A 49119-nucleotide genomic window follows, 5' to 3' on the forward strand; every position below is an offset into this window, starting at 1 on the left:
GTCGCGCCTTGTCCGAGGCGCGACGGCAGGCCGAGGGCAAGGCCGAGCCGGCCAAGCCCGCCAAACGCAACGAGACCACCAAGGCGATCGACAATCTTCTCGGCGCCATCGAGGCGAGAAAGACCGTCTCGCTCGACCGCTTCATCTTCGCGCTCGGCATTCCTGAAATCGGGGAAGCCTCGGCCAAGGCGCTGGCGCGTCACTTCGACGATGTGCGCGCGCTGATCGAGGGCGTGGACGCCGCCGAGCGCGGGCGCCCGGGCGAAGACTGGGCGGAGCTGAGCTCGCTGAACACGATCGGCGGCGTGACCTTCGAGCGGCTCATGACGGTGGACGAGGCCAAGCTGAACGACACCGAATGGAAGCCGCTGCGCGACGGCGAGCTCGGCCTCAAGGCCAACCAGCGCGTGGCGCTGCGCGAGCGCTATGGCGAGGAAGGAGAAGGCCTGGTGGAGGCGCTGCGCCGCGCCAAGGCCGGCGCGCCGGGCGAGGCCTTCCTGCGGCTGACGCGCGACGGCGACATCGGCACGGTCGCAACCCTGTCGCTCATCCATTTCTTCGCCGAGGCGCATAATCGCGAGGCGGTCGAGGCGCTGCTGGAAGCCGGCGTCTCCACCACCAACGAGCGCGCCGCGCCGCCGCCAGCCTCTTCGCCCGTCAGGGATAAGATCGTCGTCTTCACCGGCACGCTGGAGAAAATGACGCGCGGCGAGGCGAAGGAACGGGCCGAGGCGTTGGGCGCCAAGGTTTCGGGTTCCGTGTCGAAGAAGACCGATCTCGTGGTGGCCGGGCCGGGCGCCGGCTCCAAGCTCGCGGACGCGCAGAAGCACGGGGTCAAGGTCGTCTCCGAGGACGAGTGGCTGGCGATGATCGGCTGAACCGGCCTGGGCCGGGGACGGGGGAGGCGACATGCCCGCATGATCGGTGCAGGCCCCCGAGGCGCCGCGCCCTCCTGCGGTCGGCCGCCGCTCTTGCGAAGCTGCGGCGGACGCCTTAACCATCAGTGGCATGACCATCCTCGCCATCGATTTCGAGACCGCCACCAGCGCGGCGGCCAGCGCCTGCGCCGTCGGCCTCGCCTTTATCGAGGACGGCGCGGTGACGCAGCGGTCCTATAGCCTGATCCGCCCGGCCGACCTTCGTTTCGATCCCGGCAATATCCGCGTCCACGGCATTCGCCCGCATGACGTGCTGGATGCGCCGAGCTTCCCGCAAGTCTTCGCCGGATTTGCGGATCGGTTGGACGGCGCGCTTGTGGTCGCCCACAATGCGAGCTTCGACCTGAAGGTGCTGCGCGAAAGCCTGTCGCTCTACAATCTGCCGCTGCCGCGCTTTTCCGCACTCTGTACGGTGGCGCTGTCGCGTCGGCTCTGGCCGGATTCGCCCAACCACAAGCTCTCCACCATGGCGGCGCGCTTCGGCCTGGGCTTTCGCCACCACCATGCCGGCGACGACGCCTATGCCTGCGCCACCATCGCGTTGGAGGGCGTTCAGGCCTCCGGCGCGCGGGACGTGAACGAGATGACCGACCGGCTCGGCCTACGCCGCGCCGTCACCGCGCAGCGGGCGCGGGCTGCGGGCGGCATCGCCGACCGGGCCTTGAAGGCGCAGGTGCGCCCCGCCGGCGCGGCCACCAAGGGGCCGTTCCGCTTCACCGTGCGCGGTTCGCGCGGCACGCCCTATGACGTTCTGCTCGCGCCCTTCGGCCTTGCTGGCGCCTGGCGTCTCGCCTGCTCCTGCCCCGGCGCGCGCTTTCGCTCGGAATGCCGGCATGTCCGTGCGCTGCACGAGGGCGACTTCACCGATCTCGTCCCGACCGAGGCGCCGGCCATGGTTCATCTCGAACGCTTCGTGCTGGAGCGGGCGCGGGTCTAAGAGGCTCTGCATCCTCTCTCGGTTCTCGAGGGTGGGCGTCGGACTTGCCCCTCCGTGGTGGTGCGAAGCCATTCGAGCGGGAAGGACACCGGCACGCGGCTTGTTCTTGCCCTCTGCGACGCCGTAGAAGGGCGAACCCACGCGCTCTTTCCTTCGGTTTTCCCCGTGTCCCGCTCTTCCGAATTTCGTTTGGGCGTCGCCCATTCCGCGCCGCTGCTCCTCGCGCTCATGCCCTTCGGCGCCGTCTACGGCGCGCTCGCCACGCGCACGGGCTTCGACCTTGCCGAGACGCTCGGCTTCTCGCTCACCGTCTATGCCGGCTCCAGCCAGTTCCTGGCCCTTCAAATGATCGGCACCGGTGCGCCGGTCTGGGCCATCCTGATCGGCGTCTTCGCCATCAACTTCCGCCATGTCCTCTATTCCGCCTCCGTCGGGCGGCATCTCACGCGCTTCAACGCCTGGGAAAAGGCGCTGGCCTTCTTCCTCCTGGTCGATCCGTCCTTCGCGGCGGCGGAAGCGCGGGCGAGCGAGGGGCGGGTGCGCAAGACCTACTACTTCACCTTCGCGCTAATGCTCTATGTCGGCTGGGCCTTGGCGACGCTGCTCGGCGCCTTGTTCGGGCGTTTGATCGAGAACCCTGAGCGCTACGCGCTCGACTTCGCGTTGCCGATTTACTTCCTGGCGCAGACCATGGCCTTTCGCCATCGCCGCCAGTTCTGGCCGGTGGCCGGCACCAGCGCGCTCGCGGCGCTCGTCGCCTATGCCACGCTCGGCTCGCCTTGGCATGTCACGCTCGGCGGGCTCGCCGGCATTCTCGTGGCCGCGCTGCGCAACCCCGAAAAGAGGGCCGCGCAATGAGCGAGACCTGGGTCATCATCCTCGCATCTGCCGTGCTCACCTATCTCACGCGCGTCGGCGGGCATCTTGTCCTGGCGCGGATGGAGCATGTGCCCCCACGCCTGGAAGCGGCGCTCGACGCCGTGCCCGCCGCCGTTCTCACCAGCATCGTCATGCCGGTCTTCATCGACGGCGACATCGCCGAGAAGGTGGTGATCCTCCTCTGCGCCGTCTTTGCCCTGCGCCTGTCGCTGCTCGCCACCGTCGTTCTCGGCACGGTTCTGGTGGCGCTGGCGCGCGCGGCCGGCTTGGCCTGAACCCGATACGAAAAAGGCCGCCGGCTTTCGCCAGCGGCCTTCGCATCTCTGATGCCTGGAGCGATCAGGCTTCCTGGATCGCCGAGAGCTTCCACTCGGTGCCGCGCTCGCGCACGAAGGTCCAGATCTCGGTGGACTCGACGCGCTTGCTCTCGTCGCCTTCCACCACGCGGCCCGACTGGCGGTCGCGAACCACGTCGATCATGCCGTAGCGCATGGCGACGGTGGCGTAGTCCCGCGTGCCTTCGCGCCAGCTTTCGGCCACGTCGCCCTGCAGAAGCTCGACATCGCGCGCCTCGTTGCGCACCCCGCGCGAGGCGTTCTGCGCCAGCTCTTCCGAAAGATAGGAGACGATTTCCGGCGTCGCGATCTCGCGCAGGGCTTCGTAGTCCTCGCGGCTATAGGCGGCCTGAAGAGCCTTCAGGCGGCTCTCGAAGATGTTGAGGTCCTGCTCCGAAATGCCGATTTCGTCGCCGCCCTTGCCGGGCTTGGTGGACGCGGCCGAGCGGCTGCCGAGACCGCCCATGCCGCCGAGACCACCGGACGCCGGGCTGCGACCGTTGTTGGGATCGCGACCCTCGTACATCGAGCGGTTGCCGGAGGCCGGGTTGGGGCCGCCCGCTGCCGCCGTCTGGCCCGAGCGCGAGCGGAAGAAGCGCAGCGCCAGCATGACGAGAAGACCGATCAGCGCGACCTGGACGAGAAGGCCGAGCATGCCCGCGAGGCCGCCGAAGCCCGAGCCCATCAGGAGGCCGAACAGGCCGCCGATCAACAGGCCGCGCATCATCGCGCCGCCGAAGCCGCCGCCGAACAGGCCGGAACGCTGGCCCGCCGCCGGGCGTGCCGCCGCCGCAGCGCCCGTCGCCTGGCCCGGCGTCGTCATGGAGCGCTGCACGGGCGCGACGCTCGGCGCCGTGTTGGTGGCCGGCGCGGACTGGTAGGTGCGGCCGCCGCGGCTGCCGAAGCTGCCGCCACGGCGCGCTTCCGCATAGTCCACGACCATCGTCGAGAAGACCAGCGTCAGCACGGCGAGCAAAGCCGTGAAACGTCCGGTTCGGGAGGGGTTCATGGAAGGGTCCTTCGGCAAGCGTTGAAACTGAGTAGGCTCCATATAGGAAGCCGATGACGGCGCTGAGAAGCCACAAGCCCGATTCAAGCCGGGAGAGACGATCAAGATTTCGCCATCGGCCGGTGAGGTCGCGCCTTTCGGCCCCGGGGCGAGGGGCGTATAGGTCAGCCAAACTGACCAGTTGGGATGTCCCGCCCGTGACCTTGCCCGATCTCGCCGCAACCGATGCCACGCCCCGCCTGTCACGCGGCGCGGCCTTCGCCATGGCGCTCGCCGCCGGCGCGCTCGCGGCCAATCTCTACTACGCCCAGCCCGTGGTCGCGCTGATCGGCGCCGATCTCGGCATGAGCCCGGCGGCGGAAAGCACGATCGTCACCGCCTCGCAGATTGGCTACGCGCTCGGCCTCGTTCTCCTCGTGCCGCTGGGCGACGTGGTGGAGAACCGGCGGCTCATTCTCCTCACCATGGCAGCGGCCGCCATCGGCCTCGTGGGCCTTGCGCTGACGCCCAACCTGCCGCTTCTCTTCGCGCTGACGCTCGTCGTCGGCGTCGCCTCCACCGCCGCGCAGATGATTGTGCCGCTGGCCGCGAGCTTCGCCCGGCCGGAAGAGCGGGGGCGGATCGTCGGCAACATCATGACGGGGCTTCTCGGCGGCATTCTCCTGGCGCGGCCGGTCTCCAGCTTCGTGGCGGGCTTTGCCGGCTGGCGCGGCATCTTCCTCCTGTCGGCCGTTCTGATCGCGGCCCTCGCGCTGGCCGGTCGCCGGCTCTTTCCCAGCCGGCACCCGGCGGGGCGCGAGCGCTACGGCGCGCTGATCCGCTCGCTCGGTCGGCTCTTCGTGGCCGAGCCGGTGCTGCGGCGGCGGGCGCTCTATCATGCCGCGCTGTTTGCCGCCTTCGGCCTGTTCTGGACCGGCGCGCCGATCCTCCTCCTGCGCGAGCCCTACAATCTCTCGCCGCAATGGGTGGCGCTGTTCACGCTGAGCGGCGCACTCGGCGTTCTGGCCGCGCCCGTCGCTGGCCGCATGGCGGATCGGGGGCACTCTCGGCGCGGCACGCTTCTGGCCATCTCGCTCGTGCTCGTCGCGATGGCCATCGCCTTTCTCGGCAAGCATTCGTTGGCCGCCCTGGTGGTCGCCGGCATCTTGGTGGATCTCGGCGTGCAGGCCAATCTCGTGATCGGCCAGCGCGAGATTTTCCAGCTCGACGCCTCGATCCGAAACCGGCTGAACGCGGTCTATATGACGACCTTCTTTCTCGGCGGCGCCGTCGGCTCCAGCCTGACCAGCCCGGTGCTGGAGCGCTTCGGCTGGCAGGGCGTCGCCGCCATGGGTTGCCTCTTCCCGGCGCTGGCGCTGGTCTATTTCCTCACCGGGGAGGGGCGGTCTCGCTGAGGCCGCGCTCTTCCCAGCGCGCCAGGAAATGCTCGATCGAGAGAACCTGCATGTCGGGGATAGCCTCGAACAGCGTCTCGCGCGGCCAGTCCCACCAGGCGAGGCGCAACAGACGCTCGGCGATTTCGGGCGCAAAGCGCGGGCGCAGCACCCGCGCGGGCACACCGGCGACGATCGTGTAGGGGGTGACGTCGCGCGTCACCACCGCGCCGGCTCCGACCACCGCGCCGGTGCCGACCGAGACGCCCGGCAGGATCACCGCCCCGTGGCCGATCCAGACATCGTGGCCGATCGCGACCCGCCGCGCCGCCCGCGCCTGACGAAAGCCATGGTCGACGCCGAGAAAGCGGAAATACTCGTTCGGCCGGTAGCTGATCTTATGGGTGGTGACGCGCTCGACGGGGTGTTCCAGCGCATTGAGGCGCACATGGGCGGCGATCGAGCAGAACTTGCCGATATCGGTCATCACGGCCTCGCCGCCGCGCTCGAAATAGCTGTAGTCGCCGACCGTCACGTCCCGCAGCTTTACGCGCTGCCCGATGTCGCAGAAGCGGCCGAGGCGCACCTCCTTCAGCTCCGCGCTCGGATGCTGCTTGGGTTCGTCGGCGCGGAAGCGCAGATCCGGCTCGGCGGCGTCGGTCATGAAGGCGGTCTCAATACAAAGGGCGGGAGAGCGGCTTTGCCGCCCGGCCCGGCTGATGTATCCGATGTGCCGAGACAGGAGTAAACATCATGGCCGATCCCGCCCGAACGCCCCGCCGTCGCCGCGCCGTCGCTCTGCGCTACGGGCTCTGGTTTCTCGTGGCCGCCGTTCTGGCGCTGACGATCCTCGTCTTCGCGCTCGGCCGCAAGGAGATCGAGGGCGCGATGGGCGTCAGTGCCTCGGCGCCCTATGGCTCGCCGTTCCAACTGGTGAACCAGAGCGGCGCGCCGGCGACGGAAGCCGTGCTGCGCGGCCGGCCGACGGCGCTCTTCTTCGGCTTCACCCATTGCCCCGACGTCTGCCCGACGACGCTGTTCGAACTGGCCGGCTACCAAAAGGCGCTGAAGGCCGAGGGGCGCGATCTCGGCATCGTCTTCGTTTCGGTCGATCCCGAGCGCGACACACCCGACATCCTGCGCACCTATGTCGGCGCCCTGTCGGACGACGTGACGGCGCTGACCGGCGATCCCGCGAAAGTCGAGGCCATGCTGAAGGGCTTCGGCATCTACGCCAAGAAAGTGCTGCAGGACGGCGCGGACTACACGATGGACCACACAGCCTCGGTGCTCCTGCTCGACCGGGCCGGCGTCTTCCAGGGCACCATCGCCTATGGTGAGGACCCCGCCGCCGCCAAGGCCAAGCTGGAACGCCTCAGCGCGTCCTGACCGCCCTCATCGATCAACCCGACTTTTTGAGAAGGAACCGCCCTTGGGCCAGGTTCGATATTTTGCCCGTGGCGGCAAGCAGGAGACCCAGGCGCTCTACGAGCGCCTCGACGCCGCCTTCGCCGAGGATGGCTGGCCGATCGCCCATATCGAAATCGACGAGGCCGCCGATCTTCACGAGGCGTCCGTTTATTTCGAGGGTGAGGGGGACACCGACGAAGAGACCCTGCGCGAAGCCTTCGCGCCGCTGGAGCCAACCCGCGAGGACCTGCCCGACATCGACTGGATGGCGCAGGTCCTGGCCGATTTGAAGCCGGTGCGGGCCGGGCGCTTCCTCGTCCACGGCGCGCATGATCGCGACAAGGTGCGCGCGCACGATCTCGCCATTGAGATCGAGGCGGGGCAGGCCTTCGGCACGGGCCATCACGGCACCACGGCGGGCTGCCTGTCGATGATCGAAGAGGTGGTGCGGCGACGCCGGCCGCTCAACGCGCTGGACCTCGGCACAGGCAGCGCGGTTCTCGCCATCGCCATCGCCAAGCTCGCTCATGTGCCGGTTCTCGCCACGGACATCGACCCGGTGGCGACCAAGGTGGCGCGCGAGAACATTCGCGCCAACGGCACGCACACGCTGGTGCGCGCCGAAACCGCCAAGGGCTTCGACGGGCCGACCTTCGCGGTCTATGCGCCGTTTTCGCTGATCGTGGCCAATATCCTGGCCCGGCCGCTGATGATGCTGGCGCCGGCCATGGCGCGGCAATTGGCGGCGGGCGGCGATCTCGTCCTGTCCGGCATCCTCGCCAAGCAGCGCGATGCCGTCCTGGCCGCCTACCGCGCGCAAGGGCTGTTCCATACCAAGACGCTGCGCCGCGACGAATGGGTGACGCTGCACCTCACGCGCAACGACCGGCCGTTGGCCTGAGGGGCCAAGCGGGAGCGGACCTTGCTTCACAAACGAAACGAGCCCGGACGCAAAGCTTGCGGCCGGGCTCGCGAGAGGGGAAGTGGGGAGGGCCCGGCTAGGTCGGGCCGACGGGCTTAGAAGCGCTGGGGTGCGGCCGATTCGAACATGGAGCCGCGCAGACCGGACATGGCGGTCAGCGGGTCCATCTCCAGAAACACGGCGCGGCCGCTCTGGATCGAACGATTGGACGGACGCGAACGGTCGGCACCGGCAGGGCGGCGCGAGGAGTAGCCGAGATGCGCCGGCATGGCTCCATGGCGTTCGGTTTGGGCGGTCATCATAAAAGCCTCGATAGGATATGGGGTTTCTTCAACTCCCACTCCACATATGATGCACTGCAACACGAAGAGCTATGCCTCGCATTGCATATCTCGCCTTACCCAAATGCAGGGCTGTTTCTTCAATATCTTCATACTTCTTTCATGAAGCATGATCGCTTCAGCTCATCGTTTCCAGCCGGGCGCGAACGAAGGCGGTGGTGAGGCGCATGGCCTCCAGCGACTGTTCGATCTCGCGCCTTTGATCCTCCAGGATCTGGCGCTGCTCCTCGAACCGCACCAGCGCGGTCTTCAGCTGCTTGCGCGGCCCGTCGGGTTGGTGGTGGAGGTCGATCAGCTGCTTGGCCTCCGTCAGGGAGAAGCCTAGAAGCTTGGCGAGCAGCACGAGCCGCAGCCGCATCCGGTCCTGGCGCGAATAGATCCGGGTCGTGCCGCGCCGGTCCGGTGAAAGAAGACCCCGGTCCTCATAGAACCTCAGGGTGCGCAAGGTCACCCCGAACTCGCGCGACAAGTCGCCGATCCGGAATTCGCTCGGGCCTCCGCCGGCCGGGTCGTCGCATTGGAGCAGTTGCTCCGCCGTGATGCGAAACTCCTGCTCGTTCGCGTCCTCAATCGGATTTGTCATGCTTTTTCACGCTTGGCCGCGCGCCTGCTTGCTATCGGTTTCGACCGGGCCCGAGATCGCCCATCGGATCGCTGGATTTTGTATTAACTTTCACCGATCGCATACAAGCGGCTTGCCGTCAGGAATCCAGCTTCAGTCCCGGTTGTCTTTATATTCCCTTAACGCAGAGGTTGGATCTTAAGCGATCGTCAACCTAGCGGCAGTGCGGCGCCATCCCTACGCGGGCGTCAGAGCCGATCGGACTTTGGACGAAGAGGAAGACGGCATGTCCCGCAACGATCCGCATCTGAAGGCACGCTCCGATGCCGAGGCGCAGGTCGCCGAAGGCTCGTTCAAATCTTTGTCAAAAACGCTGGAAGACCTGGAAGCCCGCCTGACGCGGCTTTCCATGGGCAAGCGGCCCGTCGAGGACGATGCGGAAACGAAGGCCGAGGAGCAGCCGGCGCGCGACGCAGCGGCGCGGCTTCGCTCCATTGCCGCCGCTCGCCGCGCAACGCGCCCCGCTCTCGACGCCGCGGCCTCGCCCCTCGCGCTGGAGCGGCAATTGGACGCGGACCCGGCTGCGGGCCGGGTCGCCAAACGCCCTGCCGCCACCACGGCCAAGCCGGCCACCGACAAGCGCCTCGGCGTGTTGGCGGGCGAGGTCGGCGATCTTCAGGCCCAGGGCGCGACGTTGGCGATCGTCAAGGATCTGGCGGCCGATGTCAGCGCCTTGCGCAGCGAGATCCAGACCAGCCTCACCGGCGCGCATCTGACGCAGCGCTTCGAGGAGATGCGCGGCTCGCTCGGTCAGATCAAGCGGCTGATCGGCGAGAGCAAGGGCGCCGACCAGATCGGCGCCGAGATCTTCGCGCTCATGGAACAGCTCACCGAGCTGACCGCCAGCAATGCCGACCAAGCCTCGCTGATGGAGCTGCGGGCCGAGCTCGACACCGTGTCCACGCTGGTCACGCAGATGGCGCGCGAGGAATCCGTCCAGGCCGTGCAGAAGCGCTGGGACGATTTCGAGGCGCGCATCACGGACCGGATCGAGCTGGACAACCAGTCCAAGCGCGACCTGCGGGTGGAGCTGGAGCGCCTTCGCGGCTCGCTGCGCTCGCTTTCGACCGAAGAGCAGATCCTCGCCGTCCAGCAGCGCTGGGAGGAGTTCGAGGCGCGCTATGTCGACACGGTCCGCACCCAAACCGAGGAAACGCTGACGCGTCTTCTGAAGGGCGAACTCGACACGCTGCGCGCCAAGCTCGACGAGATTTCCTCGGAGGCCAGCGGTGCCGCGCTCGAGGCCCGTTTCGAGGCCATGGCCGAGAAACTGCCGATCAAGGCGCTGGAAGCGGGCATCAACCGCCTGTCGGAGCGTATGGGCGAGATCGAGCTGGCGCTTGTCGGCCTGCCCGAGATCCTTCAGATCGACCAGATGGAAGCGCGCATCCAGGCGCTGGCGGACAGCGTCGAGACGCTGGCGGCCGAAATGCGCGAGCCCGATCTCAGCCATTTCGCCGTTCTGGAAGAGCGCCTGGACGAAATTTCCGCCGCGATCCTGACCGGCGGCCTGTCCGGGGCCGCCGCCGGCGCGGCCGGTCCGCTGGAGCGCATTGAGGCGCGCGTCACGGAACTCGCCGGCCGGGTGGACCGGATCGCCGAGACCGGCGACGCCGAGTTCCTGTCGGCGCAGCTCGCCGCCATGTCGGAGCAGATCGAGGAGCTTTCCGCCCAGCCGGCGGTGAACGAGCTCGGCGCGCGCATCGACCGCCTGAGTGAGCGCGTCGAGCGTCTGTTCAGCACGGCCGGCGGCGAGATCGCCTCCAACGCCCTGGAAGCCCGCCTTCAGGCGCTGGCCGAGCGGCTGGAACAGTCGGCCGGCGCGGTGGGCGTCGACAATGACGTCATCCGCTCGCTCGAATCGCAGATCGGCCGGCTGGCCGAAGTGCTGGCCGGCGTGCCCGCGCCGCTCGACGGCGATTCGGCTGAAGTCGCGCGTCGCCTGGAAGCGCTGGAGCGCAAGTTCGACAAGGATCGCGACAGCGTCATCGCCGCCGCTAGCGCCGCCGCCGAAGAGGCCGTGCGCCGGATGCAGGATGGCGAGGACACGCGCCAGAACGGCTATGTCCGCGATCTCGCCGGCGACCTGCGCCGCCTGGAAGACCTTTGCCGCAAGTCCGACGAGCGTGCGGTCGGCGTGTTCGACGCGGTTCACGCCACGCTCATCAAGATCGTCGAGCGCCTGACGGCGATCGAGGGCGATCTGCGCGCCGAGAGCGCCGCCGGCCGCTCCGGCCCGGTTGCCGCCCCGGTTGCAGCCTTCGCGCCGATCCCGCCTCAGTCCGTATTCGCCGACGCCGCGCCGGAGGCCGCGTCCGAGGAGCCCAAGGGGCTGCGCGGCGCGCTGGCACGCCGCCTGCGCCGGGCCGACAAGGCCGTGGCCGAGCCGCAGCCGAGCCTTGCCGAGCGGGTTCGCCCGGTCGCTCTCGTTCCCACAGTCCAGCCGCCCTTTGCCGAGGCGCGCGCGTCCGAGCCCTCGCTCGAGATCGACGCGCCGTCGCTGGACGCGGCCGACAGCTTCGTTTCGCGCGAGGCTGATCGCCCGCTCGAGCCCGGCTCCGGCGCGCCCGACATCGCCGCGCTGATCGAGCGCGTGCGCACCCAGCAGCGCGGCGGCTCGGACAGCTCCGATCCCGTCGCCAAGGCCGACTTCATCGCCGCCGCCCGCAAGGCGGCCATGGCGGCGGCGGCCGAGGCCGAGGCGCTGAAGGCCGAGCCGATGCTCGGCGAAATGGACGCCGAGCAGGGCAGCCGCCGTCGCAAGCCCATTCTGATGGCGGTCGGCGCGGTGCTGCTGGCGCTCATGGCCATTCCGCTCGGCCAGCGCTACCTCGCCTCGCAGCCGAGCGAGCCGGAAGCCCCGGTCGTTTCGCCGGCCACCCCCTCGCCGCTTTCGGATGCGCCTGCGCAGGCACCGGCCGCCATCCAGCCGGCGCCGGAGGCTCCCGTTCTTGAAGAACAGGCGCCCACGACCCCCGAGAAAACCGGCAGCCTCGACCCGCTCGCGGTGCCGGCCGGAACGCCCGATGAGACGCTGCAGGCCGATGCCGGCGCCATGACCGCCGCCCCCAGCATGGCGAGCCTCGCCGTACCGGCCGCCATGGAGGCGCAAGCCCCGGCGGCTCCGACCGAGAGTGCCGAAGCGCCCGTCGAGGCGTCGGTCGAAACGCCCGCAACGCCCCCCGCCATGCAGGCCTCCTCCTCGCTTCTGGCCTCGGCCGAGGCCCGCCTGCCGGCGGAGGCGCGCGGCGCACTGCCGACCGCGCCCGAGAAGATCGGCCCCGAAGCGCTGCGCAGCGCCGCCGCCAAGGCCGAGCCGATGGCTTTGTTCGAAGTCGGCCTGCGTTTGATGGAAGGCCGGGTCGGCCCGTCCGACCCGAAGGCGGCGATCGCCTGGTTCGGCCAAGCCGCCTCGCGCGGCTATGCGCCGGCGCAGTACAGCGTCGGCACCCTGTTCGAGAAGGGCAATGGCGTTGCCCGTGATACGGGCGCGGCGCGCGACTGGTATCGTCTCGCGGCGGACCAGGGCAACATCCGCGCCATGCACAATCTGGCGGTTCTCTATGCCACCGGCATCGAGGGCGCCTCCGAGCCCAAGACGGCGGCCGAATGGTTTCTGCGCGCCGCCCAGCACGGGATGCGCGACAGCCAGTACAATCTGGGCATTCTTTATGCCCGGGGCGTCGGCCTGGAGCAGGACCTCGGCGAATCCTACCGCTGGTTCCGCATCGTCGGCGCGGCCGGAGACAAGGACGCGCAGAACAAGATGGAGGAGGTCGGCAAGACACTGGCCCCCGAACTGCGCAGCCGGATCGACGCAGAGACCGCCGCCTGGAAGCCCGAGCCGCGCATCGACGCCGTGAACACGGTGAACCTGCCGGCGAGCTGGAACGAGAAGTCGGGCCAGACCGCCTCGGTGGACATGTCCAAGGCGATCCGCAACGTGCAGGCCATTCTCCTGAAGCTCGGCTACAATCCGGGCCGGCCGGACGGCGTTGTCGGCACGCAGACGCAGTCCGCCATCCGCAAGTTCCAGGAGAAGACGGGCCTCCAGGCCACCGGCCAGATCGACGAGCCGCTGATCCGCGCGCTTCTGGAGCGCAAGGACGCCTGAGATCCATCACGGCGCCCAAGCCATTTGACTTGACGGGAAGGGCGGCTCAAAGACTGGGCTGCCCTTTTTCGTGCCCGAACCTCACCCAACGTTCGCGAAAGCCTCCAGTCGGCGAGCCGAAATCCGTGACGCTGTACCTTCCGATCGCCGAGATCTCGGTCAACATCTTCGTCATCGTCGGCATGGGCGCGGCCGTCGGCTTCCTGTCGGGCATGTTTGGGGTGGGCGGCGGCTTTCTCATCACCCCGCTTTTGATCTTCTACAACATCCCACCCGCCGTCGCGGTCGCCACCGGCGCCAACCAGGTCATCGCCTCGTCCGTTTCCGGCGCGCTCGCCCATTACAAGCGCGGCACGGTGGACCTGAAGCTCGGCGCCATGCTCGTGGTCGGCGGCGCGCTGGGCTCGGGGGTCGGTGTCTGGCTCTTCACGCTTCTGCGCCGGCTCGGCCAGCTCGATTTCGCCGTGTCGGTTCTCTACGTCCTGCTGCTCGGCACGGTGGGCGGCCTGATGCTGGCGGAAAGCCTGCGCGCCATGCGCCGCGTCAAGGGCGGCGGCTCGGGCGAGATCCGTCGCACGGGGCAGCACAGCTGGGTCCACGGCTTGCCGTTCAAGATGCGCTTCAAGCGCTCCAAGCTCTATGTCTCGGTCGTGCCCGTGCTGGGTCTCGGCTTTGCCATCGGCGTGCTCGGCTCGGTCATGGGCGTCGGCGGCGGCTTCATCATGGTGCCGGCCATGATCTATCTCCTGCGCGTGCCGACCAGCGTCGTCATCGGTACGTCGCTGATGCAGATCATGTTCACCGCCGCCGTGACCACGGTTCTTCAGTCGGCCAGCAACGGCACGGTGGACGTGGTTCTGGCCTTTCTCCTGATGATCGGCGGCGTGGTGGGTGCGCAGTTCGGCGCGCAGGCGGGGCGCAAGCTGCGCGGCGAGCAGCTGCGCGCGCTTCTGGCGCTTCTGGTTGTCGCGGTCGCCGTGCGCCTCTTCATCGAGCTCGTCGTTGTGCCCGGCGAGATCTTCACCATCAGTCTGCCCAGCGGTGAGAGCGGATGAGGCGGCCGGCGCTCCTTCTCGGGCTGGCGCTGGCCCTCCTGTCGCCGCCGGCCGGCGCGCAGCTGCGGGCGCCCGCCGCCAACCCGCCGCCGGTGCCCGAAAGCTTTCAGATCGGCCTGTCCACCGAGACGATCGCGGTCGGCTCGAATTTCGGCGGCGCGCGGCTCGTGGTCTTCGGCGCGCTCGACAACGCCGATCCGCGCATCATGCGCCAGGGGCGCTACGACATCGTGGTGATCCTGGAAGGGCCACGCAGCAATCTCGTGGTGCGCGAGAAAAAGCGGCTCTTCGGCGTCTGGATCAATCGCGGATCGGAGCGCTTCGAGAGCGTGCCGGCCTCCTATGCGCTGGCCTCCACTCGCCCGATCCAGGACATCGCCCCCGGCGTCACGCTGCGCCAGCTCGGCATCGGCATGCAGAACCAGGCCTTCGAGCGCACCCCGCCGCGCAGCGGCGTGCCCGGCAACACGCAGGCCTATGCCGACGCGCTGCAGCGGCTGAAGAAGGATGCCGGCCTCTACAGCGAGACCTCGGGCGCCATCGAGTTCGTCAGCGCCACCCTGTTTCGCGCCAATCTCACGCTGCCGCCGGACATGCCGGTCGGCCGCCACGTCGCCCGCGCCATCCTGTTTCGCGAGGGCGTCTTCGTGCGCGAGCGCTCGGAGGATCTTTGGGTGGTGAAAACGGGGATCGAAAACCAGATCTCCGTGTTTGCCGCTCGCAACGGCGCGCTCTACGGTCTCATGGCCGTCGTGGTCGCCGTCTTCACCGGCTGGTTCGGCCGCATCATCTTCAAACGGGACTGACCAATGCAGAACACCGCTCACGGCGCGCCGACGCGCAGCCGCGCCGACCAATTCGTTCGCGCCGCCTGGATCCTGGGCGTCGGCGGCCTCGTGCCCTTCGTCGTGGGAACGCTGCTGATCGCCACCTATTCGGAGATCGCGGACCCGTCCTATCTCTGGCTCGCCGTTTCGGCCTGGGCGGCGGTGATCCTGTCGTTCCTCGGCGGGGCGCGTTGGGGCGCGGCGCTGAACGAGACCGCACGCAAGAGCCCGACCACGCTGGCCCTTTCGGTCGTGCCCTCGTTGGCCGCCTGGGTTCTGGTGCAGGTGCCTCAGCCCTGGAGCTTCGTGGGATTTGCCGTCGCCTTCAGCGTGCAGGGCGTCTGGGACTACACCGCGACGCGCGAAGGGCGCATCGAGGCGCCCTGGTATGCGCAGCTGCGCCTCGTGCTCACCGCCGTCGTCGTGCTCTGCATGGTCGCCGTCGCCTTCGCCACCAACCAGCCGGTGGCGCTCTAAACGGCTAGACCGAGAGGGCGTGGAACGGGATCGGATAGATTCGGGCCACGCCGATCACATAGGCCTTCGCCCGATCCGGGGCGAAGAGCCCCTGGAACGCCCGGTCCAGCACGTTGAGCCCGCCCGTGGTGACGCCGAACGAGGGCATCACCATGCGCGAGCCGTCGCTGGCAAAGCACGCGCCGCGCACCGAGCGGCCCCGGCCCGACACGCGCGCCACGGGGTGAAGATGCCCGGCGATCTCGCCGGCTCGCGCAAAAGGCGAAGGTTCATGGCGCAGGGTCCAGGGACCTACCACGATCTCTTCCGCCGTTTCGCCGCCGAGGCCCGTCGGGGGTTCCGGGTCGTGATTGCCTGAAATCCAGGTCCAGCGCCGTCCGGCCATGACCGCGCCCAGCCGCTCGCGCGAGGCCTCCGGCATCAGCGCCGCGCCGTGCCGATCGTGGAAACTGTCGCCCAGCGCCACGACATGCACGGGCCGGTGGCGCGCGACGGCCGTCTCTAGGAGCGCCAGCGTGGCTTGCGTGTCGTAGGGCGGCAGCATCATGCCGCGCCGGGCGAAGGCCGCGCCTTTTTCCAGATGCAGGTCCGACACGATCAGGAGCCCGTGCTCGGGCGCGAAGACGACCCCGCTCGGATCGCAGACGAGCCGACCGCCGTTCAGGACGGTTTCGACCCCTTCGCCGTCCGCCTGCCGAAAGCGCCGGTCGACCATATTCATGCGCAGGCTCATTTACCGTCTGTTCACAACCTGTTCCCTTTCGAATCCAAATCCGTGGCGAAGGCAAGGCGGTGCGACGATTGCGCGAGCCTTGATTCCCGCTGGCGATTGAGGCAGGAACGAGGGGCACAAGGACTTGGGGCTCCCAAGTGGCTATGCCGGGCGCCTATCCCTCGGCCAATCCAGACGACGTTGAAAATGTGATGCGACCGCCGGAGCCCGCTCGGGCTTTGCGGGACGTCGTCGAGATTTCGTTGTTTCCTATGTTCTCCACACGCAATTGGCAGGCCGAATGGTTCGGCAATGTCCGCGGCGATCTGCTGTCTGGGCTGGTCGTCGCCTTGGCCCTCATCCCCGAGGCCATCGCCTTTTCCATCATCGCCGGGGTCGATCCGAAGGTCGGCCTCTACGCTTCCTTTTCCATCGCCGTCCTGATCTCGATCTTCGGCGGCCGGCCCGGCATGATCTCGGCGGCCACCGCCGCGACCGCCGTTCTCATGGTCACGCTCGTGCGCGACCATGGGCTGCAATATCTCTTCGCCGCCACGATCCTGGCGGGCCTGATCCAGATCGCGGCGGGCTTCTGCCGGCTGGGCGATCTCATGCGCTTCGTCTCGCGCTCGGTGATGACCGGCTTCGTCAACGCGTTGGCGATCCTCATCTTTCTCGCGCAGATGCCCGAGCTGATCGGCGTGCCGGGCATGACCTACGTGCTCTGTGCGGCCGCGCTCGCCATCATCTATCTCTTCCCCCGCATCACGAAGGCGATCCCCTCGCCACTGGTCGCGATCGTCGCGATCACCGCCGTCGCGCTCGCCTTCGGCATCGATGTGCGCACGGTGGGCGATATGGGCCAGCTGCCCTCCAGCCTGCCGGTCTTCCTCCTGCCGGACGTGCCCTTCAACTTCGAGACGCTTCGCATCATCGCGCCCTATTCGGTGGGCATCGCGCTGGTCGGCCTCCTGGAATCGCTGATGACCGCGCAGGTCGTCGACGATCTCACCGACACGGGCTCCGACAAGAACCGAGAGTGCGTCGGCCAGGGCATTGCCAACGCCGTCACCGGCTGTTTCGGCGGCATGGCCGGCTGCGCCATGATCGGCCAGAGCGGCATCAACATCCGCTCAGGCGGGCGCGGGCGCCTGTCCTGCTTCTTCGCGGGCGTCGCGCTCCTGTTCCTGATCGTGGTGCTGGGAGACTGGGTCGCCGTGATCCCCATGCCGGCGCTGGTCGCCATCATGATCATGGTCTCGATCGGCACGTTCGACTGGGGCTCGCTGAAAAGCCTGGTCACCCATCCGCGCCGCTCCTCCGTGGTCATGCTGGCGACGGTGGTGATCGTGGTCTGGACGCACAATCTGGCGCTCGGAGTCTTCGCTGGCGTTCTCCTTTCGGGCCTCTTCTTCGCCTCCAAGATCGCGCAGATCTTCCGCGTGACCTCGGAGCTGTCGCCGGATGGGCGGACCCGCACCTACCGCGTCGAGGGGCAGGTCTTCTTCGCCTCGGCCGATCGCTTCGTGTCGAGCTTCGACCTGCGGGAGGATCTCAGCCGCGTCGTGATCGACGTGACCCACGCCCATATTTGGGACCTGACCGGCGTCGGCGCGCTGGACAAGGTGGTGCTGCGCTTTCGCAAGAAGGGCGTGGAGGTCGAGACCATCGGCCTCAACGAGGCTTCGCGCACGATGGTCGACAAGCTGACGATCCAGAACCGGGCCGACGCGCTGGAGCTGACCTCGGGGCACTGACCTCCCGGCAGGACCCGCGCGGCCCGCCCAGGCGGGTCCTGCCACGCATGCCAAGACTCTTGGCGGACCCGAGCCTCCCGATGATATGGGGAAGGCCATGCACCGCCTTCTCGCTCTCCTTCCCGCGTCGCCGCCCGTCAGTGCCAAGGAGCGGCTCCGCTCTGCCGCCGGCGCGCTGATCGGCATTCTCGTGACCGGCCTCGTCTGCCGTCTCGCGCTCGGCGGGACGAGCGCGCTGCCGGTGCTGATCGCGCCCATGGGCGCCTCTGCCGTCTTGCTCTTCGCCGTGCCGGCGAGCCCGCTCGCCCAGCCCTGGTCGCTGGTCGGGGGCAATCTCGTGTCATCGCTGGTCGGCGTCAGCGCGGCGCTCCTCGTGCCCGATCCGTTTCTCGCGGCCGCGCTGGCCATCGGCGTGGCCATCGCCCTGATGATGAGCCTTCGCTGCCTTCATCCGCCGAGCGGCGCCGTGGCGCTGACGGCGGTGCTGGGCGGGGAGGCCGTCCGCAACCTCGGCTACGGGTTCGTGCTCTGGCCGGTGCTCGCCAATTCGCTCTTGATGCTGCTGGTCGCCGTCCTGTTCAACCGGATGGCGGGGCGCGCCTATCCGCACCGGCCGCTTTCAGCCGCGCCGAGCCGCAACACGGCCGACAAGCCGGCGCCCGAGCGCGTCGGCTTCACCTCGGAGGATCTCGACGCCGTGCTGGCCGAATACGACCAGCTTCTCGACGTCGATCGCGGCGATCTCGAAACCATTCTGCGGCAGGCCGAAATCCGCTCCTATCGCCGCCGCTCCGGCCTCATGCGCTGCGCCGCGATCATGTCGCGCGACGTCGTCGCCATCGCGCCCGACGCTGCGATCGCCGAGGCGCTGGTGCTTCTGCGCTCGCATCACATCAAGGTTCTGCCCGTCACCACGGACGACGCGCGGGTGGTCGGCATCGTCACCCAGACCGATCTCCTGGACAAGCCGAGCTGGGGCGCGCGCGGCCCGCGCCTCGGCTTCCGCCATCGCCTCCATCTGACGCTGAGCCGCGGCCGGGCGCCGAACGGCAGCATCGCCGACATCATGACCACGCCCGTGCGCACCGCCGGGCCGGACGCGCTTTTGGCGGACGTCGTGCGCCTCATGGCCGCGACGGGCCTGCACCACATCCCGATTGTGGAACCCGACGGCCGCCTCGCCGGCATCGTCTCGCAATCCGACCTGATCGTCGCGATCCTGGCGGAAGCGGCCTCGGTCGAGCGGCGCACGCTCAGTTCAGATAGTTCGAGCGGAAATCCGTGACCTCGCTGAGCGCCTTGATGATCAGCTCTTCCTCCATGGCCTCGGCCAGGAGGTCGTCGCGCGCCTCGCCCTCGATCCGCTCACGGCCGGCTTCCAGCATGATCGGCACGGCGAGAGGGGAAATCTCTTCGAGATTCTTGTGCAGGATGTGGCGCTTGATGCGGGCGAGAAGGTCCGAAACGCGGCGCACGTCGAGAAGGCCGGTCGCCGCGTCCGCCCAGGTGGCGCGCAGGAGGATATGGTCCGGCTCGTGGGCGCGCAGCACGTCGTAGACGAGGTCGGACGACACCGTCATCTGCCGCCCGGTCTTCTCGCGGCCCGGCTGGTTTTTCATCACGAGGCCGCTGATGATGGCGCATTGGCGGAAGGTCCGTTTGAGCAGCCAGGAATCGGCCATCCAGGCTTCCAGATCGTCGCCCAGCATGTCCTCGTCGAACAGCTCGTCCAGCGACAGGCGCCCGTCGGCGATCATCGCGCCCATGTCGGCCCGGCCCCAGATCGACAGCGCGTAGTCGGTGGCGACGAAGCCGAGCGGCTTGGCGCGCGCGCGATCCAATCGGCGGGTCAGCAGCATGCCGAGCGTCTGGTGCGCCAGCCGCCCTTCGAACGGGTATGCCACGAGAAAGAAACGGTTGCCGTTCGGAAAGGTCTCGATCAGGAGATCGTTCGGCCCGGGAATGGCGGATTTGCGTTTCTGGATGGCAAGCCATTCGCCGACCTGGGAGGGCAGGCTGCCCCATTTCGCCGGGTCGGCCAGCATCTCGCGCACCTTCTCGGCGAGAAAGGTGGTGAGCGGAAACTTCTGGCCGCCGTAATAGGGCACCTTCGCCTCGTCGTCCTGCGTCTTGGTGACGAGGCATTCCATCTCGTGGATGCCTTCGAAGCGCAGGACCTGACCCGAGAAGAGAAACGTGTCGCCGGTGGCCAGCGTCTCCAGAAAGTTCTCCTCGATCTTGCCGAGCACCGGTCCGCCGCGCGCCATGCCCGAGCGCGTCTTGGCGCGGATGAGGCGCACGAGCAGTGATTCCGACTCGATGATCGTGCCCGCATTCATCCGATAGGCCTGCGCGACGGACGGGTGCGTGATCCGCCATGTCCCGTCCTCGGTCAGGCGGATCTTGGCATAGCGCTCGTAGACGCGCAGCGCGTAGCCACCGGTCGCGACGAAATCCACCACGCGGTCGAAGGTCTCGCGGTCGAGATCGCGATAGGGCAGGGCGCCGGTCACTTCGCGGTGGAGATCGTCGGCGCGGAAGGGCGCAGCAACGGCCATGCCGAGCACATGCTGGGCGAGCACGTCGAGACAGCCCTCGCGCATCGGCGGCGAATCCTGATCGCCGAGATAATTGGCGTCGAGCGCGGCCTGACACTCCATGACCTCGAACCGGTTGGCCGGAACGAGGATCGCCTTGGAGGCCTCGTCCATCCGATGGTTCGCCCGGCCGATGCGCTGGGCAAGGCGCGAGGCGCCCTTGGGCGCGCCGACATGCACGACCAGATCGACATCGCCCCAGTCGATGCCGAGATCGAGCGTCGAGGTGGCGACCACGGCGCGAAGTTCGTTGGCCGCCATGGCCGCTTCCACGCGGCGGCGTTGCGTCACGTCGAGCGAGCCGTGATGCAGAGCGATCGGCAGCGTGTCGTCGTTGATGCGCCAGAGCTCCTGAAACAGAAGCTCGGCCTGGCTGCGCGTGTTGACGAAGAGCAGCGTCGTGCGATGCGCCTTTATCGCCTCGTAGATTTCCGGCATGGCGTAGCGCGCCATGTGCCCCTGCCAGGGCACGCGCGCCTGCGACTTCAAAATGGTGATCTCCGGGGTCACGCCGCCGTCGACGGTGACGAGATCGGCCATGGGGCAGGTGCCGGGCGCCTGCGCCACCAGCCACTCGCGCAGCTCGTCCGGGTTGGACACGGTGGCCGAGAGGCCGACGGTGCGAAGCTCCGGCCGCAGCTTGCGCAAGCGCGAGAGGCCCAGCGCCAGGAGATGGCCACGCTTGGAGGCGACGAGCGAATGCAGCTCGTCGAAGATCACGGTCGTGAGGTCGGAGAAGAAGATCTCCGCGTCGGGGCTGGCGATCAGGAGCGCCAGCTGCTCGGGCGTGGTGAGCAGAATGTCGGGCGGCTTCAGCTTCTGGCGCTGGCGCTTGGACTGCGAGGTGTCGCCGGTGCGCGCTTCCATGCTGATGGAAAGGCCCATCTCCTCGACGGGCTTTTCGAGGTTGCGGCGAATATCTGTCGCTAGCGCCTTCAGCGGCGAGATGTAGAGCGTATGGACGCCCGGCGGCTTGCGGCCGGGAACGCGCTTCGGCCGTCGCGACAGGTCCACCAGCGAGGGCAGGAAGCCGGCCAGCGTCTTGCCCGCGCCGGTTGGCGCGATGAGCAGCACCGAAGCGCCCCGCTCGGCCCGCGCGAGAAGGTCGAGCTGGTGCGGACGCGGGCTCCAGCCCTTGCCCGCGAACCAGTCGGCGAAGCGGGAGGGAAGGGTCGGGATCGGCGGGGGAGAGGCGAGCGCGGAGTTCACGCTCGTCTATCTAGAGCATTTCCAGGCAAAGCGGATACGCTTTGCCGCGGGATAATGCGGCAAAATCAAAAACCTTGGAGCCTATCCGGTGAACCCTGGTTCATCGGATGGTCTCGAAGGTCGGTATCCCTATCCGAGAAGGGCGGGCCTCCCGGCCTTCGTTGAGGACTATCTCACCACGTTGATGTCGATCTTGGTGTCGTCCACGCCGTTCACGGGGTAGGACTGACGCAGTTTCACGCGATCGGGGCCGACATAGCCCTTGTCGGGCGTGTAGTAGGTCACGGTTCCCATGACCTTTTGGGTCCTGCACTTGGCGCGCCGCGTGTTGGGAAACAGCTTCTCGGTCACGATCGAGACCTGCCCATGCGCCGGGCCTTCGAGAACGCGAACCTTGGGAAGGCCCTGGGACGAGCAGTCGTTATCGACGGACCAGTTCCGGCGGATCTGGGTGCGCTCCCCCGACACCACGGTTACCTGCGATCGATTGGTCTTCACGCCGTCCGCGCCGGTTGTGACGCAGCCCGAAAGCGGGAGGGACAGAATAGATGCTGAAAGAATGGCAATCTTATAATTCACATCGGCCCCTCGGACAGTCGAGCGCGTCTTTCGGCTCGCTTCTGCTGAGGGATTGGCATTCGAGAGAAAGATTCGTCAATGAGAGGAGTCTTAAGCTTCTGTAAGCCTGCTCGATTTTATTTGCAATGATGACGATCCACTAGCTGGCGAGATAGCGATCCGCGCGATGATTGATGGCGAGGAAGAGATTGAGGATCAGCGCACCAAGGACGGAGTAGAAGACCGCGAGCGGCGGGACGGCGAGGAAGGCCGTGACCAGCACGAGAAGATCGACGCCAAGCTGCGTCAGCCCCGCGCGCCAGCCGAACCGATCCTGCAGATAGATGGCGAGAATGCCGACGCCGCCCGCCGAGGAGCGGTGGCGGAACAGGGCAAGCAGGCCGAAGCCGATCAGAAGCCCTCCGAGACACGCGCCGAGCAGCGGCTGAACATTGGCGAAGCGAACGAAATCACCGCTGAAGGCCGTCATGACTGACAGAAGTGCGACGGCGAAGGCCGTCTTGACCGTGAAGGCTCGGCCCATGCGCCCGACCGCGAGCCCGTAGAAGGGCAGGTTGAGCGCGAAGAAGACGAGGCCGAAATTCCACCCGGTGAGATAATGGATCACGAAGGCGAGGCCCGCCATGCCGCCGGTGAGAAAGCCGAGATGGCCCAGCAGCGCAATGCCGAAGGCGGTCAGCATGACGCCCGCGACGATGCCGAGCCCGTCTTCCCAGGGGCTGTGCCGCGTGGCCGTGGCGGCCCAGTTGCCGAAGCGATGGGCGCGGCGCACCAACGCTTCCTCCTGACGCTCGGTCTCTCCGTCCGCCGGCTGTTCGACCGATGCGCTCACGCCTTGCCGCTCCAATGGATGTGTCTTTGAGGCAGGCTAAGAGCCTCTAACAGAACCTCTGGGCGGAGGATGGTCGAGGGCTTTTTGTCGGAGACGAGAAGCGAAGCGCAGTCGATGCCGGCGGCATCGGCGAGCATTCGCGACAAAGTCCCCGACGAAAAGATCCGACCAGCCGACCCCATGAGGTTTTGTTAGAGGTTCTAACGGCTGGCGCGCTCGCGCACAAAGCCCGCCCGCGCATGGCGGCCATGCGCTTTAGAGACTGTTTGACAACTCGGTCGGGTCGGTCCGCCGGCGCTTTTCCGACGCCGCCCCAGGGTGAGACACTTGTCTCGCCCGCCCGCATGGACCGTTGCCAATCCTTGCCGATGCGCCCTCGCATCGACTGCGTTTGGCGCCTCGCGAGCGTCGAAAAACCACTCGACGGCCCTCCGCCGCCGAGTTGTCAAACGGTCTCTTAGCGCTTCATCGCGACGAGCAAGGCGCCGCGCACCGGCTCGCCCCGGTCGCGCCGCAGCTCCTCGCGCCGCTCCGACAGGAGCGTGAAGCCGGCCTCAGCGAGGCCTGCCGCCAGCCAAGCGGGGGCGTGGGCGTAGCGCAGGGATGGGCGCAGGGCGTAGCCGCCCTCCGTGCCGTCGTCCGCCTCCACCGAAAAGGCGAAAAGACCGCCGGGCGCCAGAAGCTTGGCCGCGCGGGCGAAGACGGGCGCGAGATCGCCGAGATAGGTGAGAACGTCGGCGGCGGTCAGGAGGTCGTAGAGGAGGCGGTCCGGCGCCTCGGCAAGCGCTACGTCGCCTTCCGCCAGATGGTCGTAGATCCGCTTGCGGCGCGCCTTGTCCAGCATGCCCGGCGACAGGTCGACGCCGTGCAGCGTCTCAGTGACGGGGCGCAGCCGCTCACCCATCAGCCCCGTGCCGCAGCCGAGATCCAGCGCGCGACCGAAGCGGAGCGAGGGGCTTTGCGCCATCAAGGCCTCGAACAGGAGGTCGGGCACGCGGTAGCCGAGGCGCTGCACCAGCGCGGTCTCGAACCCTTCGGCATATTGGTCGAACAAGCCGGCGACGAAGGCCGGGGGCGGGGCCTCCGGCACGGGCGCGGCGCCGAGGGCCGCGAGCTTCAGCCCGGCGCCGTAGGGATCGGCCGCATCCTCGGCCAGCGCCGCGCGGTAGAGCCGCAAGGCTTCCTCCCGCTCGCCCGTTTCCTCCAGAAAGGCGCCGAGGCGCATCCGGCCGAGCGTCCAGCCGGGCGCGAGCTCCACGGCCTGGCGCATCAGGTCGGCGGCGGCGACATAGTCGCGCGCGCCGGCATAGGATTCGGCATAGTCGGCGCGCCGGTCGGCCAGCGGGTTGCCGGAGCGGTGGGTGTCGTGGGGCAAGGGGCATGTTCCCGGCAGGAGCGCCCGCTTATCGGGCGCGGCCTCTCCCCGCGCAAGCGGATTTTCGGGCCTGCCGACGCCTCCGTTCGATGCAGGGCGTATCGAGTGGGGCCATCCGAAACGGAGCGGCGGGGGCGCAGCGGCCGGGCACCCCCGCGCCAACTCGCGGCGGCCGACATCCCGGCGCTACCGCTGGGAGCCCGAGCGCCTATCTCTTCGCCCATGGCCCGTTTCGAAGACCTGCTTCGCCCGACGCCGAACGGGCTCTACTGCTCGCCCGGCGACTTCTATATCGACCCCGTGCGCCCCGTGGCGCGCGCGCTCATCACCCATGGGCATGCCGACCATGCTCGCTCGGGGCACGAGCATGTGCTGGCGACGCGCCGGACGCTCGCCATCATGGCGCTGCGCTACGGCGAGGATTTCGCCGGGGCGCGGCAGGAGGCGCCCTGGGGCGAGGTGCTCCGCGTGAACGGCGTCGCCGTATCCTTCCACCCCGCCGGCCATGTCCTAGGCTCGGCGCAGATCCTGGTGGAATGGGAGGGCATGCGCATCGTCGCGTCCGGCGACTACAAGCGGCGGGAAGACCCGACCGCCGAGCCCTTCGAGCCGGTGCCCTGCGATGTCTTCATCACCGAGGCGACCTTCGCCCTGCCGGTCTTCCGCCACCCCGACTCGCGCGGCGAGGTGCGCAAGCTCATCGCCTCCACGCGCCAGTTTCCCGAGCGCGCCCATCTCGTCGGCGCCTATGCGCTGGGCAAGGCGCAGCGGGTCATCCGCATGCTGCGCGAGGAAGGATACCGCGAGCCGATCTACATCCACGGCGCGCTGAAGAAGCTCTGCGACTTCTACGAGAGCGAGGGGATCGACCTCGGCGAGCTGAGGCCCGCTACGATCGCGCGCGCCAAGAGCGACGAGGGCGCGGCCAAGGCCGAGTTCGCCGGCGCCATCGTTGTCGGGCCGCCCTCGGCCTTCGCCGACAAATGGGCGCGGCGCTTTCCCGACCCGGTGGCTTGCTTCGCGTCGGGCTGGATGCGGGTGCGCGGCCGGGCGCGCCAGCGCGGCGTCGAGCTGCCCCTCATCCTGTCGGACCATTGCGACTGGGACGAGCTGATCGAGACCATCGCCGAGATCGCGCCGCAGGAGGTCTGGGTCACGCATGGGCGCGAGGAGGCGCTGGTGCGCTGGTGCTCGCTGCGCGGCGTGCGCGCCCGCCCGCTCCATCTCGTCGGCTACGAGGACGAGGGAGACTGACGCCTTCCTCGCCTCGGGCGTCTACTCCGCCGCTTCCATGAAACCCTCGCCGTCGCCCGCCGGCGCGTTATCCTGCGTCAGCGTTTCGGGCAGGGGGCGGCGGAGCGAGGAGACGCCGGCATCGCGCGCGAGGCCCGCGAAGACGCCGCCCTGCGCCACCAGCTCGTCGAAGGTTCCGGTCTCGACGATCGCGCCATTGTCGAGCACGATGATCCGGTCGGCCGAGCGAATGGTCGACAGGCGATGGGCGATGACGAAGGTCGTGCGCCCGGCGCGTAACCGCTCCAGCGCCGATTGGAGGCGCGTTTCCGTCGCGGTGTCGAGCGCCGAGGTCGCCTCGTCGAGGATCAGGATCGGCGCGTCCTTCAGAAGCGCGCGGGCGATGGCGAGGCGCTGGCGCTCGCCGCCCGACAGGCCGGCGCCGCGCTCGCCCACCATGGCGGAGAAGCCATCCTCCTTGCGCTGGATGAAGTCGAAGGCGCCGGCGAGCTTGGCCGCCTCCTCGATCTCGCCCATCGAGGCCTCTGGCCGGCCGATCGCGATGTTCTCGCGGATCGTGCGGCTGAACAGGCCCGCCTCCTGGAACACGACGCCGATCGAGCCGCGCAGCGAATTCAGCGTGACATGGCGGATATCCTGCCCGTCGATCGTGATGCGGCCTTTTTCCGGATCGTAGGCGCGCTGAAGAAGCGCCAGCGCGGTGGACTTGCCCGAGCCCGTCGGGCCGACGATCGCCACCGTCTCGCCGGGCGCGGCCTCGAAATCGAGCCCGCGCACCGCACCCGAGCCTTCGGGGTAGCGAAACTGGACATTCTCGAAGCGCACGCGGCCTTCGGTGATCTTGAGCGGCTGCGCGTCGGTGAACTCGATGACGTCGGTGCGCTCGCGCAGGACGGCGAAGAACTGCACCAGCATGGGTGCGCGGGTGAAGAGGCCCATGAGGAAGCCGGTGAGCTGATCGAGCCGGCCGATCAAAAGCGTCGCGAAGCCGACGAAGGAGACGATCTCGCCCACGGTGGAGAGACCGCGCGAGGCGAGCCAGGCGCCATAGGCGAAGATGGCGACGATCGAGATCGAGGAGGCGCCGCGCGTCAGCACCGCCATGACAGCCCACCAGTTGAGCACGGGATATTGCGCCGACAGGATGCGGTCGAGCGAGGAGCGGACGGAGTGGATCTCCTTGGGCACCGCCAGGAAGCTCTGGAGCATCGGTACGTTGCCGAAGAGCTCGCCCACCGTGCCGGAGACCTGCGTGAAGTGGTCCTCGACCTCGCTCTGGCCGCCCGAGGTGCGGCGCACCACGGCGAGATTGACCAGCGTGTAGACCACGATCAGCAGCCCGAGCAGCGCGGCGAGGCGCCAGTTCATCCAGAAGGCCACGGGCAGGAGAACAGTCAGCGCGACGACATTGCCGATCTGCTCGCGAAACAGCGGCAGCCAGAAGCCGAACAGTGTGTCGACGCCCGAAATCATCACCCGCATCAGGCGGCCGGACTGTGAGCGCGAATGGAACGAGGCCGGCAGCGCCAGGACATGCTCCAGAAAGGTCGCCATGGCCGCGAGGCGGCGGCGATGCATGAGCCGGTCGGCGAGCAGCGAGATCACCATGGCCGACAGGAAGGACACGAAACTCGCCGCGCCCCAGAGGAGCACGAGCGACAGCGCGCCACCGCCGGAGAGAAGCGCGTTGATCGCATGGCCGAACAGAACCGGCTCGGCGACCTGAATGCCCGCGACGGCGATGCCGGCGAGGACGATGCCCAACGCCCGGCCGCGCTCCGGGCGCAGAAGGGCGAGAGCCTTGGAATAGGCGGAAAAAGACTGGGACAGGGCCGACATGGCGATGCATCCAAGGTCGCGGGCGATCCGTCTGGGGATCGGGGCTGAAGCGTGCGGCGCGGCTTTTGATCGCCGGAGCTTCGACAATTCGCGACTTGCGAGTCTTGAAACCGCGAGGGGCTGCGCTAGCAGCTCTCCTAAGGGAGGGATGCGGCGCAAATCTTGCCGCAATCCATCGCACTCGATGAAGTTTTCTTAACCTATGTTGCGAAAGACCCGCTTCCTGTGATGGGCGCGACGGGACGGCTCGGACAGCCTCTCAGGCCTCGGCCCGCTCGCCCAGGCAATAGGTCGCCAGATGCCCCGCGACATAAGCATGGCCCTCGGCGGAGGCGTGGAACCCGTCGCGCGAGAAGCCGAGCGGTTCGACGCGCGGCAGGGTCGTGGCGGGCACCGCGCCGCGCTCCAGACAAAGGCGCGTGCCGATGCGGCGCAGGATGCGGCCGCGCAGTTCCAGAACCAGCGCCAACCCGCGCGGCAGGGCGGGCACCCGCAGCATGTCCACCGGCTGCGACCAGACGATGCGCGCTTCCGGCCAGCGGGCACGCAGGGCGTAGAGAAGCGTTCCGAAGGCGCGCTTGAAGCGCCGGCCGGAATGGAAGTTCTTGATGTCGTTGGTGCCGATCGACAGGACGATATGGGTGAAGCTGTCATAGGGCAGAAGCGGCACGACATAGTCGCGCACCTCGGCCGAGACGGCGGAGTTGGAGCCCGCCGCGCGCCAAGCGACGACGCGGCCCGTCAGCGCGTAGAGGCGCTCGGCCAAGCGCGGGGCGAGGCTTTCCTCCACCCGCTCGACGCCGACGCCGGCCGCCGAGGAATCACCGATCACCAGAAGCCGAATGCTTGGTGCATCGTCGCCGGGGCCGACCAGCCCGTGTTGCGGGCCGGCGGCGGGGGGCATCCGCTCGATGCGGCGGCGGATGCCGATGCCCTGCCAGATGTAGACCGGCAGGAGCAGCCAGGAGAGCAGCGTGTCCGTCACGGATGAAACCCTCCTTCGGTCGTGATCGTCAGGCCTTCAAGGCCTCGACGCCGGGCAGGGCCTTGCCTTCCATCCATTCCAGGAAGGCGCCGCCGGCGGTCGAGACATAGGTGAAGCGCTCGGCGACGCCGGCCTGGTTCAGCGCGGCCACCGTGTCGCCGCCGCCCGCCACCGAGACGAGCTTGCCGGCCTCGGTCTGGTCGGCCGCAAAGCGCGCGGCCGCCATGGTGGCGCGGTCGAAGGGCTCGATCTCGAAGGCGCCGAGCGGGCCGTTCCAGACCAGCGTCTTGGACTTCTCGATCCAGCGTTTGATCTCTTCGACGCTGGCCGGGCCGACATCGAGGATCATCGCGTCGGCCGGAACGGAGGCGACGGCGACCGTCTCGTTCGCCGCATTGGCCTTGAACTCGCGCGCCACCACGGCGTCGGTCGGCAAAAGGATGGTGCAGTTCGCCGTCTTGGCCTTTTCGAGGATCTGCCGGGCCGTGTCGGCGAGATCGTGCTCGCAGAGCGACTTGCCGACATCGATCCCCTGCGCGGCGAGGAACGTGTTGGCCATGCCGCCGCCGATCACGAGGCAGTCCACCTTGGCGACGAGGTTCTGCAGGAGGTCGATCTTGGTCGAGACCTTGGCGCCGCCGACGATCGCGATCACCGGCTTTTCCGGGTTGCCGAGGCCCTTTTCCAGCGCCTCCAGCTCGGCCTGCATCGTCCGCCCGCAATAGGACGGCAGGTGATGGGCGAGCCCTTCGGTCGAGGCATGGGCGCGGTGCGCGGCCGAGAAGGCGTCGTTGACGTATACGTCGCCAAGGCTCGCCAGTTCGGCAACGAAAGCCTCGTCGTTCTTCTCTTCACCGGCATGGAAGCGGGTGTTTTCCAGAAGCAGGACGTCGCCGTCCTTCATGTTGGCGACGATGCCGTCCGCCACCGGGCCGACGCAATCCTCGGCAAAGCCCACGGGGCGGCCGAGCTTTTCCGAAAGGACGGGGGCGATGGGGCCGAGCGACTGCTCGGGATCGACCTTGCCCTTGGGGCGGCCGAAATGGGCCAGGAGAAGGACGCGCCCGCCCTTGTCGGAGATCTCGCGGATCGTCGGCAGGATGCGCTCGATGCGCGTCGCGTCGCTCACCCGCCCGTCCTTCATGGGAACGTTGAGGTCCACCCGCACGAGAACGCGCTTACCCTGGAGGTCGGCTTGGTCGAGCGTCTTGAACAGCGTCATCTCATGGCTCCGTCGGAAGGGGCGCCGCGAAAGGCGCCCGGCGCCTCAAAGGCGTTTGAACAGGGTGGGATAGTCTGTGACGAGGCCGTCCTCGTCCACCGGCAGGTCGGCCGCAAAGGTCCGGTCCACCGCCTCGTAGCGGAAGAGGCGCGGCGCCAGCCGGGTGTAGCGCTGCGCGTCCACCACGGGCTCGAACGTGTCGAACGGCACATAGACCATGCGCAGCTCGGCCGGCACGGCAAGGGCCTCGCCGAGGCGGCGGATCGGCAGCGTGTTGGTGAAGGGCGTGCCGGCGAGATCGATGTCGAGGCAGCCGTGAAGATCGGCGCGCTCTGTGCCATCCGTGCTTACCCAGCGACCGGGCCGATCCTGTATGAGCGTCAGGTGGTCGCCATGCGCGGCGACGATCTCGAACCGCTCGACATGCCAGAGCGTGTCGAGCCGGATTTCGTAGGAAACGCCATAGGCGCGTCCGCCCCGCTCGCCGATCACGACGGAGCGGGCGACGACGCCGTCCGGCGTCGCCGTCAGATGCAGGTGCTCCAGCCCCGGCCCGGAAACGGGCGCCCAGCGGACGTCGCGCGCGGAGAGGGGCTGGAAGCTCATCGGGTTCAGCCCGCCTTGTGCATGGCGATGGCGGTGTCCGACATGCGGTTGGAGAAGCCCCACTCGTTGTCGTACCAGGACAGGATGCGCACGAAGGTGCCGTCCATGACCTTGGTCTGGTCCATCGCGAAGACCGAGGAATGCGGGTCGTGGTTGAAGTCGTGCGACACGTTCGGGTCGAGCGTGTAGCCGAGAATGCCCTTCAGCGGGCCGTCGGCGGCGACGCGGATCGCCTCCTGCACTTCCTGGATGGAGGTGGCGCGCTTGGCGACGAACTTGAAGTCCACCACCGAGACGTTGGGCGTCGGCACGCGGATCGACGAGCCGTCGAGCTTGCCCTTGAGCTCGGGAAGCACGAGGCCGAGCGCCTTGGCGGCGCCGGTCGAGGTCGGGATCATCGACAGGGCGGCGGCGCGCGCCCGGTAGAGATCCTTATGCATCGTGTCGAGCGTCGGCTGGTCGCCCGTGTAGGAGTGGATCGTCGTCATGAAGCCGGTTTCGATGCCGATCGTCTCATGCAGCACCTTGGCGACCGGCGCCAGGCAGTTGGTCGTGCACGAGGCGTTGGAGACGATCTTGTCGGCGGCCGTCAGCGTGTCGTGGTTGACGCCGTAGACGACGGTCTTCTCGTCGGCCGCGTTGGTCAGCGGGCCGGAGATCAGCACCTTCTTGGCGCCGGCTTCCAGATGGGCCGAGGCCTTGCCGGGATCGGTGAAGATGCCCGTGCATTCGAAGGCGATGTCGATGCCCATCTCGCCCCAGGGCAGGTTCTTGGGGTCGCGCTCGGCGGTGACGCGCATCGGCCCGCGGCCGACGTCGATCGTGTTGCCGTCGACCTTCACCGTTCCGGGGAAGCGGCCATGGACCGAATCGTAGCGGATCAGGTGGGCGTTGGTCTCCACCGGGCCGAGATCGTTGATCGCGACGACCTCGATGTCGGTGCGGCCCGATTCCACGATGGCGCGAAGCACGTTGCGGCCGATGCGGCCGAATCCGTTGATGGCGACACGTACTGCCATGGTCTTCCTTTCCTGGAGGGCGAGGCCGCCGGGCCTCGACCGAATTCGCCGGCGCCAGGGGAGCGGCGGCGGGCTGCGATGGCATGGCGCCGGCAGGGCGCCGGGCGAAGAGGGATCAGGAGAAGGCGGCGCCCTTCGCTCCCAAGGCGCGCGTCGCACGCAGGCGGCGCGGGGCCGGGCGCGAGGGGGAAGCGGGCCTCTGGGCGAAAGGCATGGGTCGAACGTCCTCCCGGATGCGCCTTGCGAGTGACACTCGGCGCCTGTCGCGCGCACTCATCATAGGTTCTTCGCGCCTGTCAATCATCGCGGCGCGAAGCTCCGGCGTGGAAAAGCTTTTCACGCCCTTGCGTTCCCGTTAAAGCGGGTGGGTGGCCTTCCGAGCTCTGGCGTTCGGCCGGGCCGCCGATGTCTCGAAGGGTGAGGGAAAAGGGGTTTTCATGCCGGACGCGGGCCCGCTGACCGACGCGACGAATCGCCTTCAAGCGGCTCTCGAGCGTTTGGAGCGTGCGGTGGAGAGGCGCGTCTCGCGTGACCACATCGTCGTTTCCGCCGAGGAGGAGGTGCAGCGCATGACGGCCGACCGCTCCCGCCTCGCCACCGAACTGGACGCGGCGCTGACGCGCGCTTCGCGCCTCGACGCGGCCAATCGCGAAGTGTCGCGTCGCCTCGTGAACGCCATGGAGACGATCCGCGACGTCCTGGCGCAGCGCCGGGGCTAGCGCCTCGCCCTCCGCCCCGACGCCGCCGAACCTCTGAAAGACCGCCATGCCCCAGATCGTCGTTTCCATCGATGGCAAGACCTACCGGATGGCCTGCGCCGACGGCGAGGAAGAGCACCTGACCGGCCTCGCCGCCGATCTCGACGGGCGGATCAACGAGTTGCGCGGCTCGTTCGGCGAGATCGGCGATCTGCGCATCACCGTCATGGCCGCCATCATGGTGAGCGACGAACTCTCCGAACAGCGCCGGCGCGTCGCCGAACTGGAGGCGGAACTCGCCCGCGCCGGCTCGGCGGGCGATCTGGCCGCGACAGTGGGCGACCAACGCCTGATCGAGCATCTGCTGGGCGTCAGCGACATCGTGGAGCGGATCGCGGAGCGGCTGGAGACCGGCCGCTGACACCGCAGTTCAACGCCGCCTTTCGCGCCGAACTGCGGACCCTTTTCGAATGGCGGCGCGACGTCAGGCACTTTCGTCGCGACGCGCTGCCGGAGGGGACGCTGGAACGTCTCCTGGAAACCGCGTCGCTCGCCCCTTCCGTCGGCCTCAGCGAACCCTGGCGCTTCGTTCTGGTGAGCGATCCCGCGCGCCGCGCCGCGATCCGCGCCGGTTTCGTCCGGCAGAACGCACTCGCGACTGAGAAGCAGGCGGGAGAGCGCGCGGCGCTCTATGCCCGGCTGAAGCTGGAGGGAATGGAGGCGGCGCCGGTTCAGTTCGCGCTCTTCGCCGATCCCGACCCCGCGCAAGGGCATGGGCTCGGCCGGCGCTCCATGCCGGAAACGGCGGCCTACAGCGCGGTGCTCGCCGCCCATACGCTCTGGCTCGCGGCCCGAGCGGAGGGGCTGGGCCTTGGCTGGGTGTCGATCCTCGACCCCGCCGAGGTAACAGGCATTCTGGACGTTCCGGCCGGCTGGCACTTCATCGGCTATTTCTGCCTGGGCTATCCCGAAGCGTCGGCCGCCAGCCCCGAACTGGAGCGCGCCGGCTGGGAGCGGCGACGGACGCCGATAAGCAAATTGGTTTATCGCTGAGGGCTGCAAATGCTTGAGGGCCGAAATGCTTGCGCGCCGACCTCTGGCGCTCAAGCTCGCGAGGGCCTATATTCGGTCTCGGCGGGCTGCGCGGTTCGACAGGGATAACTTATTCCCCGGGGCCTTACTCATCCCTTAGGGAGCTGTCCCTGCTGCGGTCCGTGGACTGTGGCACACGGCGCCCACCTACTTTGTAGGTTCCCGGGATCAACCTTCTCATCGGCCGAGGTGGCTCGCCACTATCCTCCCCTCATCGATGGTCCGCCCTCGGGGGCGAAGACCGGAGCGGCTCTGCGCCGCCCCGAGCCTCACGAGCCTCGCCTTGCCGGCGAAGAGTTCAGTTGGCCTGATATTGCTCCAGAATCGACGCCAGCAGCGTGTTCGCCGTGTCCGACGAACTCGTGCCGCCTTGCGTCTGCGCGCCGTCGCCCTGGCCCGGCGCACCACCGGCGGGCGGCTTGCCGCCGGGAGGCGGAGCACCCGGAGGAGGCCCACCGGCCGGAGGCGGTCCGCCCGCGCCATGGCCCTGCGCCGCGCCAGGGGCGCTTTCAGCGCCATCAAGCGATAGATTGGTCAGGAGGCTGGTCAGCTTGGCGGTGGCCGAGGCCTCCGTGCTGCTGTCAGCCGCGTCTTCGTCGCTGCCCGTGCTTTGCGCCGCTGCCAGTTCCGCCGCGCTGACGACGCCGTCGCCGTTGGTGTCGAGGGCCGAAACGCTCTTCACCAGCGAGGTCGCGGCCTGGGATGTCGAGGATAGGGATGAGATGGATGTCATGCGATCTCCGTTGGAGTTCCGAGGAACCCTTCCGGTGTCACGCCGCTCGCTTGCGCGGAGATCGCCACACGCCCTCCACTGGATTTCAAATTGTATCAATGGGTTGCGGTGGATTGCCGAGAGAAGAATGCCCGTCGTTTTGCCCGTCCGCCGAAGCTGCTAAGAGCGTGTTGAGAACTACGGCGGAGGACGAACCCGGTGGACCTCATGGCGGATCGCAAGCAGGCGCTGCGGCGCGAGATGATGGCGCGGCGCGCCGCGCTGCCGGCGGTCGCGCGCATCGAGGCTTCGCTCGCGATCGCGGATCATGTCGAGACCTCGCTCCGCTTCGAGCCGGGTACGGTGGTGGGCGCCTTCCTGCCGATCGGCACCGAGGTCGACCCACGCCCGCTCATGGCGCGGCTGCAGGATCGCGGTGCGCGCCTGGCGCTGCCCTGCATCGTGGGGGGCGATCTCGCGTTTCGCGAATTGCGGCGCGGGGCCGAACTCGTGCCCCAGGGGTTCGGCACGCATGGGCCGGGGGAGGACGCGCCCGAGCTCGACCCCACGCTCCTTCTCGTGCCGCTGCTGGCCTTCGACCAGCGGGGCGGGCGCATCGGCTATGGCAAGGGCTTCTACGATCGCGCCATCGCCCGGCTCGATGCGCTGCACGGGCGCGTCGAGACGTTGGGCCTCGCCTTCGACGCGCAGGAAGTGCCGGAGGTGCCGATGGCGCAGGGCGACCGCTTTCTCGATCGGATCGTCAGGGAAAGCGGAGTTCTGGACCCCAGCGCATCGGCTTCTGGCTGACGGCGACGGGCGCCACGGGCTTGGGCGCGCCGAAGATCTGCGTCCAGTAGGTCGGCCCGCCCTCGCTCAAGCGACCGCCGGCAAAGCCCATTTCGGTGACATTGGGATTGAGCAGGTTCTTGCGATGGCCGGGGGAGTTGATCCAGCCCACCATGGCCGCGCCATAGTCGGAATAGTTGCGCGCGATATTTTCCGCGACCGTCGACCAGTCGTAGCCGAAGCGCGCCACGCGCCCGGGCAGGGCGCCCGCCACCTGATGGTCCATCTTGTTGCGCTCGGCCATGGCGGCGGTCTGCCATTGCGCCGCCTGCATCAGCTTTTCATTGATGCGCAGCGGCTTCAGACCGTTGCGGGCGCGAAACTCGTTGACCAGCTTCAGCCCCTCATCCCTGCCGATGGCGAGCGGCGCGGTACGGCTGGTATCCACCGGCTTGACGGTGGTGCAGGCGCCAAGGCCGAGGCTAAGACAAAGCATGAGGGCGCGAAGGGAGGAAGTCTTCAAGTCTCGTCTTTCCTGCCCGCTCGGGGCGCTTGCGGTGCGCCGTCCGCGCCGGGCGGCGCACGGGCGCGATGTTTTTTCCAAAAATTCCCGTTCCCCCTTTGGCCCGACCTGCGTTAGAGGCCAAAGCCAGACGAAACCGGAGAGCCGAGCGTGATCGAGCTTTACACCTGGACGACGCCGAACGGCGAAAAGCCGGCGATCATGCTGGAGGAATGCGGGCTCGACTACGACCTGCGCCTTGTCGATATCTCGACCGGACAACAAAAGGAATCAGGCTTTCTTGCGATCAACCCGAACGGGCGCATTCCCGCGATCGTGGATCGGGACGGCGGCGAGGGGCATCGCGTCTTCGAATCTGGCGCGATCCTGGTTCATCTCGCCGAGAAGACCGGCCGTTTCCTCGCCCCCTCCGGCCCGGCGCGCTCGGAGGCCTTCGCATGGACCTTCTTCCAGGTCGGCGGCACCGGGCCGATGATCGGCCAGATCCATTATTTCAAGAACGCGGAAGAGCGCAGCGACTTCGCCATCCGGCGCTTCGAGCGCGAAAGCGACCGGCTGCTCGGCGTGCTGGACGCGCGTCTGCGCGAGGTCGAGTTCCTGGCCGGCGACTATTCCATCGCCGACATGATGAACTGGACCTGGGCCCGCTCGGGCCTTCGCGATCTGAGTGCCAGTGACCGCTTTCCCGCGCTCTCGGCCTGGGTGGACCGGATCGGCGAGCGACCCGCCGTCGTGCGCGCGCTCGACCGTCTCCAAGAGGCCAAGCGCCTCGCCGCCGAAAAGGCTTCGAACGCATGAGATTTCTGTTTCTGGGCGACATGGTGGGCCGCAGCGGACGCACCGCAGTCTACGAGCGCCTGCCGGGCCTGATCGCCGACTGGCGGCTCGACTTCGTCGTGGTCAACGGCGAGAACGCGGCCGGCGGCTTCGGGGTGACGGAGGAGATCTTCGAGGAGACGATCCAGGCCGGCGCCGACGTGATGACCACCGGCAACCACGTGTTCGACCAGCGCGAGGCGCTGGTCTTCGCCGCCCGGCACGACCGGTTCCTGCGTCCCGCCAACTATCCGCCGGGCACGCCGGGCAAGGGCTCGGGCTTCTACGAGGCGCGCAACGGTGCTCGGGTTCTGGTCGCCAATCTCATGGGCCGCGCCTTCATGCATCCCGAACTCGACGATCCGTTCCGCGCGGCGGGCGACATCGTCGCGGCCTGCCCGATGGGCGAGCAGGCCGATGCCATCATCATCGACATGCATGCCGAGGCGACGAGCGAGAAGCAGGCCATGGGCCACTATCTCGACGGGCGTGTCTCGGTCGTGGTCGGCACGCACACCCATGTGCCGACGGGCGACCACCAGATCCTCGCCAACGGCACGGCCTATCAGTCGGATGCTGGCATGTGCGGCGACTACGACTCCTCGCTCGGCATGGAAAAGGAAGAGCCGCTGAACCGCTTCCTCACCCGCATCCCGCGCGGGCGCTTCGAGGCGGCGGGCGGTCCGGCGACGATCTGCGGGCTGGCGGTGGAGATTTCCGACCGCACGGGTCTGGCCGAAAAGGTCTCGGCCGTTCGCATCGGGCCTCGGCTGGAGGAGGTCACGCCGAGCTTCTGGTAGCGGCGCTTCTGGTAGCGACGTTTCCGGTGGCGCCCCAATGATGCCGTGAAGGCCCTGTCTGCTGCATCGCACTCGGGGCGCGGCGCTGCGCCGACGCGTTTCGTGGCTGGGGGATCATGCCATTCAAACGTCGCCACCACCTTCTGGGCCTGCTGCTCGCCGCCGTCGGCTTCGCCACGTCGCTGCCGGGGCTGCCGCATCTCGTGCGCCATCATCACGTGAACCTGCGCTCGCTCTCGGTTCAGCAGCTCGACGATGACGAGGATCGCGAGGTGGCCTCCGCCTTGGTGGAGCGCGAGAAGGACGAGTCGGACGACGACCCGAGCACGGGCGAGGCGGAGGGGTGAGACGCGTCAGGCCTCGTCTTCGCCCTCGAACAGACTGGACTGGACGCCTTGATAGGTCGCCGGCACGGCGAGGCCGAGATGGCGGAAGGCGTGCTGGGTCAGGAGTCGGCCGCGCGGCGTGCGCTGGATGAAGCCCTGTTGCAGGAGATAGGGCTCCACGATGTCCTCGATCGCGTCGCGCGGCTCCGACAAGGCGGCGGCGATCGTCTCGATGCCCACCGGGCCGCCGCCGAAATTGAGGGCGATCAGGTCGAGATAGCGCCGGTCGAGCTGGTCGAGCCCGAGCGAGTCGACGTCGAGGCGGATCAGCGCCTCGTCGGCGGTGCGTCGGTCCACCACCTCGGCCCCCGCTATGGTGGCGAAGTCCCGCACGCGGCGCAGGAGGCGGCCGGCGATGCGCGGCGTGCCGCGCGCGCGCCGGGCGATCTCCCGTGCCCCGTCGTCGCTCATCGGCAGGCTCATCAGCCGCGCGCCGCGCTTCACGATGTGCTCGAGCTCGTCCACCGTGTAGAAATTCAGCCGAACCGGAATACCGAAGCGGTCGCGCAGCGGCGTGGTGAGCAGGCCGAGCCGCGTCGTCGCCGCAACGAGGGTGAATTTCGACAGGTCGATCTTCACCGAGCGCGCCGCCGGACCCTCGCCGATGATGAGGTCGAGTTGAAAATCCTCCATGGCGGGATAGAGGATTTCCTCCACCGCCGGGCTGAGGCGATGGATCTCGTCGATGAATAGGACGTCGCGCTCTTCCAGATTGGTGAGCAGCGCCGCCAGATCACCCGCCTTGGCGATGACGGGGCCGGAGGTGGAGCGGAAGTTGACGCCGAGTTCCTTGGCCATGATCTGCGCCAGCGTCGTCTTGCCGAGGCCCGGCGGCCCGACGAAGAGCACATGGTCCAGCGCCTCGCCGCGCGTCTTGGCCGCCTCGATGAAGATCTTCAGATTGGCGCGCGCCGCCGCCTGGCCGACGAAGTCGTCAAGCCGCTGCGGGCGCAGCGTCGCGTCGACGTCCTCGCCGCGTTTTTCGGGGGTGATGAGGCGGTTGTCGCTCATGGGTCGGGTCCGTTCCGCTCAAGGCCCGGCCGGGCAGGGCGGGTTTGTCGTGTGGGCCTTCGCGATGAAGGCGACTTCACCGCAAAGGCTTCAGGTTTTTTGGTCGGCCGCATCGTCGGGCGGAAGGGCGGGCACGCTTTCCCGGACCAAGCTCTACCGGCTGAGAGCCTTGAGGCCCAGCCGGATCAGCGCCGTGGAGGCAGCACCTTCGCCCGCCTCGCGGAGGGCGGTGGCGACGGCGGTCGCCGCCTGCTCTCGGGAATAGCCGAGATTGACCAGCGCCGACACGGCGTCGGCGACGGGCGCGGGCGCCACGCCTTCGCCGATCTCGCGCTTGAGGCCCAGCGTCTCGTCGCCCGGCGCGCCCGAGAAGGCCGGCACCTTGTCCTTCAGTTCGGCGACGATGCGCGCGGCGACCTTGGGCCCGACGCCCGGCGCGCGGGCGACGGTGGCGCGGTCCTGCAGTGCCACGGCGTTGGCGAGGTCTCCCGGCGTCAAGGTGCCGACCACGGCGAGCGCCACCTTCGCCCCGACCCCCTGCACGCTCTGGAGAAGGCGGAACCATTCGCGCTCGGCCTTGGTCGAGAAGCCGTAGAGGCGGATCATGTCCTCGCGCACATAGGTCTCGATGAAGAGCTCCGCCGCCTCGCCGCGCCCCGGCAGATGCGCCAGCGTGCGCGCGCCGCAGAAGGCGACATAGCCGACGCCATGCACGTCGATCGTGGCGCTTTCCTCGTCGGTCTCGTCCACCGTGCCTTTTAGCTTGCCGATCAAGGATGGGTCTCCGGGCAGATGATGGTGAGGTCGGGGAAATAGGCGCGGTAGCGGCTGGCGTCGCGCGTCAGCAGCCGGTGCCGGGCGGCCAGCGCATGGGCGCCGATGAGAAAGTCGGGCAGCGTGCGGTCCCGCCGCCCGCCGCGCTCGCGATAAAGGCGATGCGCCTGGCCGGCGGGATAGGCGGCTTCGAAGGGCAGGGTCTCACGCTTCGGTCGCATCCAGGCGATGGCGCGAAACAACTGCTCTTCGGGCAGGGGCGTGAAGGCCAGTTCGGCCCAGACGATCGAACTGAGAATGATCGGCCCGCTCGCCATCGCCTCCCTCAGGAGGTCGAGGGCGGCATCCTGCAGCGGGCCCGTGCCGAGAATGTCGATGAAGACGTTGGAATCAACGAGGGTCGAGATCGTCACGTGGACCTCTCAGCCAGTCGATGAAGTCCTTTCCGTCCATGCCCTTGGTGTCCAGCGTCCCCCGCGCGGCCTCGACGCCTCGCCGGAACTCGTCCCACTGCTTCTCGGGGTCCTGCGCCGAACTCTCGCGCACGAGTTCCACCACATCGCCCCGGTCGACAAAGGTCACTTCGCTGCCCGGCCCAATCCCCAGCTTGTCGCGAATAGGCTTGGGGATCGTCACCTGACCCTTTTCGGTCACTCGCATCGTGGGGCTCCAAGGTAATACCTAGAGGTATTACCTAATCGAAAGGCAGGAACAGGTCAAGAACATCAAAGCCCCGCCAGAACGGCGCGGGCCTGGGCGGACTGGCGGTGATGCGTGTGGCAGATGGCGATGGCGAGCGCGTCGGCGGCGTCGTCGCCGTCGAAGACCGCGCGCGGCATGAGCACCTTCACCATCATATGGATCTGCGCCTTCTCACCATGGCCGACGCCGATCACCGCCTTCTTCACCGCATTGGGCGCGTATTCCGCCACAGGCAGGCCGGCCAGCGCGGGAACCAGAAGCGCGACGCCGCGCGCCTGTCCGAGCTTCAGCGTCGCCACTGCGTCCTTGTTGACGAAGGTCTGCTCCACCGCCGCCTCGTCCGGCTGGTGGTGATGCACCACGGCGCTCAACCCGTCGTACAATTGGCGCAGGCGCGAGGCGAGGTCGAGCTTGGCATCGGACAGAACCGTGCCGCTCGCCACGAAGCGCAGCGAGTTGCCCACCGTCTCCACAATGCCCCAGCCCATGCGCCGCAGGCCCGGGTCGATGCCGATGATCCGAATGGTCCGCTCCTGGAGCATGAAAACGCGCCTCCCCTTGCTTAACGGATTCTTCGATTAAAGACAAAGAGTGAACGGATCGAAAACACAGCGGAACATGCTGTTCGTTGCCGCCCATCAAGTTGCGGTGACACGCCTTTTGCCGGTGCGCGCGGGCTTCCATCTCTCCGGCATGACACGACACACAATCACCACCTCGCTGATGGCGGGCACGCTGTCTGTCGGCGCGCTCATGATTTCGCCGGCGGGAGCGCAGGACGCCGCCGGCCCCGCTGAGCCGGCCGCCGTTCCCCCCGATGCGCGCGGGGAGGGGGCCGCGACGCCGGCCGCCCCCAGCTTCGACGCTGCGTGGGAGCGCGCCGCCGGCTTCGCCGCGCTGGAAACGCTGCTGATCGCGCAAGGCGGCGAAACGCTGGTGGATGCGGGGTTTCGCGGCAACCGGACCGATCGGGCGACGAACATCAAGTCGGCTTCGAAATCCGTCGTCGCGACACTGGTCGGCATCGCGATCGACAAGGGCTCGATCAAGGGCGTGGACCAGCCGATCTCGGACTTTCTGGCGAGCGACTTCCCCGCCGATCCCGACCCGCGCCTGGCTCGGGTCACGGTCGGCCATCTTCTTTCGATGCAGGCGGGGCTGGAGCGCACCTCGGGCGGCAACTATGGCGCCTGGATCTCCTCTCGCAACTGGGTGCGCGACGCGCTGCGCCGGCCTTTCGTGAGCGATTCCGGCGGGCCGATGCTTTATTCCACCGGTTCGACTCATCTCCTTTCGGCGATCCTCACCAAGACGACCGGCCGCTCCACCCTGCAGCTGGCGCGCGATTGGCTGGGGCCGGCGGGTGTGCGCGTGACGGATTGGGAGCGCGACCCGCAGGGCATCTATCTCGGCGGCAACCAGATGGCGATGACGCCGCACTCGCTCCTCGCCTTCGGCGAACTTTACCGTCGCGGCGGGCTCGCCGCCGACGGCACGCGCGTCCTGTCGGAGCGCTGGATCGCGGAAAGCTGGACGCCGCGCACCACGTCCCGCTTCCATGACGGGCGATACGGTTATGGCTGGTTCATCGACCGGTTCGCCGGGCACGAGGGGCGCTACGGCTGGGGCTATGGCGGGCAGATGATCTACGTCATTCCCGATCTGCAGCTGACCGTCGCCATCACGTCCGACGAGACCCAGCCCTCGGCCCGCTCAGGCTATGTCGCCAATCTTCACCGGCTGGTGTCGGAGACGATCGTGCCGGCCGCCGAGGCGCGTCTGGCACTTCCCGCAGCCACGTCACTGCCGAAGAGCTGACACGAAAAAGGCCGCGCGGGGCGAGCCGGCGCGGCCTCTGGTCTGAAAGCGAAACGGGTCAGGCGGCCGAAAGCTTGGCCATGACCTCTTCGTCCACTTCGAAATTGGCGTAGACGTTCTGCACGTCGTCGTCGTCTTCCAAATTGGCGATCAGGCGCAGGACGCTCTGCGCCTTGTCCTCGTCCACCGGCGCGCCGGTCTGCGGGCGCCAGATGATCTTGACGCTTTCGGCCTCGCCCAGCGTCTTTTCCAAAGCGGCGGAGACCTCGCCGAGATCGGCGAAGGCGGTGATGATGCGATGGCCGTCCTCGTCGGACTGCACGTCGTCGGCCCCAGCCTCGATCGCCGCTTCCATCACCTTGTCGGCGTCGCCGGCCTTGGCGGGATAGACGATCTCGCCGACGCGGTCCCACAGGAAGGAGACGGAATTGGTTTCGCCGAGCGCGCCGCCCGCCTTGGTGAAGTAGGAGCGCACGTTGGAGGCGGTGCGGTTGCGGTTGTCGGTCAGCGCCTCGACGATGACGGCGACGCCGCCCGGGCCATAACCCTCGTAGCGGACCTCTTCGTAGTTCTCGGTGTCGGCGCCCGCGCCCTTGTTGATGGCGCGCTGGATGTTGTCCTTGGGCATGGACTGCGCCTTGGCGTTGTTGATCGCCAGCCGCAGGCGCGGGTTCATGTCGGGGTCCGGCGTACCGCTCTTGGCCGCCACCGTGATTTCGCGCGCCAGCTTGGAGAACATCTTGGAGCGCACGGCGTCCTGCCGCCCCTTGCGGTGCATGATGTTCTTGAATTGGGAATGACCGGCCATCGGGGCACCTGTCTCGTCGGATTGGAGATGAATGACGGTTCTATAAAGGCTGTTGGGGAGCGAGGACAAGATTGTCGCGGGCTTTGCCGGCCGGGAGTTTGCGGCAGCGAGCCGTCTGGCGCCCGCTCTCGGGAATATGACTTGGCGCCGGGGCGGGGAACGATAAGTTCGCTTTAGCAAATGCTTCCGTCCGAAAGGCGATGCGATGCGCCGGCTTCTTCTTCTGACGATGCCCCTTCTCCTGTTCGGCACGGCCGCGATGGCTGAGGCGCCGGAGGAGGCGCCCAGCTCCTGCCTCGCCATGGCCGAGCGCGCCGGGGTCCGCACCGCCTCGCTCGACAAGCCCGCGCCTTATCGCGTCGCCGCGAACGAAGTGCGTGCGCGGGGCGAGGTGCGCATTACCTATGTCAGCCACGCGACCTATCTCATCGAAAGCGGCGAGGGGGTGCGGATCGCCACCGACTATGCCGGCTTCTCGGGCGAGGGGCCGCTGCCCGACGTCGTCACCATGAACAAGGCCCATTCCACCCATTACACCGACTTTCCCGACCCGGGCATCGCGACGGTGCTGCGCGGCTGGAACCCGGCGGGCGGCGCGGCCCATCACAACGTGACCGTGGGCGATGTGCTGATCCGCAACGTTCCGACCGACATCAACCGCTTCGGCACGTTCGAGGCGGACGGCAATTCCATCTTCATCTTCGAGATGGACGGTCTGTGTATCGGTCATCTCGGCCATCTCCACCACAAGCTGGCGGCGGACGACTATGCCGCGATCGGCCGGCTCGACGTGCTGATGGTGCCGGTGGACGGGTCCTGGACCATGAGCCAGAGCGGCATGGGCGAGATCGCGGCCAAGCTCCACTCGTCGGTGGTGCTGCCCATGCACCGCTTCCGCACGCCGATCGAGCGGTTTCTCGAACAGATCCCGGACTTCGTCGTGGAGCGGCGGAGCGAGGACACGTTGACGCTCTCGGCCCGCACGCTTCCGAAACAGCCGACCGTGATCCTTTTGAAGGGCGTCTGACGGCGGCCGGTGGCGTCTCGCCGCCAAGGTCGCTATGACGCCCGGCATGACCGATCAGCTTGCCGGCCGGCTCACGGAGTTCGGCCACCGTCTCGACGTGCGGGTGTATTTCGAGGACACGGATTTTTCCGGCGTCGTCTATCACGCGCGCTACCTTCACTTCCTGGAGCGCGGCCGCACCGACTATCTCCGGCTGCATGGCATCGGCCATCGCGAGTTGATGGACGGGGCTTTCGGCGAGCCCATGGCCTTCGCCGTCCGGCGCATGGAGATCGAGTTCCTGGCGCCCGCCCGGATCGACGACGTGCTCACCGTGGAAACGCGCACGGCGCTGCTCGGCGGGGCGCGCGTGGTTCTCGATCAGCGCATTCTCAAGGGCAGCCAGGTTCTGATCGAGGCGAAGGTGAAGGTCGCGGTGATCTCGCCCGAGGGCAAGCCGCGCCGCATGCCCCCGGCCGTGGCCGAGCGCCTCCAGCCTGCCGGTGCCGCCGACGCGCCGTGACGCGCTGCCGCAGTGCGGAATAAAATCGCCGGTTCGAAAGCTTAGGGACAGGGCCGTGCTGTAGGGAAAACGAATTGTTAACCCTAACGGTGCTTCATACGGTTCGCGGCGAAGTCCTTGCTGCGCCATTCTTTTACCGGATTCCCCGGCGAAAGGACCCGTACCGGACATCCGGGGGGACGGCGCGTGCGGGTGGCTGCCCGACTGGCCGGCCAGCAGGCGGGCGCGAAGGGGCGCCGCAGCGTGGACGGGCCGCCGGCTTTACGAATTCGAGGGACTGAGGATGAACGACGTCGCACAGACTGCGCTCGCCGCCCATGGCAGCGACATGTCTTTGATGGGACTTTTCTGGCAGGCCGGCTTCGTCGTGAAGCTGGTGATGCTGGGCCTGCTCGTGGCGTCGGTCTGGACCTGGGCGATCATCTTCGACAAATGGGCTCGTTACGGCCGCTTCCGCCGCCAGCTCAACACGTTCGAGAGCACTTTCTGGAGCGGCCAGTCGCTGGAGGAGCTCTACCACACGCTGTCCGACCGCAAGACCTCGGGCATGGGCGCGCTGTTCGTCGCCGCCATGCGCGAGTGGAAGAAGAGCTTCGAGAAGGGTGCCCGTTCCCCGATCGGCCTGCAGACCCGCATCGAGAAGGCCATGGACGTGACCATGGCGCGCGAGATGGACGAGCTGGAATCGCGCCTGGGCTTCCTCGCCACCGTCGGCTCGGCCGCGCCCTTCATCGGCCTGTTCGGCACGGTGGTCGGCATCATGACGGCCTTCCAGTCGATCGCCGCCTCCGAGCAGACAAGTCTGGCCGTCGTCGCCCCCGGCATCGCCGAGGCGTTGCTGGCGACCGCCATCGGCCTCGTCGCGGCCATTCCGGCGGTGATCGCCTACAACAAGCTTTCGGCGGACGCGAGCAAGCTCGGCATGCGGCTCGAGGCCTTCGCCGACGAATTTTCCTCCATCCTGTCGCGTCAGATCGACGAGAAGGCGAGCGCCGGTCGCTGATCGCGCCCGCATCGTTCGAGAGCATACGAGGGGACTGACACCATGGGCATGTCGACGGGCGCCGCGTCATCGGGCGGGGGATCGCGACGCCGCCGCGGCAAGCGCCGGCAGCCGATGAGCGAGATCAACATGACGCCTATGGTGGACGTCATGCTGGTTCTGCTCATCATCTTCATGGTGTCCGCGCCCCTGATGACGGTCGGCGTGCCGCTGGAACTGCCCAAGACGCAGGCCAAGGCGCTCAACGCCGACAAGCAGCCCATCACCATTTCCGTCCAGCGTGGCGGCGAGATCTTCCTGCAGGAAACGCCGGTCGAGGCCGCCAACGTGGTCGAGCAGCTCAAGGCCATCGCGGAAGCGGGCTACGAGGAGCGCATCTTCCTGCGCGCCGACGGCGAGGCGAGCTACGGCACGGTGATGCAGGTCATGGCCCGCATCTCGGCCGCCGGCTTCAAGAATATCGGCCTCGTCACCTCGCAGGAGAAGGCCGCCGCGCATGGTGCCGCCTCCCAGAGCGCCCCCAAGACCGGGGCGAAGAGTTGACGCGCCCATGAAGTCGCTCACAACCTCCACCGCGCTTCACGCCGTGCTCCTGACCTGGGGGCTCTGGTCGCTCAGCTCTCCCGAGAAGCTCGAGATGGGCGGCGAAGCCGTGCCCGTCACGCTGGTCGCCGACGTCAGCCAGTCGATGATCGGCGACGAGAAGGCACCCCAGACCGACAAGCCCGCGCCCCAGCCGACCAAGACGGCCGCCAAGCTGCCGATGCCGGCCGAGCATGTCGGCGACAACGAGGTCGATCTTCCGGCGCCGCCGGCGCCGAAGGCCGCTCCGCGCGAGTCGCAGAAGACCAAAGTGGACGACGCGCCGCCGCCTCCGCCGGCCGCCAAGCCCCCCGAGCCCAAGCCTGAGCCGAAGCCGGAACCCAAGCCCGAGCCGAAGCCTGTTCCCGCTCGCGTGCCCGAGCCGACGCCGCCTCCGCCTGACACCAAGCCGCCTGAGCCCGAAGAGGATTCGGCTGAGGAGGACACGACGCCCGAGATCGATCCTCTGGCGGCAGAGATCGCCAAGGCCGAGGCCGAAAAGCCGCCTGCGCCGCCCAAGAACGTGCCCGCGCCGCAGGTGAAGCCCAAGCCCCCCGAACCTGTGAAGGTGGCCGAGACGAAGCCTGAGCCCAAGCCCGAGCCGGTCAAGGAAAAGCCCCCGGAGAAGGCCAAGGCGACGGACAAGACCAAATCCACCGAGGCGTCCAAGGAAAAGACCCACGAAGCCAAGAAGCCGGGCAAGCAAAACTCGAAGAACGACCCTCTTGAGGATGCGGTTCTGGCGGCCCTGAAGAACACGCAGGAGACGACAGGCGGTGGCGCCCAACGATCGACCCAGCAGGCTTCGCTCGGCGGCAAGACGCAGACGGGCGGAACCTTGTCGCAAAGCGAGATGGATGCGCTGAAAGGTCAGATTTCCAAATGCTGGAATCCGCCGGCGGGCAATTCCGATGCGGCCTCCTTCCAGGTGAAGATCTCGATGCAGCTCGATCCGTCCGGCGCGGTGCAGGGCATGCCGCAGATCGAATCGGGGGGCGGCTCGTCTCCGGCCCAGCGCGCCGCGGCCGAGGCGGCGGTGCGCGCGGTTCGCCGCTGCGCGCCCTACAACCTGCCGGCCGAGAAATACGAGACCTGGTCCGAAGTTACCGTCAATTTCGACCCGAGCCAGATGTTCTAACCCTCCAATCTCCCAGGACGGCTCCGGCTGTCCTCTCGTCCATCGCTTCCGAGACAACGGGTGCGCCGAATGGCGCGACACAGGCCCGGTGACCGAACGGGAAGGTTTCACCCCATGACTCGCTCCAGCACGACCTCTTCGCCATTGCGCCGTAGCCTGCGGACCCTTGGCCTCGCGCTCGCCGCCACCGCCGCCTGCCTCGGCGCGGCTATGCCGGCCCATGCGAAGGTCGAGATCAATGTCAATCAGGGCAATGTGCAGCCGCTGCCGATCGCGCTGCCGGCCTTCCAGTCGCGCGATGGCTTGGGCGCCAAGCTGATGGAAGTCGTCGCGGCCGATCTCAAGCGCTCCGGCCTCTTCGCGCCGATCAACCCGACGGCCTTCATCCAGAAGGACCTGTCGCCCGACGCCACGCCCCGGTTCCAGGACTGGACGGTGATCAACGCTCAGGCGCTGGTTTCCGGCCGCGTCACGCCCGAGGCCGACGGCCGGCTGCGCGTCGAGTTCCGCCTGTGGGACACCTATGCCGGCCAGCAGCTCGACGGGCAGCAGTTCTACGCCAGCCCCGACAATTGGCGCCGCATCGCCCATATCATCGCCGATTCCATCTACGAGCGGCTGACGGGCGAGAAGGGCTATTTCGACACGCGCATCGTCTTCGTGGACGAGACCGGCACCAAGGACAAGCGCCGCAAGCGCCTCGCCATTATGGACCAGGACGGCGCGAACGTGCGCTATCTCACCGAGGGCGGCGACCTCGTGCTGACGCCGCGTTTCTCGCCGAACCGGCAGGAAATCACCTATATGAGCTTCGGCAAGGGCGAGCCGCGGGTCTATCTCCTGCAGCTCGAGACCGGCCAGCGCGAGGTCGTCGGCAACTTCCCCGGCATGACCTTCGCGCCGCGCTTCTCGCCCGACGGGCAGAAGGTGGTGATGAGCCTCCAGCAGGAGGGCAACGCCAATATCTACGCCATGGACCTGCGCTCGCGCGCCACGACCCGGCTGACCTCGACCAGCGCAATCGACACCTCGCCCTCCTTCTCGCCGGACGGCTCGAAGATCGTCTTCGAATCCGACCGGGGCGGGCGCCCGCAGATCTACGCGATGAACGCCGACGGCTCGGGCCAGCAGCGCATCTCCTTCGGCAACGCCTCCTACTCGACGCCCGTCTGGTCGCCGCGCGGCGACCTGATCGCCTTCACCAAGCAATCGGGCGGCCAGTTCCAGATCGGTGTCATGAAGCCGGACGGCTCGGGCGAGCGCATCCTCACCTCCTCGTTCCATGCCGAGGGGCCGACCTGGGCGCCGAACGGTCGCGTCATCATGTTCTTCCGCGACCAAGGCGGCGGTCCGCAGCTCTTCTCGATCGATCTCACAGGCCGGAACGAGCAGCGCGTTTCGACGCCCAACTTCGCCTCCGACCCGGCCTGGTCGCCGGCTCTCGAATAGTTATGGTTGATTTTTCAACGCGTTGTTGACCGGTCGTTAACCCTGAAAATGGTAAACGATCTTCCGAACCATCCACATACCAAGGAGACGGCCATGCGCCGCATCGCTACTGGGGTCCATGGTCGAATCGCCCTCGCGCTCGTGGCAGCGCTGGCTCTTTCGGCCTGCGCCAAGAAGAACAACGCCCTTCCCGACAACGCCGCAGGCCTCGGCCTCGGCGGCGCGGGTGGTGCCGGCGGCTACGGTGCCGGCGGCGCCAACGGCCGCAACGGCTCGGCCGCGCCGGGCACGAGCCAGGACTTCACCGTCAATGTCGGCGACCGCATCTTCTTCGACACGGACTCGACCTCGATCCGCGCCGACGCGCAGCAGACGCTGACCCGCCAGGCGCAGTGGCTGAACCAGTATCCGCGCTACCAGATCGTGGTCGAAGGCCATGCCGACGAGCGCGGCACGCGCGAGTACAATCTGGCGCTGGGCGCCCGCCGCGCCGCCGCCACGCGCGACTTCCTCGCCAGCCAGGGCGTGCCGTCCAACCGGATGCGCACGATCTCCTACGGCAAGGAACGCCCGGTCGCCGTCTGCGACGACATCTCCTGCTGGTCGCAGAACCGCCGCGCCGTCACCGTGCTCTCGGGCGCCGGATCCTGAAGCATTTCGGCAACAATGCCTCTGTCGAAACGGCCCTTCGGGGCCGTTTTGCGTTGGCGATCGAGGCTGCGTGATAGAAGCGGACAAATTTTGGACGCCTTCGCGTTTCGTAAAACGGGGAGGACGTCGACACGGCGCCGAAGTCGCCTCCGCCGGGTTTGCGGGCCGCCTTCTCGCGCAAGCCAAGGGACAAGGCATGGCTGGCACACTTCTCTCCCGCTTTCTCGTTGCAGGCGCGGCGCTGGCCGTCCTCGCCGGGCCGGCCTCGGCGCTGGACCTGCCCTTCGGCTTCGGCGCGCCGGCCGCGCGCGCGCAGCAGCCGAGCGCTCAGCCGGCCCCCGTGCGCATGGCGCAGGTGTCGGACGCGGGCGTGCGCATCGGCCAGATGGAAGACGAGATGCGCCGGCTGACCGGCAAGGTGGAGGAGCTGTCCTTCCTCGTGCTGCAGTTGCAGGAGCAGCTTCGCAAGTCGCAGGAAGACAACGAGTTCCGCTTCCAGGATCTGGAGAAGGCCAAGAGCGGCGGCGGCGGTGCCGCGCAGGCCACGCCGCAGCGCCGCAGCGAACTGGAGCCCGCGCCGACGACGGCGCCCCCGGCCGCTCCGGCAGCCGCT

Annotated in this window: 51 protein-coding genes, 1 other RNA gene, 1 pseudogene and 1 other annotated feature; of the genes and pseudogenes, 31 read left to right on the top strand and 22 right to left on the bottom strand. The window is 68.0% G+C overall.

The window, feature by feature from the left end:
* The 4 genes from AUL32_RS08185 to AUL32_RS08200 all read left to right on the top strand — a co-directional run.
* Positions 1–878, top strand: an 878-nt coding sequence (locus tag AUL32_RS08185) for a BRCT domain-containing protein (RefSeq protein ID WP_280137570.1), incomplete at its 5' end; no start/stop codon positions are given.
* Between the two features lie 130 nt (positions 879–1008).
* Positions 1009–1875 (top strand): 3'-5' exonuclease, encoded by an 867-nt coding sequence (locus AUL32_RS08190; protein ID WP_062113587.1) that lies wholly within the window; start codon positions 1009–1011, stop codon positions 1873–1875.
* Between the two features lie 165 nt (positions 1876–2040).
* Positions 2041–2733 (top strand): AzlC family ABC transporter permease, encoded by a 693-nt coding sequence (locus AUL32_RS08195; RefSeq protein WP_061976758.1) that lies wholly within the window; start codon positions 2041–2043, stop codon positions 2731–2733.
* A complete protein-coding gene (locus AUL32_RS08200; protein WP_062113590.1) occupies positions 2730–3029 on the top strand; it encodes an AzlD family protein in 300 nt (99 codons plus the stop codon). The genes AUL32_RS08195 and AUL32_RS08200 overlap by 4 nt, the downstream gene beginning before the upstream one ends.
* Before the next feature lie 64 nt (positions 3030–3093).
* Here AUL32_RS08200 and AUL32_RS08205 read toward each other — a convergent pair whose 3' ends face one another.
* The gene (locus AUL32_RS08205; RefSeq protein WP_062113593.1) at positions 3094–4098 is read right to left on the bottom strand and encodes a Tim44 domain-containing protein; all 1005 of its coding nucleotides are present in this window, start codon (positions 4096–4098) and stop codon (positions 3094–3096) included.
* A 197-nt stretch (positions 4099–4295) separates the two neighbouring features.
* Between AUL32_RS08205 and AUL32_RS08210 the strand changes: the two genes are divergently transcribed.
* Positions 4296–5492: an MFS transporter gene (locus AUL32_RS08210; protein WP_062113595.1), complete on the top strand. Its 1197-nt coding sequence runs from the start codon at positions 4296–4298 to the stop codon at positions 5490–5492.
* Here the strand turns inward: AUL32_RS08210 and AUL32_RS08215 are convergent.
* Positions 5467–6135, bottom strand: a complete 669-nt coding sequence (locus tag AUL32_RS08215; protein ID WP_062113598.1) for a DapH/DapD/GlmU-related protein — start codon at positions 6133–6135, stop codon at positions 5467–5469. The two genes, AUL32_RS08210 and AUL32_RS08215, sit on opposite strands and share 26 nt — an antisense overlap.
* 89 nt (positions 6136–6224) lie before the next feature.
* Between AUL32_RS08215 and AUL32_RS08220 the strand changes: the two genes are divergently transcribed.
* Positions 6225–6860: an SCO family protein gene (locus AUL32_RS08220; protein WP_082659409.1), complete on the top strand. Its 636-nt coding sequence runs from the start codon at positions 6225–6227 to the stop codon at positions 6858–6860.
* A 43-nt stretch (positions 6861–6903) separates the two neighbouring features.
* Positions 6904–7782, top strand: a complete 879-nt coding sequence (locus AUL32_RS08225; RefSeq protein WP_062113601.1) for a 50S ribosomal protein L11 methyltransferase — start codon at positions 6904–6906, stop codon at positions 7780–7782.
* Positions 7783–7898: 116 nt separating this feature from the next.
* Here the strand turns inward: AUL32_RS08225 and AUL32_RS08230 are convergent, their stop codons facing one another.
* Positions 7899–8102 carry a hypothetical protein gene (locus AUL32_RS08230; RefSeq protein WP_148640085.1) on the bottom strand — a complete coding sequence of 68 codons (204 nt, stop codon included), beginning with the start codon at positions 8100–8102 and terminating at the stop codon, positions 7899–7901.
* A gap of 160 nt (positions 8103–8262) precedes the next feature.
* Positions 8263–8727 (bottom strand): MerR family transcriptional regulator, encoded by a 465-nt coding sequence (locus tag AUL32_RS08235; RefSeq protein WP_082639485.1) that lies wholly within the window; start codon positions 8725–8727, stop codon positions 8263–8265.
* A 265-nt stretch (positions 8728–8992) separates the two neighbouring features.
* Between AUL32_RS08235 and AUL32_RS08240 the strand changes: the two genes are divergently transcribed.
* The 4 genes from AUL32_RS08240 (at position 8993) to AUL32_RS08255 (ending at position 15239) form a co-directional block, all read left to right on the top strand.
* Positions 8993–12880: an SEL1-like repeat protein gene (locus tag AUL32_RS08240; protein WP_156421372.1), complete on the top strand. Its 3888-nt coding sequence runs from the start codon at positions 8993–8995 to the stop codon at positions 12878–12880.
* Between the two features lie 125 nt (positions 12881–13005).
* Positions 13006–13935 carry a sulfite exporter TauE/SafE family protein gene (locus tag AUL32_RS08245; protein WP_062113607.1) on the top strand — a complete coding sequence of 310 codons (930 nt, stop codon included), beginning with the start codon at positions 13006–13008 and terminating at the stop codon, positions 13933–13935.
* Positions 13932–14741 carry a TIGR02186 family protein gene (locus AUL32_RS08250; protein WP_062113610.1) on the top strand — a complete coding sequence of 270 codons (810 nt, stop codon included), beginning with the start codon at positions 13932–13934 and terminating at the stop codon, positions 14739–14741. The genes AUL32_RS08245 and AUL32_RS08250 overlap by 4 nt, the downstream gene beginning before the upstream one ends.
* 3 nt (positions 14742–14744) lie before the next feature.
* Positions 14745–15239, top strand: coding sequence for a DUF3429 domain-containing protein (locus AUL32_RS08255; RefSeq protein ID WP_062113613.1), 495 nt, complete (start codon positions 14745–14747; stop codon positions 15237–15239).
* Between the two features lie 4 nt (positions 15240–15243).
* Here AUL32_RS08255 and pdeM read toward each other — a convergent pair whose 3' ends face one another.
* A complete protein-coding gene (pdeM, locus tag AUL32_RS08260; protein ID WP_062113663.1) occupies positions 15244–15960 on the bottom strand; it encodes a ligase-associated DNA damage response endonuclease PdeM in 717 nt (238 codons plus the stop codon).
* A gap of 129 nt (positions 15961–16089) precedes the next feature.
* Positions 16090–16143: a sequence feature (sul1 is cis-regulatory element that is thought to sense ions involved in sulfur or methionine metabolism; They are found in Alphaproteobacteria), on the top strand.
* A gap of 80 nt (positions 16144–16223) precedes the next feature.
* Between pdeM and AUL32_RS08265 the strand changes: the two genes are divergently transcribed.
* Both AUL32_RS08265 and AUL32_RS08270 read left to right on the top strand, forming a co-directional pair.
* Complete coding sequence (locus AUL32_RS08265; protein ID WP_062113665.1) at positions 16224–17708, top strand: SulP family inorganic anion transporter; 1485 nt, start codon at positions 16224–16226, stop codon at positions 17706–17708.
* Positions 17709–17805: 97 nt separating this feature from the next.
* Positions 17806–18993, top strand: a complete 1188-nt coding sequence (locus AUL32_RS08270; RefSeq protein ID WP_062113667.1) for an HPP family protein — start codon at positions 17806–17808, stop codon at positions 18991–18993.
* Here the strand turns inward: AUL32_RS08270 and AUL32_RS08275 are convergent.
* The 4 genes from AUL32_RS08275 to AUL32_RS08290 all read right to left on the bottom strand — a co-directional run bounded on the left by AUL32_RS08275 (position 18962) and on the right by AUL32_RS08290 (position 24300).
* Positions 18962–21514, bottom strand: a complete 2553-nt coding sequence (locus AUL32_RS08275; RefSeq protein WP_062113616.1) for a ligase-associated DNA damage response DEXH box helicase — start codon at positions 21512–21514, stop codon at positions 18962–18964. The genes AUL32_RS08270 and AUL32_RS08275 overlap by 32 nt on opposite strands.
* Before the next feature lie 168 nt (positions 21515–21682).
* Positions 21683–22012 (bottom strand): hypothetical protein, encoded by a 330-nt coding sequence (locus AUL32_RS08280; protein WP_156421373.1) that lies wholly within the window; start codon positions 22010–22012, stop codon positions 21683–21685.
* A gap of 220 nt (positions 22013–22232) precedes the next feature.
* A complete protein-coding gene (locus AUL32_RS08285) occupies positions 22233–22868 on the bottom strand; it encodes a YitT family protein (RefSeq protein WP_062113670.1) in 636 nt (211 codons plus the stop codon).
* A gap of 514 nt (positions 22869–23382) precedes the next feature.
* Positions 23383–24300: a class I SAM-dependent DNA methyltransferase gene (locus AUL32_RS08290; RefSeq protein ID WP_244497730.1), complete on the bottom strand. Its 918-nt coding sequence runs from the start codon at positions 24298–24300 to the stop codon at positions 23383–23385.
* 222 nt (positions 24301–24522) lie between these two features.
* Between AUL32_RS08290 and AUL32_RS08295 the strand changes: the two genes are divergently transcribed.
* Positions 24523–25554 (top strand): ligase-associated DNA damage response exonuclease, encoded by a 1032-nt coding sequence (locus AUL32_RS08295; RefSeq protein ID WP_062113621.1) that lies wholly within the window; start codon positions 24523–24525, stop codon positions 25552–25554.
* 21 nt (positions 25555–25575) lie between these two features.
* Here the strand turns inward: AUL32_RS08295 and AUL32_RS08300 are convergent, their stop codons facing one another.
* The 5 genes from AUL32_RS08300 to gap form a co-directional block, all read right to left on the bottom strand.
* Entirely contained in the window at positions 25576–27393 is a 1818-nt protein-coding gene (locus AUL32_RS08300) for a glucan ABC transporter ATP-binding protein/ permease (RefSeq protein WP_062113624.1), read from the bottom strand.
* Between the two features lie 259 nt (positions 27394–27652).
* Complete coding sequence (locus AUL32_RS08305; RefSeq protein ID WP_061976742.1) at positions 27653–28378, bottom strand: SGNH/GDSL hydrolase family protein; 726 nt, start codon at positions 28376–28378, stop codon at positions 27653–27655.
* 28 nt (positions 28379–28406) lie between these two features.
* On the bottom strand, positions 28407–29600 hold the full coding sequence (locus tag AUL32_RS08310) for a phosphoglycerate kinase (protein WP_062113626.1): 1194 nt from the start codon (positions 29598–29600) through the stop codon (positions 28407–28409).
* 45 nt (positions 29601–29645) lie between these two features.
* Complete coding sequence (locus tag AUL32_RS08315) at positions 29646–30206, bottom strand: putative glycolipid-binding domain-containing protein (protein WP_062113628.1); 561 nt, start codon at positions 30204–30206, stop codon at positions 29646–29648.
* Positions 30207–30211: 5 nt separating this feature from the next.
* Positions 30212–31225, bottom strand: a complete 1014-nt coding sequence (gene gap / locus AUL32_RS08320; protein ID WP_061976739.1) for a type I glyceraldehyde-3-phosphate dehydrogenase — start codon at positions 31223–31225, stop codon at positions 30212–30214.
* Positions 31226–31662: 437 nt separating this feature from the next.
* Here gap and AUL32_RS08325 point away from each other — a divergent pair, with 437 nt between their 5' ends.
* The 4 genes from AUL32_RS08325 to ssrS all read left to right on the top strand — a co-directional run bounded on the left by AUL32_RS08325 (position 31663) and on the right by ssrS (position 33215).
* Complete coding sequence (locus AUL32_RS08325) at positions 31663–31944, top strand: DUF4164 domain-containing protein (RefSeq protein WP_061976738.1); 282 nt, start codon at positions 31663–31665, stop codon at positions 31942–31944.
* Positions 31945–31990: 46 nt separating this feature from the next.
* Entirely contained in the window at positions 31991–32344 is a 354-nt protein-coding gene (locus AUL32_RS08330; protein WP_061976737.1) for a cell division protein ZapA, read from the top strand.
* On the top strand, positions 32341–32976 hold the full coding sequence (gene bluB, locus AUL32_RS08335; RefSeq protein WP_062113630.1) for a 5,6-dimethylbenzimidazole synthase: 636 nt from the start codon (positions 32341–32343) through the stop codon (positions 32974–32976). The genes AUL32_RS08330 and bluB overlap by 4 nt, the downstream gene beginning before the upstream one ends.
* 80 nt (positions 32977–33056) lie before the next feature.
* A non-coding RNA gene (ssrS, locus tag AUL32_RS08340) (6S RNA) lies at positions 33057–33215 on the top strand.
* 98 nt (positions 33216–33313) lie between these two features.
* On the opposite strand, the gene AUL32_RS25090 is transcribed toward ssrS, so the two are convergent.
* Positions 33314–33748, bottom strand: a complete 435-nt coding sequence (locus tag AUL32_RS25090; RefSeq protein ID WP_062113633.1) for a hypothetical protein — start codon at positions 33746–33748, stop codon at positions 33314–33316.
* A gap of 207 nt (positions 33749–33955) precedes the next feature.
* Here AUL32_RS25090 and AUL32_RS08350 point away from each other — a divergent pair, with 207 nt between their 5' ends.
* Positions 33956–34537 (top strand): 5-formyltetrahydrofolate cyclo-ligase, encoded by a 582-nt coding sequence (locus AUL32_RS08350; protein ID WP_062113674.1) that lies wholly within the window; start codon positions 33956–33958, stop codon positions 34535–34537.
* Here AUL32_RS08350 and AUL32_RS08355 read toward each other — a convergent pair.
* Positions 34491–35039, bottom strand: a complete 549-nt coding sequence (locus tag AUL32_RS08355) for a CAP domain-containing protein (RefSeq protein ID WP_062113635.1) — start codon at positions 35037–35039, stop codon at positions 34491–34493. The genes AUL32_RS08350 and AUL32_RS08355 overlap by 47 nt on opposite strands.
* A gap of 150 nt (positions 35040–35189) precedes the next feature.
* On the opposite strand from AUL32_RS08355, the gene AUL32_RS08360 reads away from it, so the two are divergent.
* From AUL32_RS08360 to AUL32_RS08370, 3 genes are all read left to right on the top strand, one after another.
* On the top strand, positions 35190–35837 hold the full coding sequence (locus AUL32_RS08360) for a glutathione S-transferase N-terminal domain-containing protein (protein WP_062113640.1): 648 nt from the start codon (positions 35190–35192) through the stop codon (positions 35835–35837).
* Complete coding sequence (locus AUL32_RS08365; RefSeq protein WP_061976732.1) at positions 35834–36655, top strand: TIGR00282 family metallophosphoesterase; 822 nt, start codon at positions 35834–35836, stop codon at positions 36653–36655. Before AUL32_RS08360 ends, AUL32_RS08365 begins: the two co-directional genes overlap by 4 nt.
* A 116-nt stretch (positions 36656–36771) precedes the next feature.
* On the top strand, positions 36772–37002 hold the full coding sequence (locus tag AUL32_RS08370; protein ID WP_061976731.1) for a hypothetical protein: 231 nt from the start codon (positions 36772–36774) through the stop codon (positions 37000–37002).
* Between the two features lie 6 nt (positions 37003–37008).
* Here AUL32_RS08370 and ruvB read toward each other — a convergent pair whose 3' ends face one another.
* The 5 genes from ruvB to ruvC form a co-directional block, all read right to left on the bottom strand.
* Positions 37009–38052 carry a Holliday junction branch migration DNA helicase RuvB gene (gene ruvB, locus AUL32_RS08375; protein WP_062113642.1) on the bottom strand — a complete coding sequence of 348 codons (1044 nt, stop codon included), beginning with the start codon at positions 38050–38052 and terminating at the stop codon, positions 37009–37011.
* Positions 38053–38205: 153 nt separating this feature from the next.
* Positions 38206–38826 carry a Holliday junction branch migration protein RuvA gene (gene ruvA, locus AUL32_RS08380; protein ID WP_062113644.1) on the bottom strand — a complete coding sequence of 207 codons (621 nt, stop codon included), beginning with the start codon at positions 38824–38826 and terminating at the stop codon, positions 38206–38208.
* Positions 38823–39239, bottom strand: coding sequence for a type II toxin-antitoxin system VapC family toxin (locus AUL32_RS08385; RefSeq protein ID WP_062113646.1), 417 nt, complete (start codon positions 39237–39239; stop codon positions 38823–38825). Before AUL32_RS08385 ends, ruvA begins: the two co-directional genes overlap by 4 nt.
* Complete coding sequence (locus tag AUL32_RS08390) at positions 39217–39486, bottom strand: AbrB/MazE/SpoVT family DNA-binding domain-containing protein (protein ID WP_062113648.1); 270 nt, start codon at positions 39484–39486, stop codon at positions 39217–39219. The genes AUL32_RS08385 and AUL32_RS08390 overlap by 23 nt, the downstream gene beginning before the upstream one ends.
* Before the next feature lie 65 nt (positions 39487–39551).
* The gene (gene ruvC / locus AUL32_RS08395) at positions 39552–40070 is read right to left on the bottom strand and encodes a crossover junction endodeoxyribonuclease RuvC (RefSeq protein ID WP_062113650.1); all 519 of its coding nucleotides are present in this window, start codon (positions 40068–40070) and stop codon (positions 39552–39554) included.
* A 76-nt stretch (positions 40071–40146) separates the two neighbouring features.
* On the opposite strand from ruvC, the gene AUL32_RS08400 reads away from it, so the two are divergent.
* Positions 40147–41346: a serine hydrolase domain-containing protein gene (locus AUL32_RS08400; RefSeq protein WP_244497732.1), complete on the top strand. Its 1200-nt coding sequence runs from the start codon at positions 40147–40149 to the stop codon at positions 41344–41346.
* A gap of 58 nt (positions 41347–41404) precedes the next feature.
* Here the strand turns inward: AUL32_RS08400 and AUL32_RS08405 are convergent, their stop codons facing one another.
* Positions 41405–42154: a YebC/PmpR family DNA-binding transcriptional regulator gene (locus AUL32_RS08405; protein WP_061976725.1), complete on the bottom strand. Its 750-nt coding sequence runs from the start codon at positions 42152–42154 to the stop codon at positions 41405–41407.
* Between the two features lie 205 nt (positions 42155–42359).
* Between AUL32_RS08405 and AUL32_RS08410 the strand changes: the two genes are divergently transcribed.
* From AUL32_RS08410 to AUL32_RS08445, 8 genes and pseudogenes are all read left to right on the top strand, one after another.
* The gene (locus AUL32_RS08410) at positions 42360–43181 is read left to right on the top strand and encodes an MBL fold metallo-hydrolase (protein WP_062113652.1); all 822 of its coding nucleotides are present in this window, start codon (positions 42360–42362) and stop codon (positions 43179–43181) included.
* A gap of 46 nt (positions 43182–43227) precedes the next feature.
* A complete protein-coding gene (gene ybgC, locus AUL32_RS08415) occupies positions 43228–43683 on the top strand; it encodes a tol-pal system-associated acyl-CoA thioesterase (protein ID WP_244497734.1) in 456 nt (151 codons plus the stop codon).
* Between the two features lie 283 nt (positions 43684–43966).
* The gene (gene tolQ / locus AUL32_RS08420) at positions 43967–44686 is read left to right on the top strand and encodes a protein TolQ (RefSeq protein WP_061976722.1); all 720 of its coding nucleotides are present in this window, start codon (positions 43967–43969) and stop codon (positions 44684–44686) included.
* Between the two features lie 42 nt (positions 44687–44728).
* Complete coding sequence (gene tolR / locus AUL32_RS08425; RefSeq protein ID WP_062113656.1) at positions 44729–45229, top strand: protein TolR; 501 nt, start codon at positions 44729–44731, stop codon at positions 45227–45229.
* Positions 45230–45236: 7 nt separating this feature from the next.
* Positions 45237–46406 carry a hypothetical protein gene (locus tag AUL32_RS08430; RefSeq protein ID WP_062113659.1) on the top strand — a complete coding sequence of 390 codons (1170 nt, stop codon included), beginning with the start codon at positions 45237–45239 and terminating at the stop codon, positions 46404–46406.
* Between the two features lie 210 nt (positions 46407–46616).
* The gene (gene tolB / locus AUL32_RS08435; RefSeq protein ID WP_244497741.1) at positions 46617–47855 is read left to right on the top strand and encodes a Tol-Pal system beta propeller repeat protein TolB; all 1239 of its coding nucleotides are present in this window, start codon (positions 46617–46619) and stop codon (positions 47853–47855) included.
* 93 nt (positions 47856–47948) lie between these two features.
* The gene (gene pal / locus AUL32_RS08440; RefSeq protein WP_061976719.1) at positions 47949–48506 is read left to right on the top strand and encodes a peptidoglycan-associated lipoprotein Pal; all 558 of its coding nucleotides are present in this window, start codon (positions 47949–47951) and stop codon (positions 48504–48506) included.
* Between the two features lie 196 nt (positions 48507–48702).
* Positions 48703–49119: pseudogene (locus AUL32_RS08445) on the top strand (tol-pal system protein YbgF); the annotation flags it as partial.

Source organism: Aureimonas sp. AU40 (assembly GCF_001463785.1).
Lineage (GTDB): Bacteria > Pseudomonadota > Alphaproteobacteria > Rhizobiales > Rhizobiaceae > Aureimonas.

Coding starts and splice junctions, on each gene's coding strand:
- AUL32_RS08325 (WP_061976738.1), top strand. CDS start 31,663: ATGCCGGACGCGGGCCCGCTGACCGACGCGACGAATCGCCTTCAAGCG.
- tolR (WP_062113656.1), top strand. CDS start 44,729: ATGGGCATGTCGACGGGCGCCGCGTCATCGGGCGGGGGATCGCGACGC.
- AUL32_RS08310 (WP_062113626.1), bottom strand. CDS start 29,600: ATGACGCTGTTCAAGACGCTCGACCAAGCCGACCTCCAGGGTAAGCGC.
- tolB (WP_244497741.1), top strand. CDS start 46,617: ATGCCGGCCCATGCGAAGGTCGAGATCAATGTCAATCAGGGCAATGTG.
- AUL32_RS08400 (WP_244497732.1), top strand. CDS start 40,147: ATGCTGTTCGTTGCCGCCCATCAAGTTGCGGTGACACGCCTTTTGCCG.
- AUL32_RS08370 (WP_061976731.1), top strand. CDS start 36,772: ATGCCATTCAAACGTCGCCACCACCTTCTGGGCCTGCTGCTCGCCGCC.
- pdeM (WP_062113663.1), bottom strand. CDS start 15,960: ATGAATATGGTCGACCGGCGCTTTCGGCAGGCGGACGGCGAAGGGGTC.
- AUL32_RS08410 (WP_062113652.1), top strand. CDS start 42,360: ATGCGCCGGCTTCTTCTTCTGACGATGCCCCTTCTCCTGTTCGGCACG.
- AUL32_RS08350 (WP_062113674.1), top strand. CDS start 33,956: ATGGCGGATCGCAAGCAGGCGCTGCGGCGCGAGATGATGGCGCGGCGC.
- ruvB (WP_062113642.1), bottom strand. CDS start 38,052: ATGAGCGACAACCGCCTCATCACCCCCGAAAAACGCGGCGAGGACGTC.
- AUL32_RS25090 (WP_062113633.1), bottom strand. CDS start 33,748: ATGACATCCATCTCATCCCTATCCTCGACATCCCAGGCCGCGACCTCG.
- AUL32_RS08220 (WP_082659409.1), top strand. CDS start 6,225: ATGGCCGATCCCGCCCGAACGCCCCGCCGTCGCCGCGCCGTCGCTCTG.
- AUL32_RS08230 (WP_148640085.1), bottom strand. CDS start 8,102: ATGACCGCCCAAACCGAACGCCATGGAGCCATGCCGGCGCATCTCGGC.
- AUL32_RS08315 (WP_062113628.1), bottom strand. CDS start 30,206: ATGAGCTTCCAGCCCCTCTCCGCGCGCGACGTCCGCTGGGCGCCCGTT.
- ruvC (WP_062113650.1), bottom strand. CDS start 40,070: ATGCTCCAGGAGCGGACCATTCGGATCATCGGCATCGACCCGGGCCTG.
- AUL32_RS08365 (WP_061976732.1), top strand. CDS start 35,834: ATGAGATTTCTGTTTCTGGGCGACATGGTGGGCCGCAGCGGACGCACC.
- tolQ (WP_061976722.1), top strand. CDS start 43,967: ATGAACGACGTCGCACAGACTGCGCTCGCCGCCCATGGCAGCGACATG.
- AUL32_RS08390 (WP_062113648.1), bottom strand. CDS start 39,486: ATGCGAGTGACCGAAAAGGGTCAGGTGACGATCCCCAAGCCTATTCGC.
- AUL32_RS08405 (WP_061976725.1), bottom strand. CDS start 42,154: ATGGCCGGTCATTCCCAATTCAAGAACATCATGCACCGCAAGGGGCGG.
- AUL32_RS08295 (WP_062113621.1), top strand. CDS start 24,523: ATGGCCCGTTTCGAAGACCTGCTTCGCCCGACGCCGAACGGGCTCTAC.
- gap (WP_061976739.1), bottom strand. CDS start 31,225: ATGGCAGTACGTGTCGCCATCAACGGATTCGGCCGCATCGGCCGCAAC.
- AUL32_RS08330 (WP_061976737.1), top strand. CDS start 31,991: ATGCCCCAGATCGTCGTTTCCATCGATGGCAAGACCTACCGGATGGCC.
- pal (WP_061976719.1), top strand. CDS start 47,949: ATGCGCCGCATCGCTACTGGGGTCCATGGTCGAATCGCCCTCGCGCTC.
- AUL32_RS08255 (WP_062113613.1), top strand. CDS start 14,745: ATGCAGAACACCGCTCACGGCGCGCCGACGCGCAGCCGCGCCGACCAA.
- AUL32_RS08300 (WP_062113624.1), bottom strand. CDS start 27,393: ATGTCGGCCCTGTCCCAGTCTTTTTCCGCCTATTCCAAGGCTCTCGCC.
- AUL32_RS08240 (WP_156421372.1), top strand. CDS start 8,993: ATGTCCCGCAACGATCCGCATCTGAAGGCACGCTCCGATGCCGAGGCG.
- AUL32_RS08200 (WP_062113590.1), top strand. CDS start 2,730: ATGAGCGAGACCTGGGTCATCATCCTCGCATCTGCCGTGCTCACCTAT.
- AUL32_RS08235 (WP_082639485.1), bottom strand. CDS start 8,727: ATGACAAATCCGATTGAGGACGCGAACGAGCAGGAGTTTCGCATCACG.
- AUL32_RS08265 (WP_062113665.1), top strand. CDS start 16,224: ATGTTCTCCACACGCAATTGGCAGGCCGAATGGTTCGGCAATGTCCGC.
- AUL32_RS08250 (WP_062113610.1), top strand. CDS start 13,932: ATGAGGCGGCCGGCGCTCCTTCTCGGGCTGGCGCTGGCCCTCCTGTCG.
- AUL32_RS08430 (WP_062113659.1), top strand. CDS start 45,237: ATGAAGTCGCTCACAACCTCCACCGCGCTTCACGCCGTGCTCCTGACC.
- AUL32_RS08270 (WP_062113667.1), top strand. CDS start 17,806: ATGCACCGCCTTCTCGCTCTCCTTCCCGCGTCGCCGCCCGTCAGTGCC.
- ybgC (WP_244497734.1), top strand. CDS start 43,228: ATGACCGATCAGCTTGCCGGCCGGCTCACGGAGTTCGGCCACCGTCTC.
- AUL32_RS08190 (WP_062113587.1), top strand. CDS start 1,009: ATGACCATCCTCGCCATCGATTTCGAGACCGCCACCAGCGCGGCGGCC.
- AUL32_RS08205 (WP_062113593.1), bottom strand. CDS start 4,098: ATGAACCCCTCCCGAACCGGACGTTTCACGGCTTTGCTCGCCGTGCTG.
- AUL32_RS08215 (WP_062113598.1), bottom strand. CDS start 6,135: ATGACCGACGCCGCCGAGCCGGATCTGCGCTTCCGCGCCGACGAACCC.